The organism is [Mycobacterium] fortunisiensis, assembly GCF_019050325.1.
GTDB lineage: Bacteria > Actinomycetota > Actinomycetes > Mycobacteriales > Mycobacteriaceae > Mycobacterium > Mycobacterium fortunisiensis.
The window spans coordinates 523,648-580,262 of record NZ_VOMB01000016.1; the positions used below are offsets into that span (position 1 = coordinate 523,648).

52 protein-coding genes, 1 tRNA gene and 1 pseudogene (1 of these 54 running past the window's edge) are annotated in these 56,615 nt (G+C 67.6%); 33 read left to right on the plus strand and 21 right to left on the minus strand.

Annotated features, from left to right (window positions below; genetic code table 11):
- The first annotated feature begins 334 nt into the window (after window positions 1–334).
- A tRNA-Val gene (locus FR943_RS12880) sits at window positions 335–406 on the plus strand.
- Between the two features lie 46 nt (window positions 407–452).
- Here FR943_RS12880 and FR943_RS12885 read toward each other — a convergent pair.
- Entirely contained in the window at window positions 453–809 is a 357-nt protein-coding gene (locus FR943_RS12885; protein ID WP_217157574.1) for a thioredoxin family protein, read from the minus strand.
- A 151-nt stretch (window positions 810–960) separates the two neighbouring features.
- On the opposite strand from FR943_RS12885, the gene FR943_RS12890 reads away from it, so the two are divergent.
- Together FR943_RS12890 and FR943_RS12895 are read left to right on the plus strand one after the other, a co-directional pair.
- A complete protein-coding gene (locus FR943_RS12890; RefSeq protein WP_217157577.1) occupies window positions 961–1,365 on the plus strand; it encodes a DUF302 domain-containing protein in 405 nt (134 codons plus the stop codon).
- A 66-nt stretch (window positions 1,366–1,431) separates the two neighbouring features.
- On the plus strand, window positions 1,432–3,807 hold the full coding sequence (locus tag FR943_RS12895) for a Tex family protein (protein WP_217157579.1): 2,376 nt from the start codon (window positions 1,432–1,434) through the stop codon (window positions 3,805–3,807).
- Window positions 3,808–3,810: 3 nt separating this feature from the next.
- Here the strand turns inward: FR943_RS12895 and FR943_RS12900 are convergent, their stop codons facing one another.
- The 3 genes from FR943_RS12900 to FR943_RS12910 form a co-directional block, all read right to left on the minus strand.
- Window positions 3,811–4,530 carry a TVP38/TMEM64 family protein gene (locus FR943_RS12900; protein WP_217157581.1) on the minus strand — a complete coding sequence of 240 codons (720 nt, stop codon included), beginning with the start codon at window positions 4,528–4,530 and terminating at the stop codon, window positions 3,811–3,813.
- A gap of 125 nt (window positions 4,531–4,655) precedes the next feature.
- Window positions 4,656–5,672 carry a ketopantoate reductase family protein gene (locus FR943_RS12905; protein WP_217157584.1) on the minus strand — a complete coding sequence of 339 codons (1,017 nt, stop codon included), beginning with the start codon at window positions 5,670–5,672 and terminating at the stop codon, window positions 4,656–4,658.
- Window positions 5,669–6,646 (minus strand): LysR family transcriptional regulator, encoded by a 978-nt coding sequence (locus FR943_RS12910; protein WP_308170537.1) that lies wholly within the window; start codon window positions 6,644–6,646, stop codon window positions 5,669–5,671. The genes FR943_RS12905 and FR943_RS12910 overlap by 4 nt, the downstream gene beginning before the upstream one ends.
- Window positions 6,647–6,928: 282 nt before the next feature.
- Here FR943_RS12910 and FR943_RS26675 point away from each other — a divergent pair, with 282 nt between their 5' ends.
- Window positions 6,929–7,348 (plus strand): nitroreductase family protein, encoded by a 420-nt coding sequence (locus tag FR943_RS26675; protein WP_217157589.1) that lies wholly within the window; start codon window positions 6,929–6,931, stop codon window positions 7,346–7,348.
- A gap of 5 nt (window positions 7,349–7,353) precedes the next feature.
- A complete protein-coding gene (locus FR943_RS12920) occupies window positions 7,354–8,154 on the plus strand; it encodes an SDR family NAD(P)-dependent oxidoreductase (RefSeq protein WP_217157597.1) in 801 nt (266 codons plus the stop codon).
- Between the two features lies 1 nt (window position 8,155).
- On the opposite strand, the gene FR943_RS12925 is transcribed toward FR943_RS12920, so the two are convergent.
- Together FR943_RS12925 and FR943_RS12930 are read right to left on the minus strand one after the other, a co-directional pair.
- Window positions 8,156–9,223, minus strand: a complete 1,068-nt coding sequence (locus FR943_RS12925; protein ID WP_217157599.1) for an NAD(P)H-dependent amine dehydrogenase family protein — start codon at window positions 9,221–9,223, stop codon at window positions 8,156–8,158.
- Between the two features lie 14 nt (window positions 9,224–9,237).
- A complete protein-coding gene (locus FR943_RS12930) occupies window positions 9,238–9,735 on the minus strand; it encodes a DUF1990 domain-containing protein (RefSeq protein ID WP_217157602.1) in 498 nt (165 codons plus the stop codon).
- Window positions 9,736–9,766: 31 nt separating this feature from the next.
- Here FR943_RS12930 and FR943_RS12935 point away from each other — a divergent pair, with 31 nt between their 5' ends.
- The 11 genes from FR943_RS12935 to pdxT all read left to right on the plus strand — a co-directional run bounded on the left by FR943_RS12935 (window position 9,767) and on the right by pdxT (window position 19,771).
- Window positions 9,767–10,384 carry a PaaI family thioesterase gene (locus tag FR943_RS12935; RefSeq protein WP_217157605.1) on the plus strand — a complete coding sequence of 206 codons (618 nt, stop codon included), beginning with the start codon at window positions 9,767–9,769 and terminating at the stop codon, window positions 10,382–10,384.
- Window positions 10,381–10,812, plus strand: coding sequence for a TIGR02611 family protein (locus FR943_RS12940; RefSeq protein ID WP_217157608.1), 432 nt, complete (start codon window positions 10,381–10,383; stop codon window positions 10,810–10,812). The genes FR943_RS12935 and FR943_RS12940 overlap by 4 nt, the downstream gene beginning before the upstream one ends.
- A 74-nt stretch (window positions 10,813–10,886) precedes the next feature.
- Window positions 10,887–12,938: a threonine--tRNA ligase gene (thrS, locus tag FR943_RS12945; protein WP_217157610.1), complete on the plus strand. Its 2,052-nt coding sequence runs from the start codon at window positions 10,887–10,889 to the stop codon at window positions 12,936–12,938.
- Complete coding sequence (locus FR943_RS12950; protein WP_217157612.1) at window positions 12,935–13,555, plus strand: ATP adenylyltransferase; 621 nt, start codon at window positions 12,935–12,937, stop codon at window positions 13,553–13,555. The genes thrS and FR943_RS12950 overlap by 4 nt, the downstream gene beginning before the upstream one ends.
- Entirely contained in the window at window positions 13,552–14,205 is a 654-nt protein-coding gene (pgsA, locus tag FR943_RS12955) for a phosphatidylinositol phosphate synthase (RefSeq protein WP_308170538.1), read from the plus strand. The genes FR943_RS12950 and pgsA overlap by 4 nt, the downstream gene beginning before the upstream one ends.
- A complete protein-coding gene (locus FR943_RS12960) occupies window positions 14,202–15,113 on the plus strand; it encodes a phosphatidylinositol mannoside acyltransferase (protein ID WP_217157615.1) in 912 nt (303 codons plus the stop codon). Before pgsA ends, FR943_RS12960 begins: the two co-directional genes overlap by 4 nt.
- Window positions 15,114–15,147: 34 nt before the next feature.
- Window positions 15,148–16,272 (plus strand): glycosyltransferase family 4 protein, encoded by a 1,125-nt coding sequence (locus FR943_RS12965; RefSeq protein ID WP_217157617.1) that lies wholly within the window; start codon window positions 15,148–15,150, stop codon window positions 16,270–16,272.
- Between the two features lie 2 nt (window positions 16,273–16,274).
- Complete coding sequence (locus FR943_RS12970; protein ID WP_217157619.1) at window positions 16,275–17,333, plus strand: NUDIX hydrolase; 1,059 nt, start codon at window positions 16,275–16,277, stop codon at window positions 17,331–17,333.
- A gap of 66 nt (window positions 17,334–17,399) precedes the next feature.
- The gene (pdxS, locus tag FR943_RS12975; RefSeq protein WP_217157622.1) at window positions 17,400–18,311 is read left to right on the plus strand and encodes a pyridoxal 5'-phosphate synthase lyase subunit PdxS; all 912 of its coding nucleotides are present in this window, start codon (window positions 17,400–17,402) and stop codon (window positions 18,309–18,311) included.
- A 33-nt stretch (window positions 18,312–18,344) separates the two neighbouring features.
- Window positions 18,345–19,193, plus strand: coding sequence for an acyl-CoA thioesterase II (tesB, locus tag FR943_RS12980; RefSeq protein ID WP_217157625.1), 849 nt, complete (start codon window positions 18,345–18,347; stop codon window positions 19,191–19,193).
- Window positions 19,190–19,771 carry a pyridoxal 5'-phosphate synthase glutaminase subunit PdxT gene (gene pdxT, locus FR943_RS12985; protein WP_217157628.1) on the plus strand — a complete coding sequence of 194 codons (582 nt, stop codon included), beginning with the start codon at window positions 19,190–19,192 and terminating at the stop codon, window positions 19,769–19,771. The genes tesB and pdxT overlap by 4 nt, the downstream gene beginning before the upstream one ends.
- A gap of 28 nt (window positions 19,772–19,799) precedes the next feature.
- On the opposite strand, the gene FR943_RS12990 is transcribed toward pdxT, so the two are convergent.
- From FR943_RS12990 to FR943_RS13000, 3 genes are read right to left on the minus strand one after another with little or no spacing between them, the layout of a single operon-like run.
- Window positions 19,800–20,690, minus strand: coding sequence for an NAD(P)-dependent oxidoreductase (locus tag FR943_RS12990; RefSeq protein ID WP_217157629.1), 891 nt, complete (start codon window positions 20,688–20,690; stop codon window positions 19,800–19,802).
- Window positions 20,687–21,079, minus strand: a complete 393-nt coding sequence (locus tag FR943_RS12995; RefSeq protein WP_217157637.1) for a carboxymuconolactone decarboxylase family protein — start codon at window positions 21,077–21,079, stop codon at window positions 20,687–20,689. Before FR943_RS12995 ends, FR943_RS12990 begins: the two co-directional genes overlap by 4 nt.
- Window positions 21,080–21,103: 24 nt before the next feature.
- Window positions 21,104–21,742 carry a TetR/AcrR family transcriptional regulator C-terminal domain-containing protein gene (locus FR943_RS13000; protein WP_217157639.1) on the minus strand — a complete coding sequence of 213 codons (639 nt, stop codon included), beginning with the start codon at window positions 21,740–21,742 and terminating at the stop codon, window positions 21,104–21,106.
- 67 nt (window positions 21,743–21,809) lie between these two features.
- On the opposite strand from FR943_RS13000, the gene FR943_RS13005 reads away from it, so the two are divergent.
- From FR943_RS13005 to FR943_RS13020, 4 genes are read left to right on the plus strand one after another with little or no spacing between them, the layout of a single operon-like run.
- Complete coding sequence (locus tag FR943_RS13005) at window positions 21,810–23,147, plus strand: long-chain-fatty-acid--protein ligase (RefSeq protein ID WP_217157642.1); 1,338 nt, start codon at window positions 21,810–21,812, stop codon at window positions 23,145–23,147.
- Window positions 23,144–24,580: an acyl-CoA reductase gene (locus tag FR943_RS13010; protein ID WP_217157644.1), complete on the plus strand. Its 1,437-nt coding sequence runs from the start codon at window positions 23,144–23,146 to the stop codon at window positions 24,578–24,580. The genes FR943_RS13005 and FR943_RS13010 overlap by 4 nt, the downstream gene beginning before the upstream one ends.
- 53 nt (window positions 24,581–24,633) lie before the next feature.
- On the plus strand, window positions 24,634–25,389 hold the full coding sequence (locus FR943_RS13015) for a YebC/PmpR family DNA-binding transcriptional regulator (protein ID WP_217157645.1): 756 nt from the start codon (window positions 24,634–24,636) through the stop codon (window positions 25,387–25,389).
- A complete protein-coding gene (locus FR943_RS13020) occupies window positions 25,389–25,790 on the plus strand; it encodes a hypothetical protein (RefSeq protein WP_217157648.1) in 402 nt (133 codons plus the stop codon). The genes FR943_RS13015 and FR943_RS13020 overlap by 1 nt, the downstream gene beginning before the upstream one ends.
- On the opposite strand, the pseudogene FR943_RS13025 reads toward FR943_RS13020, so the two are convergent.
- Window positions 25,759–26,419 (minus strand): annotated as a pseudogene (locus FR943_RS13025) (NAD(P)H-binding protein). The gene FR943_RS13020 and the pseudogene FR943_RS13025 overlap by 32 nt on opposite strands.
- 103 nt (window positions 26,420–26,522) lie before the next feature.
- On the opposite strand from FR943_RS13025, the gene ruvC reads away from it, so the two are divergent.
- The 3 genes from ruvC to ruvB are packed head-to-tail and all read left to right on the plus strand — an operon-like array spanning window position 26,523 to window position 28,719.
- Complete coding sequence (gene ruvC, locus FR943_RS13030; protein WP_217157651.1) at window positions 26,523–27,080, plus strand: crossover junction endodeoxyribonuclease RuvC; 558 nt, start codon at window positions 26,523–26,525, stop codon at window positions 27,078–27,080.
- Window positions 27,077–27,664: a Holliday junction branch migration protein RuvA gene (ruvA, locus tag FR943_RS13035; RefSeq protein ID WP_217157653.1), complete on the plus strand. Its 588-nt coding sequence runs from the start codon at window positions 27,077–27,079 to the stop codon at window positions 27,662–27,664. Before ruvC ends, ruvA begins: the two co-directional genes overlap by 4 nt.
- Window positions 27,664–28,719, plus strand: a complete 1,056-nt coding sequence (gene ruvB / locus FR943_RS13040; protein ID WP_217157655.1) for a Holliday junction branch migration DNA helicase RuvB — start codon at window positions 27,664–27,666, stop codon at window positions 28,717–28,719. Before ruvA ends, ruvB begins: the two co-directional genes overlap by 1 nt.
- Before the next feature lie 170 nt (window positions 28,720–28,889).
- On the opposite strand, the gene car (FR943_RS13045) is transcribed toward ruvB, so the two are convergent.
- The 3 genes from car (FR943_RS13045) to FR943_RS13055 form a co-directional block, all read right to left on the minus strand.
- Complete coding sequence (gene car / locus FR943_RS13045) at window positions 28,890–32,390, minus strand: carboxylic acid reductase (protein WP_217157657.1); 3,501 nt, start codon at window positions 32,388–32,390, stop codon at window positions 28,890–28,892.
- Between the two features lie 173 nt (window positions 32,391–32,563).
- On the minus strand, window positions 32,564–36,055 hold the full coding sequence (gene car / locus FR943_RS13050; protein ID WP_217157659.1) for a carboxylic acid reductase: 3,492 nt from the start codon (window positions 36,053–36,055) through the stop codon (window positions 32,564–32,566).
- A 178-nt stretch (window positions 36,056–36,233) separates the two neighbouring features.
- Complete coding sequence (locus FR943_RS13055; RefSeq protein WP_217157660.1) at window positions 36,234–36,869, minus strand: maleylpyruvate isomerase N-terminal domain-containing protein; 636 nt, start codon at window positions 36,867–36,869, stop codon at window positions 36,234–36,236.
- Window positions 36,870–36,936: 67 nt separating this feature from the next.
- Here FR943_RS13055 and FR943_RS13060 point away from each other — a divergent pair, with 67 nt between their 5' ends.
- Window positions 36,937–37,557, plus strand: coding sequence for a hypothetical protein (locus FR943_RS13060; RefSeq protein WP_217157662.1), 621 nt, complete (start codon window positions 36,937–36,939; stop codon window positions 37,555–37,557).
- A gap of 4 nt (window positions 37,558–37,561) precedes the next feature.
- On the opposite strand, the gene gabT is transcribed toward FR943_RS13060, so the two are convergent.
- On the minus strand, window positions 37,562–38,902 hold the full coding sequence (gabT, locus tag FR943_RS13065) for a 4-aminobutyrate--2-oxoglutarate transaminase (RefSeq protein WP_217157664.1): 1,341 nt from the start codon (window positions 38,900–38,902) through the stop codon (window positions 37,562–37,564).
- 137 nt (window positions 38,903–39,039) lie between these two features.
- Between gabT and yajC the strand changes: the two genes are divergently transcribed.
- From yajC to FR943_RS13095, 6 genes are all read left to right on the plus strand, one after another.
- Window positions 39,040–39,393 (plus strand): preprotein translocase subunit YajC, encoded by a 354-nt coding sequence (gene yajC / locus FR943_RS13070; protein WP_217157666.1) that lies wholly within the window; start codon window positions 39,040–39,042, stop codon window positions 39,391–39,393.
- A 73-nt stretch (window positions 39,394–39,466) separates the two neighbouring features.
- Window positions 39,467–41,290: a protein translocase subunit SecD gene (gene secD, locus FR943_RS13075; RefSeq protein ID WP_217157668.1), complete on the plus strand. Its 1,824-nt coding sequence runs from the start codon at window positions 39,467–39,469 to the stop codon at window positions 41,288–41,290.
- Between the two features lie 4 nt (window positions 41,291–41,294).
- On the plus strand, window positions 41,295–42,545 hold the full coding sequence (gene secF / locus FR943_RS13080; protein WP_217157669.1) for a protein translocase subunit SecF: 1,251 nt from the start codon (window positions 41,295–41,297) through the stop codon (window positions 42,543–42,545).
- 6 nt (window positions 42,546–42,551) lie between these two features.
- Window positions 42,552–44,219: an ABC transporter substrate-binding protein gene (locus FR943_RS13085; RefSeq protein WP_217157672.1), complete on the plus strand. Its 1,668-nt coding sequence runs from the start codon at window positions 42,552–42,554 to the stop codon at window positions 44,217–44,219.
- Window positions 44,220–44,248: 29 nt separating this feature from the next.
- Window positions 44,249–44,755 (plus strand): adenine phosphoribosyltransferase, encoded by a 507-nt coding sequence (locus FR943_RS13090; RefSeq protein WP_372448139.1) that lies wholly within the window; start codon window positions 44,249–44,251, stop codon window positions 44,753–44,755.
- A gap of 40 nt (window positions 44,756–44,795) precedes the next feature.
- On the plus strand, window positions 44,796–47,144 hold the full coding sequence (locus tag FR943_RS13095) for a RelA/SpoT family protein (RefSeq protein WP_217157687.1): 2,349 nt from the start codon (window positions 44,796–44,798) through the stop codon (window positions 47,142–47,144).
- 62 nt (window positions 47,145–47,206) lie between these two features.
- Here the strand turns inward: FR943_RS13095 and FR943_RS13100 are convergent, their stop codons facing one another.
- Window positions 47,207–48,181, minus strand: a complete 975-nt coding sequence (locus FR943_RS13100) for a peptidylprolyl isomerase (protein ID WP_246584975.1) — start codon at window positions 48,179–48,181, stop codon at window positions 47,207–47,209.
- A 10-nt stretch (window positions 48,182–48,191) separates the two neighbouring features.
- The gene (locus tag FR943_RS13105; RefSeq protein ID WP_217157690.1) at window positions 48,192–49,067 is read right to left on the minus strand and encodes a peptidylprolyl isomerase; all 876 of its coding nucleotides are present in this window, start codon (window positions 49,065–49,067) and stop codon (window positions 48,192–48,194) included.
- 121 nt (window positions 49,068–49,188) lie between these two features.
- Here FR943_RS13105 and FR943_RS13110 point away from each other — a divergent pair, with 121 nt between their 5' ends.
- Window positions 49,189–49,950, plus strand: a complete 762-nt coding sequence (locus FR943_RS13110) for an MBL fold metallo-hydrolase (RefSeq protein ID WP_217157692.1) — start codon at window positions 49,189–49,191, stop codon at window positions 49,948–49,950.
- Window positions 49,947–51,212, plus strand: coding sequence for a histidine--tRNA ligase (hisS, locus tag FR943_RS13115; RefSeq protein ID WP_217157695.1), 1,266 nt, complete (start codon window positions 49,947–49,949; stop codon window positions 51,210–51,212). Before FR943_RS13110 ends, hisS begins: the two co-directional genes overlap by 4 nt.
- Before the next feature lie 172 nt (window positions 51,213–51,384).
- On the opposite strand, the gene urtE is transcribed toward hisS, so the two are convergent.
- From urtE to urtA, 5 genes are read right to left on the minus strand one after another with little or no spacing between them, the layout of a single operon-like run.
- Window positions 51,385–52,077: an urea ABC transporter ATP-binding subunit UrtE gene (gene urtE / locus FR943_RS13120; RefSeq protein WP_217157698.1), complete on the minus strand. Its 693-nt coding sequence runs from the start codon at window positions 52,075–52,077 to the stop codon at window positions 51,385–51,387.
- Window positions 52,077–52,832 carry an urea ABC transporter ATP-binding protein UrtD gene (gene urtD / locus FR943_RS13125; RefSeq protein ID WP_217158221.1) on the minus strand — a complete coding sequence of 252 codons (756 nt, stop codon included), beginning with the start codon at window positions 52,830–52,832 and terminating at the stop codon, window positions 52,077–52,079. The genes urtE and urtD overlap by 1 nt, the downstream gene beginning before the upstream one ends.
- Window positions 52,833–52,867: 35 nt before the next feature.
- Window positions 52,868–54,010, minus strand: a complete 1,143-nt coding sequence (gene urtC / locus FR943_RS13130; RefSeq protein ID WP_217157700.1) for an urea ABC transporter permease subunit UrtC — start codon at window positions 54,008–54,010, stop codon at window positions 52,868–52,870.
- Window positions 54,007–54,891 carry an urea ABC transporter permease subunit UrtB gene (gene urtB, locus FR943_RS13135; RefSeq protein WP_217157703.1) on the minus strand — a complete coding sequence of 295 codons (885 nt, stop codon included), beginning with the start codon at window positions 54,889–54,891 and terminating at the stop codon, window positions 54,007–54,009. The genes urtC and urtB overlap by 4 nt, the downstream gene beginning before the upstream one ends.
- 7 nt (window positions 54,892–54,898) lie before the next feature.
- Window positions 54,899–56,167 carry an urea ABC transporter substrate-binding protein gene (urtA, locus tag FR943_RS13140; RefSeq protein WP_217157706.1) on the minus strand — a complete coding sequence of 423 codons (1,269 nt, stop codon included), beginning with the start codon at window positions 56,165–56,167 and terminating at the stop codon, window positions 54,899–54,901.
- Between the two features lie 235 nt (window positions 56,168–56,402).
- Here urtA and FR943_RS13145 point away from each other — a divergent pair, with 235 nt between their 5' ends.
- On the plus strand, window positions 56,403–56,615 hold the beginning of the coding sequence (locus tag FR943_RS13145; RefSeq protein WP_504970601.1) for an Rv2576c family protein. 231 nt of this gene lie beyond the right edge of the window; the window shows 213 of its 444 coding nt (coding positions 1–213); the start codon lies at window positions 56,403–56,405; its stop codon lies off the right edge, out of view.

Sequence of the window (56,615 nt, forward strand, 5' to 3'; positions counted from 1 at the left end):
CCTTGGCAAGGTGATGCGCTACCAACTGCGCTACATCCGCGCGCCACGAGCGAGATCGTCGCCCGTCGCGATGCAGAACATTAGTCCACCGACGTGCGCAGACACAAATCCCCATTACGAATGGGCAAAGCGCGGTGAAAGCTGGTGTTTCCGAACAGGCGGCCGGCCTGTCGCACGCATGAATCCGTGGCGATTTCGACTTTCGGGTGTGTGATGCCCGTCTCAATGTCGGCGCGGCGCCGGATCTCGGCCGTGGCGCAGCGGCGACGCGAACTCCGGGGCACCGATTCGGGTCTGACCGCGGATGCGTGCTAGTGTTCGACGTCGTTCCCACGGTCTCGTAGCTCAGTGGGAGAGCGTCCGCCTCACACGCGGAAGGTCGCTGGTTCGAACCCAGCCGGGACCACTCCAGGTATCGCCCTTACCGAGTTTTCGGTAAGGGCTTTGTCATTTCAGCGGGCTGCGATCTTGGCCCGGACCTGGTCCATGTCGAGTGCGGCGACCTGTGAGATCAGGTCTTCCAGGGCGGCGGCGGGCAGGGCTCCGGGCTGACGGAACACCAGCACGCCGTCGCGGAACACTGCGACGGTGGGGATGGAACTGATCTCCATCAGGGCCGCGAGTTCGGGCTCGGCCTGGGTGTCGACTTTCGCGTGCACGAGCTCGGGATGGGCCGTTGCGGATCGCTCGTAGACCGGGGCGAAGGCTCGACACGGGCCGCACCACGAGGCCCAGAAGTCGACCAGGACGATGTCGTTGTCGCGGATGGTCGATTCGAAATCGGCGTAGCCGAGGTTGCGGGTGGTCATGGAAGTCTCCTTCTGGGGTCTGTCGAACGGTGCAACATACCCCTAGGGGTATATATTCCGGCGGGGTGGACGGTTTGACCGCGACGGCACGGCGCCGGGGCGCAGGATGAACTGGAGACTCACCCGAGGATGAGGCACGGAAGGATGCACGATGGACATCGCGCTGGTGGCCACGACGAAGGGCCCATTCGACGAAGCTGTCGCCCGCACTCGCGACGCGCTGGCCGCCCAGGGTTTCGGTGTGCTGACCGAGATCGACATCAGGACGACGCTGAACAACAAGCTGGGCGGCGGGGCCGGTGACGAGCTGGGCGATTACCTGATCCTGGGTGCCTGCAATCCGCAGTTCGCCCAGCAGGCTCTCAACGCCTACCGGCCGATCGGCGTGTTGCTGCCGTGCAATGTGGTGTTGCGCACCGGTCCGGACAGCGACGCAGTGGTCGTCGTCGAGGCGATGAACCCGAATCTGATGGCCGAGGTCACCGCGGAGCCGACGCTGGCCGAGATCGCCGCCGAGGTCGGCCGGCGCCTGCTGGCCGCCCTCGACAGCCTGTAGACACCGGATGGCCGACGGCGCTTCGCGGCGAGGGATCGTCGGACCGATTCGGTAGGGTTCTGCGACGTGACTCAGAGCGTGACCGTCGGAACCATCAAATCCGTAACTGCCCGTCTGGCCGAGGAACTCGCCGTTGCCGAACGGCAGGTCGCCGCGACGGTGACACTGCTGGACGAGGGAGCGACGGTGCCTTTCATCGCCCGATACCGCAAAGAAGTCACCGGCGGCCTCGACGACAGCCAGCTGCGCACCCTCGAAGAGCGCCTGGGTTACCTGCGCGAACTCGACCAGCGCCGGGAAGCCGTGCTGGCCTCCATCGAAGAACAGGGCAAGCTCACCGACGAGTTGAGGGTCGCGCTCCTGAAGGCCGACACCAAGGCCCGGGTCGAAGACATCTACCTGCCCTACAAGCCGAAGCGACGCACCAAGGCCCAGATCGCCAAGGAGGCCGGCCTCGAGCCGCTGGCCGATCGGTTGCTGGCCGATCCGACGCTGGTCCCCGACGAGGCGGCCGGTGAGTTCCTCGGCGAGGACGTTGCCGACGCGGCCGCGGCGCTGGACGGCGCTCGCCACATCATCATCGAGCGGGCCTCCGAGGATGCCGAGCTGGTCGGCGCCACCCGTGAGAAGTTCTGGGCCGACGGCTCGCTGCGCACCGGCCCCTGGTCGGAAGAAGCTGCGAAAAGCCCTGCCGCCCAGAAATTCCGGGACTACTTCGAGTTCTCCGAGCCGCTGGAGAACATGCCGTCGCATCGGGTGCTCGCGGTGCTGCGCGGCGAGAAGGAACAGGCGCTGTCGCTGAACTTCGACGGCGGTGAGGACGAGCAGTACCAGGCGATGATCGCGCAGGCCCTGGGCATCGACATGACCACCAAGGCGCCCGCCACCCCGTGGCTGGCCACCACCGTCCGCTTGGCCTGGCGCGCCAAGCTGATGATCTCGGCCGCCGTCGACGCGCGCATCCGGTTGCGTCAGCGCGCCGAGGAGGAGGCGGTGGCGGTGTTCGCCCGCAATCTCAAGGACCTGCTGTTGGCCGCACCGGCCGGCACCCGAGCCACGCTCGGCCTGGACCCGGGTTTCCGCACCGGGGTCAAGGTCGCCGTCGTCGACGCCACCGGCAAGGTCGTCGACACCTGCGCGATCTTCCCGCACCAGCCGCAGAAGCAGTGGGATCAGGCCAAGGCCACGCTGGCGGCGCTCATCGCGCGGCACAACGTGGAGTTGATCGCCGTCGGCAACGGCACCGCCTCGCGCGAGACCGACGCGCTGGCCGCGGAGCTGATCGCCGACATCCGGTCGGCGGGAGCCAAGGCGCCGGTGAAGGCGATGGTCAGCGAAGCGGGTGCATCGGTGTACTCGGCGTCGGAATACGCGGCCCGGGAGATGCCGAACCTTGACGTGACGCTGCGCGGCGCGGTCTCGATCGCCCGCCGGCTGCAGGATCCGCTGGCCGAGCTGGTGAAGATCGACCCGAAGTCGATCGGGGTGGGGCAGTACCAGCACGACGTGACCCCGGGCTCGCTGGCCCGCAGCCTCAACGCGGTGGTCGAAGACGCGGTGAACGCGGTGGGGGTGGATCTCAACACCGCCTCGGTGCCGCTGCTGGCCCGGGTGTCGGGGGTGACGGAATCCCTGGCCGAGGCTATCGTGGCGTACCGGGAGAGCACCGGTGCGTTCCGCAGCCGTAAGGCGCTGCTGGACGTTCCACGCTTGGGGCCCAAGGCGTTTGAGCAGTGTGCCGGCTTCCTGCGGATTCGTGACGGCGAAGACCCCCTGGACGCCTCCGGGGTGCACCCCGAGTCCTACCCGGTGGTGCGGCGCATTCTGGACCGCTCGGGCGTGACGCTGGCCGAATTGATCGGCGACGAGCGCACCCTGCGCGGGCTCAAACCCGCCGAGTTCGCCGACGAACGGTTCGGGATCCCCACGGTGACCGACATTCTGGCCGAGTTGGAAAAGCCGGGGCGTGACCCGCGACCGGCGTTCTCCACCGCCACCTTCGCCGCCGGAGTGGAGAAGGTCGCCGACCTCAAGCCCGGCATGGTGCTCGAGGGTGTGGTGACCAACGTCGCCGCCTTCGGCGCGTTCGTCGACGTGGGTGTGCACCAGGATGGTCTGGTGCACGTCTCGGCGATGGCCGACCGGTTCGTCTCCGACCCACACGAGGTGGTCAAGTCCGGTCAGGTGGTCAAGGTCAAGGTCGTCGACGTCGACGTGGAACGGCAGCGCATCGGCCTGAGCCTGCGGCTCAACGACACCCCACAGCGTGACCAGGCCAAGCGACCCGGCCAGGGCGGGCAGGGCGGACAGAACCGTGCCAACCAGGGGCGCGGTGGGGATCGGCGAAACCAGAACCGCGGCAAGAACTCCGGGCGCCGGGACGCGAACCAGCCGATGGGGTCGATGGCCGAGGCGCTGCGTAACGCGGGCTTCGGAAAGTAGCCGTCACGGTGCCTGCTCCGGGGCCGGATCGGCCCCGGAGTCGTGGCTGCGGCGCCAGGAGCGGTAGCCACGATGGGCGGCGAACGCCCCGGCGATCGCCGTGACGCACCACACCCCGATCGCCGTATAGGCCAGTGGGGCCGACAGATCGCTGATCGAGGCGCCCAGTGCGGTGTAGACGAACGCGCGGGGCACCGATCCGATGAACGCCCCGGCCGCCATCTGCCACAGCGGTACCCCGAACGCACCGAACGCGTAGGAGGCCAGGGCGTCGGACAGCCCCGGGACGAACCGTTGCCCGACCACGGCCCACAACCCGCCGCGCTCGATCTGGCGGTCCAACCGGTCGGACCGCTGCGCTCCCAATAGCGCCCGGGCGCCTGCCCGTCCGGCACGCCGGCCGATGAGGCTGGCCACCACGGCGGTGCCGACCGTGGCGCCGAGCGTGACGAACGTGCCAAGCACCGGTCCGAACAGCACGCCGCTGCCGGCGGCCAGGATCGGGCCTGGGACGAACAGTGCGCCCAGGCCGGCCGACACCACGACGTAGGCTAGCGGGGCCGCGGGCCCGGTGGCGGCCACCGCGGCCCGGATGTCGTCGACGTCGATAATGCGGGCGATGGCGACCAGGTAGAACAGGCCGAACAGAAACAACGCAAAGGCGATCAGCCGCAGAATATGCGGTCGCCTATTGGTGCCGGGAAATTCGTCGCTGTCGGTCATGGCAGCCACGATTCTTCCCCACGGCCCTGTGGCCAGCCGTGGGTGCGGTCGACGCAGGGGGCCGCGTTCGGCCTCGGAGCCAATCTCGTCCGGCGCGAGATCCGGATGGCATGGAGCACGGCGGCCTAGTTTGAGGCAACCGGGATGTTGTCGATACGCGGTGGGCTCGTGGCGCCCCCGAGTTTCTTCAGTGTGGCAGCGGCGTCGAGGGACCGGACCGGGCGTCCGACGCGGGCGTGTTCGGCGGTGACTCGCTGGATGAGTTCGTTGACGGGTGCACGCAGGCCGTGCAGGCGGGCCTGGAACACGATTTCGCCGTTGAACCAGTCGGTTTCGACCTGGGTGTGGCCCCGCGCCACGCTCTGCCAGGTCGAGCTCAGGTAGTTGTCGTTCACCCGCCCCTGCAGCAGATCGGCACGGCGCAGTGCATCCTGTTCGGCTGTGACAAAAGGGATTCCGGCGGCGGTGAGCACATGTTCGGCCTCTGTCCGGGCACGGGCGATCAGCTCGTCGGCATCCGGTCCCGGGCGATACGCAGCGATCACCCCGTTGCCGAGATTGGCGATCAGTTTGCGGTATTTCCACGCCACGATGTCCGCACGGACCTGCGAATGGAACCGGGACTCGCGCAAGGTTGCGGCGACTTGTTCGGCCAGTTCGTCGTGTCCGGTCGGGTAGCGACCGAGATCCAGGATCCCGGCCACCGGATGGCTCTGTTGGATGACCACACCGGGTTCGAGATGAGCCGCCGGGAGCATCACCGTGACGCCGTACACATCGGCGAACTTCCGCAGGGTCGCGGCCTCGTTGGTCACCCCGTTCTGCGCGATGAACACCGGCGTGCCCGTCGCTGCGTGGGCGCTGAGATCGTCTAGAGCCAAGGCGGTCTGGTGACTCTTGACCGCCAGGATCACCACCGGGTCCGCCGACCAGTCGACCTCGCCGGCGTTTGCCGCGGTCGGTAGTGCCACGGTGTCGGTCCCGGCCTGCGTGACCAGTGTGAGGCCGCCGGAGCGGATCGCGTTGAGGTGCTCACCTCGGGCGACGGCGGTCACGTCGAACCCGGCGAGCCGCAATTGTGCGGCGATCACGCCTCCTATCGCACCGACTCCGTACACGACGAACGGCCGGGATGGGGTCATGATGCGACATCCAGGGGCGCGGTGGATTTCCCGTCCAGCGCCTGATCTGCGATCACCTGCAACGAGTGCAGGATCACCGCGATGTTGGGGTCGCGCTGTCGTCCGGCACGGACCACGGCGCTGACGGTGCGACCGCCGAGTGTGAGTCCTTCCACGATCAGACCTTCCAGTTTCGAGGGAACAGACAACCTGGGCACGATGGCCGACGCGACCTCGGTGGCCGCCAATTCGCAGATGTTCTGCGCTCCGATCAACCGGTGTTTGATCTGCGGGGTGAAACCGGCGCTCTCACACGCGTGGGTGACGGCGACGTCCAGGCCGGAGCCCGGTGGGCCGGTCACCCAGAACCCATCGGCCAGCGCTGACAAGCCATGCGAGCGGACGCGCAGTTGTGCCTGTGTGGAGGCCAGCAGCACGAACGGTTCGAACAGCAACGGTACCGAGGTCAGGCCACCGGTCGATGTTGGCGCGACGAAGTCGTATCTGCAGGTGATCGCCACGTCGACCTCGCCCTGGCGCAGTAGCCGCAACGCTGCCGCACTCGTATCCTGTTGGACCTGCACGCGAAGATTCGGCTGCTCGATGCGGAGCCGTTGCATCAATGGGACGGCCAGGGTCGGAACACCCATGTTGAAGGTCGCGATCGCGACCTGCCCGGCCACCCGGCCCCGGGTTTCGGCTACCGCACTCACGGCCTCGTCGACGGCGGCAAGGACACGACGTACGTGCTCGGCGAGAACCTGGCCGCTGCGGGTGAGGCCCAGGGTGCGTCCGTCGCGTCGGAACAGCGCCGCGCCGATCTCACTTTCCAGCACGCGAAGTTGTTGGGAAACAGCAGAACTCGTGATGTTGCGATGCTCTGCCACGGCGGTCACCGAGCCAAGGTCTGCAAGATCGGACAGCAGCATCATTCGACGTAGGTCCAGCATCTCCCACCTCCTGCGAGGAGATGATCGCAGGGTGGTGACACCCATGGTTACCGGGTGCGGGGTGCTTGGTTCGGCATGGCGGCTCCTGATCAGGGCTTTATGACCTCCGGGCCCCAGGAATCACGGCGGTTGTAATTCTCGTGCCGCTCGCCGGCACCTGAGATATTAAGTCGCGCTGAAAGGTTCCGGTAGCCAGAGACTGATGTTCGGCGCGGCCGCCGCGCCCACTCTGATCGGGACGAGGCGGGCAAGGACGCTTCGCCAGCCGTCAGCCCACCACCACCACCACCACGCCAGACCTCGGCGGCCGCGTCGGCGGCCTGCCGGTTGGCGCAACGCTCGGGGGCGGCGCTCGACGGCGCGGACTACCTGGAAACCACGATCATCGGTTTCGTCGATACTGCGCTGGCTGCGCAGAACGCCGTGGTGACAGCCGAATCACTGGGGCTGGGAACGGTTTTCGTGGGAGTCATCCGTAATGACCCCGAGGAGGCGGTGGCCGAGCTGAACCTGCCGCCGCGCGCCGTGGCGACGTTCGGGCTACGACGCGGGTTCCGCGGACGGGCACCTGCCCGGCTACGACGAGCGGTTGGCGGCCTACAACAACCGCTACGGATTGTCGGGCAGCTGGAGTCAGCGGATGCTCAGCCAGGCTGGCCGGCCCGCAGTCACTTCGGGCCGCCACCGGTTGCGGGAGCAATTGGAGCGCCTCGGCCTGCCGTCGCGCTGACCCGCGCCGTAAGTTGAAACCCATGGACACCCCGATCGCTGTCGTCACCGGGGCGAGCCGCGGCGCGGGCCGCGGGATCGCCAGGGCCCTGCTCGCCTCGGGTTGGCGGGTGTATGTCACCGGACGCACGGTGACCGACCCGGGGGAGGGTGGGGTGGCAGTTCAACTCGACCACGCCGACGACGTCGCGGTGGGTGCCCTGTTCGAGCGGATCGGTGCGCAGGAGGGTCGGCTCGACCTGCTGGTCAACAATGCCGCAGCGGTACATGACGACCTGGTCGACCCGAAACCCTTCTGGGAGAAGCCGATCGAGTTGGCCGACGTGCTGGATGTGGGTTTGCGGTCGGCCTACGTGGCGTCCTGGTATGCCGCTCCGCTGCTGCTGGCCGCCGAGCGGGGCCTGATCGCGTTCACCTCGTCGCCCGGTTCGGTCTGCTACATGCATGGCCCGGCTTACGGGGCGCAGAAGGCCGGGGTGGACAAGCTGGCCGCCGACATGGCGGTCGATTTTGCCGGCACGGGGGTGTCGACGGTGTCGATCTGGATGGGCATCCTGCTCACCGAAAAGTTCAAGGCCGCTTTCGCGGGGCACTCCGATGCGCTCGCGAAGACCGCCGAGCACGCCGAAACCCCGGAGTTCACCGGGTATCTCATCGACGCGCTGTACCGGGACCCGGGATTGGCCGGACTGTCCGGCCACACGGTGATCGGCGCCGAACTGGCGGCGCGCTACGGCATCACCGACGAAGGTGGTCGGGTGCCGCCGTCGCACCGGGACATGCTGGGCGCGCCGCGGGAACCCAGCTCGGCCATCGTCCGGTAAGTCACTGTCGGCGAAACCCGCGGTGGCTGCGGATGAGCGGCAGCGTCGCCAGGGTGGCGAACCCGGGTTCGGCGTCGCAGACCTCGGGCACCGCATTGAGGACCTGCATCGCGGTGGCGACGTTGGCGGCCCGCACGTGCTCGGCCATCGACGCTTCGCGGGTGAAGCTGGCCAGGCTGAAGAAGTGGGTCTGCATGGACGGGTCGCCTTCGATGGTCAGCGTCCAGCCGTGCTTGGGCCGCGGCCAATGCCCGGGATATTCATTGCCGACGGTCCACAGGGTCTCGATCTCGATGAGTGGCTCGTCGTCGCGCACGCCCACCCAGTTCCACCGTTGCCCGGCGGTGGTACCAGCGGGCAGCAGATGGTCGAAGATCTGGTGGTCGTGACGAGCGGCCACGGCTTCCACCGTTGAGGTCACCTCGTCGATGTCGGCGCCCAGGGCGTCGGCCAGAAGCCACACCTGTTCGGTGAACAGTTCGTTGTTGAACGCCAGGAATTCGGTTGCGTCAACCCCGATCTCGTCCACCGGGCGACCGAACGACATGTTGTCGAAGGTGATGTGCGTGCTGTCGTAGTCCGACCAGTCGGCGCGCTCCTGCAAGGTGATCTTGTCGATCCGCCGGCTCATGCCCGAGAGCACCAGCGGCAGGGCGCCGGACAGGTTGCCGGGGTTCAGCCCGCTGCCGTGCACCGTGCTGCCGCCGGCCGTGCAGGCCGCCAGCAACCGGTCCCGGTCGGCCGCGGGCATCCGCTGCGGATGGAACAGGAACGCCGTCGTCACCACGTTCTTACCGCCGGCGAGCAGGGCGCACACGTCGTCCAGGTTCGCGGTCCGCGGGGTGTAGACCACGCAGTCGGCCTCCAGTTCGAGGATGGCCTGCACGTCGGTGGTGGCGCGGATGCCGATCGGCGGCCGGCCCAGCAGCTCACCGACATCGGTGCCGTCCTTGCCTTCCGAATAGACCTTGACCCCCACCAGGTCGAGGTCGGGACGGTCGTCCAACGTCGCCGCCAGCGTCTCGCTGCCGACCGCGCCGGTACCCCACTGGATCACCCGATATGTCATGGGGGTATTGAAGCTCAGATGCCCGTGAGATATCGGCGTGTCACCAGCTGCTGCAGCAGCCGTGTCACCGGGCCGCCCAGCCGGCTCCACCAGGTGGCCGGGCGGGAGAACGCCACCACCTCGGCGTGCACGGTGTCGGTCGCCGGGTCGTAGCGCACCGAGAACAGCTCTTCACCGGATTCGGGATGCCCGGCCAGCGTGCCGTAAGCGAAGCCCCGGCGATCGGGTTCGTCGAGCACGTAGATCACCCGGCACGGCGCAGGGATGGGCCCGATCCGGACCACGAGCTCGGTGCCGGCCGCGGCGGAGTCCGAGGTGGCCTGCACCCGCAGACCCGCGCCGCGCTGCATGCCCCAGCGCAGCACCGCGGCACCGGCCTGCTCGAAGCGATCACGGCCGGTGCCGATCTGGGCCGAGGCCCGGATGTGCCGGTAGCCGGCGGGCAGTTCGCCGGCGGTGGCGCCGACCTCCGGATAGGTCAGTGCCCGGCCTGGCAGGTCGTCCAGTTTCACGTCACCACCATGGCACTAATACGGTGGCCGTGTGGCCACACACAGCGCACACCCCGGCGGCGGGTTCAACCCGCCCGACCCCACCGACCGTGGCGGGCCCGATTACGGCCGGTTCATCGAGGCGGTGCGCACCCTGCAGGACCATGCCCGCGGTGCCGACGCCCCGGACGAGGTGTTCACCGAAGCCGCCGACCTGATCGAGAAGGTTTCGGCGCTGCTGGCGCCGTACGAGGCCGATGAATGGAACGCACCGTCGGGTCGGCGGCTGGACCTGCCCAACCGGGGCAACATCACCTCGGTGCCGCTGCGGGTTTCGGTCACCGACGGCCGGGTTGGCGGCACCGTCCGGTTCCGCCGGTACCACCTGGGTCGCAACGGTGCGGTGCACGGCGGCGTGCTCGGGCTGATGTTCGACTCGCTGCTGGGTTACACCGCGGCAAGCCTGACCCAGAGCCCCTACCAGCGCACCGCGCATCTGGGCATCGACTACCGCCAGATCGTGCCGATCGGAAAACAGTTGCAGGTGGACGCGGGGATCGATCGCATCGAGGGACGCAAGATCTTCGTCACCGGCCGGGTGCTCGACGACGGCCGGGTGCTCACCGAGGGTGATGCGCTGTTCGTGCGGCTCAAGCCGGGGCAGCCATGAGTGTGGCAGCCAACCTGGCCGAGGTGAAGGCACGCTGGACCGCCTGGCGGGAGCGGCTGCGTACTCGGCCGACTCTCGATTTCGCCTACCGGATCGCCATCGGGGTCATCGGCACCCTGGTCCTGGCGGTCGGCATCATCGCCATCCCGTACCCGGGCCCCGGATGGGCCATCGTGTTCCTCGGCCTGGCGATCCTGGCCAGTGAATTCGACTTCGCCAAACGGGCCCTGCGCTACGTCCGGGCCCGCTACGACCGCGTGATGGCGTGGTTCGACCGTCAGCACATCGCGGTCAAGGGGCTCAGTGCGGCGTTCACCGGATTGATCGTGCTGGCCACCCTGTGGCTGTTCGGCGTGGTCGGCCTCACCGCGGGCCTGGTCGGGTTCGAGCAGCCGTGGCTCAAGAGCCCCCTCGGATTGGGGTCCTGATCAGCAACACCGATGGCCCGCACCGATAGCATGGTCGCGTTCGTACTAGTCCTCGCATGGTAGGAGACTCCCCGATGAGCGCCGCCCCCAGTCCAGTCCTCGCTGCCCCGATCCGGGTCGCGGCCGGGACGACCGCCGGCGCGGCGGTGCGCGAGGCGGATCTGCCCAGCCGCGGAACCCCCGACGCGGTCGTGGTGGTGCGTGACGCCGACGGCCGGCTTCGGGACCTTTCCTGGGCCCCCGACACCGATGTCGAGGTGACGCCGGTGGCGGCCAACACCGACGATGGCCGCAGCGTCATCCGGCACTCGTGTGCCCATGTGCTGGCCCAAGCTGTGCAGGAGCTGTTCCCGCAGGCCAAACTGGGTATCGGCCCGCCGATCACGGACGGCTTCTATTACGACTTCGACGTGGCCGAGCCGTTCACCCCGGAAGACCTGGCCAAGCTCGAGAAGCGGATGGCCAAGATCATCAAGGACGGTCAGCTGTTCTCCCGGCGCGTCTACGAATCCAAGGACCAGGCGCTCGCCGAGCTGGCCGATGAGCCCTACAAGCTTGAGCTGGTCTCCGAAGATTTCGGCAAGTCCGACAATCCGGAAATCATGGAGGTCGGTGGCGACGAGTTGACCGCCTACGACAACCTCAACGCCCGCACGAAGGAACGGATCTGGGGTGATCTGTGCCGCGGCCCGCACATCCCGACCACCAAGTACATCCCGGCCTTCAAGCTGACCCGCAGCAGCGCCGCCTACTGGCGGGGTGACCAGAAGAACGCCAGCCTGCAGCGGGTGTACGGGACGGCCTGGGAGTCGCAGGAGGCTCTCGATCGTCACCTGGAGCTGCTCGAGGAGGCGCAGCGGCGCGACCACCGCAAGCTCGGTGTCGAGCTCGACCTGTTCAGTTTCCCCGACGAGCTGGGCTCGGGCCTGCCGGTGTTCCACCCCAAGGGCGGGGTGATCCGCAAGGAGCTGGAGGACTACTCGCGGCGCAAGCACTCCGAGGCCGGCTACGAGTTCGTCAACACCCCGCACATCACCAAGGAACACCTCTACATCACCTCGGGTCACCTGGAGTGGTACGCCGACGGCATGTACCCGCCGATGCACATCGACGCGGAGTACAACGAGGACGGCACGGTGCGCAAGCCCGGCCAGGACTACTACCTCAAGCCGATGAACTGCCCCATGCACCATCTGATCTACCGGGCGCGAGGCCGTTCCTACCGTGAACTTCCGTTGCGGCTCTTCGAATTCGGCTCGGTGTACCGCTACGAGAAGTCCGGTGTGGTGCACGGGCTGACCCGGGTGCGCGGCATGACGCAGGACGACGCGCACATCTACACCACGCGCGAGCAGATGCGCGACGAGCTGACCTCGCTGCTGCAGTTCGTGCTCGACCTGCTGTCGGATTACGGCCTGGACGACTACTACCTGGAGCTGTCCACGAAGGACCCCGACAAGTACGTGGGCTCCGACGAGATGTGGGATGAGGCCACCGAGACCCTGCGCTCGGTCGCCGAAGCCTCGGGCCTGGACCTGGTGCCGGATCCGGGCGGCGCGGCGTTCTACGGACCCAAGATCTCCGTGCAGGTCAAGGACGCGCTGGGGCGCAACTGGCAGATGTCCACGATCCAGCTGGACTTCAACATGCCCGACCGGTTCGAGCTGGAGTACACCTCCCAGGATGGATCACGTCGACGGCCCGTCTTGATCCACCGCGCCCTCTTCGGCTCGATCGAACGGTTCTTCGGGGTGCTCACCGAGCACTATGCGGGCGCGTTCCCGGCCTGGCTGGCGCCGGTGCAGGTGGTCGGGATCCCGGTCGCCGACGCGCACCTGGACTACCTCTACGACGTTGCCGCCCAACTGAAGTCGCGCGGGGTGCGGGTCGAGGTCGACGGCAGCGACGACCGGATGGCGAAGAAGATCGTCAACCACACCAACCAGAAGGTGCCGTTCATGTTGCTGGCCGGCGACAAAGATCTCGAGGCCGGCGCCGTGAGCTTCCGGTTCGGTGACCGCACCCAGATCAACGGGGTGCCCCGCGACGAGGCGGTCGAGGCGATCGTGAAGTGGATCGCTGATCGCAACAATGTGGTGCCGACGGCGGACCTGGTCAAAGTATGACCGACGACGAGCGGTCGATCGTCGACCACGGCGGCGCAGACGCCATCATCGACCATGGCGTGGGCGAGCCGGATCACCTGCAGCGGCTGTGGACCCCGCACCGGATGAGCTACATCGTGGATGCGGTCAAGAGCGACAAAAAAGTCGGGTCGGCCGGTTCGTCGGAACCGTTCACCGACATCCCCGCGATGTCCGACGAGGACGGGCTGATGGTGGCCCGCGGCGAATTGGTGTACGCCGTGCTCAACCTCTACCCGTACAACCCGGGCCATCTCATGGTGGTGCCCTACCGGCGGGTCTCGGAGCTGGAGGACCTCACCGACGCCGAGAGCGCCGAGCTGATGGCGTTCACGCAGAAGGCGATCCGCGTCATCAAGGCGGTGTCCAGCCCGCACGGGTTCAACGTCGGTTTGAACCTGGGGATGTCCGCCGGCGGGTCGTTGGCCGAGCACCTGCACATGCACGTGGTGCCGCGCTGGGGCGGCGACGCGAACTTCATCACGATCATCGGCGGCGCCAAGGTCATTCCGCAGCTGCTGAGCGAGACCCGAGAGCTGCTGGCGACGGAATGGGTCCGCCAGCCAGGGCGAGCACAGCGACGGGAAATGGGCCCGTGAGCAATTTCTACCTGATGACCCGCGCGGCCTACGTCAAGCTGTCGCGGCCGGTGGCCAAGACGGCGCTGCGCGCCGGGCTGACGCCCGACATCGTCACGATCGTGGGGACCGCGGCATCGGTGGTCGGCGCCCTCACCCTGTTCCCGATCGGTGCGTTGTTCGCCGGCGGCGTGGTGGTCTCGTTCTTCGTGCTGGCCGACATGCTCGACGGGGCGATGGCCCGCGAACGCGGCGGCGGCACCCGGTTCGGTGCCGTGCTGGACGCCACGTGCGACCGGATCAGCGACGGTGCGGTGTTCGCCGGCCTGTTGTGGTGGGCGGCCTTCGGTCTGCACAGTGCCTCGCTCGTCGTCGCCACCCTGATCTGCCTGGTCACCTCGCAGGTGACCTCCTACATCAAGGCCCGCGCCGAGGCCAGTGGGCTGCGCGGGGACGGCGGCATCATCGAACGCCCCGAACGACTGGTGATCGTGCTGGTCGGCGCCGGGCTGTCCGACTTCCCGTTCTTCCCGCTGCCGTGGGCGCTGCCGGTGGCCATGTGGGTGCTGGCGGTGGCCAGCGTCGTCACCGTGGCGCAGCGGCTGCACACGGTGCGCACGTCGGCCGGTGCGATGGACCCGCTGCAGCAACCCGAGGCGGGTGCGTCATGAGTATCCCGCTTCCGGGACAGCTGACCGACCTCGGTTACGCGGCCGGCTGGCAACTCGTCCGGTCCATGCCGGACGTGTTGGCGCGCAACCTGTTCGACGTCGGTGCCCGCTATGCCGCCCGGGGCGGTGGGCCGCAGCAGCTGCGCAAGAACCTGGCCCGGGTCATCGGCGTCACGCCGGAGCAGGTGCCCGATGAGCTGATCCGGGCGTCGCTGGCCTCCTATGCCCGCTACTGGCGCGAGGCATTCCGGTTGCCGTCGATGGATCTGACTGCCGTGGCCAAGCGGCTCGACGAGGTGTTCATCGGGGCGGACAAGTTCCGGATTGCGCACGAGGCCGGCCGCGGGGCCGTGATGGCACTGCCGCACAGTGGGAACTGGGACATGGCCGGGGTGTGGCTGGCCCAGCAGTACGGCACCTTCGCCACCGTCGCAGAACGCCTCAAACCCGAATCGCTGTACCGCCGCTTCATCGACTACCGGGAGAGCCTCGGATTCGAGGTCTTCCCGACGTCCGGCGGTGAGCGCCCGCCGTTCGAGGTGCTCTCGGAACGGTTGCGCGACAACATGTTCATCTGCCTGATGGCCGACCGCGACCTCACCCGCAACGGCGTCGAGGTCGAGTTCTTCGGCGAGGCCACCCGGATGCCCGCCGGCCCGGCCAAGTTGGCGATCGAGACCGGTGCACCGCTGCACCCGGCGCACATCCACTACGACGGCGACGATTGCGTGGTGGAGATCTTCGATGCGCTCGACACCTCGTCGGGAGATGTGTCGTTGGTGACCCAGCAGCTGGCCGACCGGTTCGAGACGAACATCGCCGCCCATCCGGCCGACTGGCACATGCTGCAACCGCAGTGGCTCGCCGATCTCTCCGACGAACGTCGCGCCCGACTGGGTACCACCTGATGAGCGTTTGCGCGAAGAGGCGACGGAGCTAGCCATGCGTATCGGGATGGTCTGTCCGTATTCGTTCGATGTGCCGGGCGGGGTGCAATCCCATGTGCTGCAGCTGGCCGAGGTGATGCGCGCGGGCGGGCACTACGTCAGCGTGCTGGCCCCGTCGTCGCCGCATGTGAAGCTGCCGGATTACGTGGTCTCGGGCGGAAAGGCGGTCCCGATTCCCTACAACGGCTCGGTGGCTCGGCTGCGGTTCGGGCCGGCCACCCACCGCAAGGTCAAAAGGTGGATCGCCGAAGGCGATTTCGATGTGTTACACCTGCACGAGCCCAATGCGCCCAGTTTGTCGATGCTGGCGCTGCAGGCCGCTGAAGGCCCGATCGTCGCCACATTCCACACCTCGACCACAAAATCGTTGACGCTCAGCGTGTTTCAGGGGATCTTGCGTCCGTACCACGAGAAGATCGTCGGCCGTATCGCGGTGTCGGACCTGGCCCGGCGCTGGCAGATGGAGGCGCTGGGCTCCGACGCGGTGGAGATCCCCAACGGCGTCGACGTGCCCGCCTTCGCGAATGCCCCACGCCTGGAAGGGTATCCGCGGCCCGGCCACTCGGTGCTGTTTCTCGGGCGGTTCGAGGAATCCCGCAAGGGGATGGCGGTGCTGTTGGGGGCGTTGCCGAAACTGGTGCGCAGGTTCTCCGACATCGAGATCCTGATCGTCGGCCGGGGAGATGAGACCGAGCTGCGCGAGCAGGCCGGCGAGCTGGCCGGGCACCTGCGGTTCCTCGGCCAGGTCGACGACGAGGCCAAGGCCGCGGCCATGCGCAGCGCAGACGTCTACTGCGCGCCGAACCTCGGCGGGGAGAGCTTCGGCATCGTGCTGGTGGAGGCCATGGCGGCCGGCACCGCGGTGGTGGCCAGTGAGCTCGACGCCTTCAGCCGCGTCCTCGACCACGGTCAGGCCGGGCGGCTGGTGCCCGTCGGTGACGCCGAGGCGCTGGCCGACGCCCTGATCGCGGTGCTGGAAGACGACGGGCTGCGCGAGCGCTACATCGAGAAGGCCACTGAGCGGGTGACGCGGTACGACTGGTCGGTGGTGGCCGGCCAGATCATGCGGGTGTACGAGACGGTGGCCAGTGCCGGGACGAAAGTGCAGGTGGGCGACTAGTCATGTCGACCTGGATTGTGATCGCGGCGCTGCTGGTGCTGGCCGTGGTGCTCCTGGTGGCGGGATGGGCCTACCAGACCGCCAATCGGCTGGACCGGCTGCACGTGCGCTACGACCTGTCCTGGCAGGCGCTCGACGGTGCGCTGGCGCGGCGGGCGGTGGTGGCCCGCGCCGTCGCTCTCGACGCCTACCCGGGCGCCCCCGAGGGCAAACGGCTGGCGGCCCTGGCCGACGCCGCCGAGCGGGCCCCGCGGCCCGCCCGCGAGGCCGCCGAGAACGATCTGTCGGCCGCGCTGGCCGCGGTCGAGCCGGCCGAGCTGCCGGTGGCGCTGGTGGCCGAGCTGGCCGACGCCGAAGCCCGGGTGCTGCTGGCCCGGCGCTTCCACAACGACGCCGTGCGCGACACCCTGGCACTGCGGGAACGTCGGCTGGTGCGGGCCCTGCGACTCGGTGGAACCGCCGCGCTGCCAACCTATTTCGAGATCGTGGAACGCGCCGAATCGCAAGCTGAGGTCAACCCGGTGAGCCGGCGCACCTCGGCGCGGGTGGTGCTGCTCGACGAGACCGGCGCGGTGCTGCTGCTGCACGGTAGCGACCCGGCGATCGAGGACCCGGACACCCCGGCGCCGCGGTGGTGGTTCACCGTCGGCGGCGCAGTCCGGCCCGGGGAGAACCTGGCGGCCGCGGCGGCCCGTGAACTCGTCGAGGAGACCGGCCTGCAGACGGCGCCGGAGGTGCTCATCGGACCGGTCTGGCGTCGCGACGCGGTGATCGACTTCAACGCCTCGGTGATCCGCAGCGAGGAGTACTTCTTCATCCACCGCACGGCCCGGTTCGAACCCGCCGCAACGGGGCGCACCACCCTGGAGCGGCACTACATTCATGGCCACCGGTGGTGCGATGCAACAATGATCGCCGAGTTGGTTGCCGGCGGGGAGGCCGTATATCCGCTTCAACTGGGTGAGCTGCTGGCTCAGGCCAACGAATTGGCCTCGCTGTCGGCGACAACGCCGGCGAACGTGCGGACTTCCGCGCCACGTGAGCTGCAAGCCATCCGGTGATCGCGGATGTAATGGATTTGCCGGCTCCACCTAGACTGATTCAGTAGCAATTTGAAGGAGAGAGCAGTGGTTACCGCGGCGCAGAACGGCTCCAGCAACCAAACCGGTACCGCGCGGGTGAAGCGCGGGATGGCCGAGATGCTCAAGGGCGGCGTGATCATGGACGTGGTCACCCCCGAGCAGGCCAAGATCGCCGAAGGCGCCGGTGCGGTCGCCGTCATGGCCCTGGAGCGGGTACCCGCCGACATCCGCGCCCAGGGCGGGGTGTCACGGATGAGCGATCCGGACATGATCGAGGGCATCATCTCCGCGGTCACCATCCCGGTGATGGCCAAGGCCCGGATCGGGCATTTCGTCGAGGCACAGATCCTGCAGAGCCTCGGGGTGGATTACATCGACGAGTCCGAGGTGCTGACCCCGGCCGACTACACCAACCACATCGACAAGTGGAAGTTCACCGTGCCGTTCGTGTGCGGTGCCACCAACCTGGGCGAGGCGCTGCGCCGGATCACCGAGGGCGCGGCGATGATCCGCTCCAAGGGCGAGGCCGGCACCGGGGACGTCTCCAACGCCACCACCCACATGCGCAAGATCGGCGGCGAGATCCGTCGGCTCACCTCGATGAGCGAAGACGAGCTCTACGTCGCGGCCAAGGAACTGCAGGCACCCTACGAGCTGGTGGCCGAGGTGGCCCGGGCCGGCAAGCTCCCGGTCACGATGTTCACCGCCGGCGGGATCGCCACCCCAGCCGATGCGGCGATGATGATGCAGCTCGGCGCCGAGGGCGTGTTCGTCGGCTCCGGGATCTTCAAGTCCGGTAACCCGGCGCAGCGGGCCGCGGCGATCGTGAAGGCCACCACCTTCTACGACGATCCGGATGTGTTGGCCAAGGTGTCGCGGGGTCTCGGCGAGGCCATGGTGGGCATCAACGTCGAGGAGATCGCCCAGCCGCATCGGCTCGCCGAACGCGGCTGGTGATGAGCCGCGTGCGCGAAGAGCAGAAGTAACTGCATGGCGATCGAAGAGATTCTCGACCTGGAGCAGCTCGAGGTCAACATCTATCGCGGCGGGGTGTTCAGCCCCGAGTCGGGATTCCTGCAGCGTACGTTCGGCGGCCATGTGGCCGGCCAGTCGCTGGTCTCGGCGGTACGCACGGTGGACCCAGCGTTTCAGGTGCACTCCCTGCACGGCTATTTCCTGCGGCCGGGCGACGCCAGGGCCCCGTCGGTCTACACCGTCGAGCGCATCCGCGACGGTGGTTCGTTCTGCACCCGGCGGGTGAGTGCGATCCAGCACGGCGAGACGATCTTCACGATGTCGGCCTCGTTCCAGACCGACCAGACCGGCATCGAGCATCAGGACGCCATGCCCCAGGCACCCGGGCCCGACGACCTGCCCGGCTTCCGGTCCGGGGGAGCGTTCGACGACGCCGGCTTCGCGCAGTTCGCCGAATGGGATGTACGCATCGTGCCGCGCGACAAGGTGGCCCGGCTGCCGGGCAAGGCGTCGCAGCAGCAGGTGTGGTTCCGCCACCGCGACCCGCTGCCCGACGATCACGTGCTGCACATCTGTGCGCTGGCCTACATGAGTGATCTGACCCTGCTGGGATCGGCCCAGGTCAACCACCTCGACGTGCGCAAGCATCTGAACGTGGCGTCACTCGACCACGCCATGTGGTTCATGCGGCCGTTCCGCGCCGACGAGTGGCTGCTCTACGACCAGTCCTCGCCCTCGGCGTGCGGCGGTCGTTCGCTGACCCAGGGCAAGATCTTCAACCGCTACGGCGAGATGGTGGCTGCGGTGATGCAGGAGGGGCTGACCCGCTATCAGCGCAACTTCGCGCCGCCAGAAGTCTCGTGAGTCCCCGGGTCGGGGTGTTGGCGCTGCAGGGGGACACCCGCGAGCATCTGGCCGCGCTGCGTGAGGCGGGGGCCGAGGCGAACACCGTGCGCCGGCTTGCCGAGCTCGATGCGGTTGACGCCCTGGTGATCCCGGGCGGGGAGTCCACTGCCATGAGCCACTTGCTGCGCGAGTTCGATCTGCTCGAACCGCTGCGGGCGCGGATGGCCGACGGGCTGCCGTGTTACGGCTCCTGCGCCGGGATGATCCTGCTGGCCGGCGAGATCGTGGACGCCGGGGTCGAGGGACGCGCCGCCGTCCCGCTGGGCGGCATCGACATGACGGTGCGGCGCAACGCGTTCGGCCGTCAGGTCGATTCCTTCGAGGGCGACATCGACTTCGACGGACTCGACATGCCGGTGCATGCGGTGTTCATCCGGGCGCCCTGGGTGGAGCGGGTCGGGCCCGGTGTCACCGTGCTGGCCCGCGCCGCCGGCCACATCGTCGCCGTGCGTCAGGGCTCGATGCTCGCGACGTCGTTTCACCCGGAGATGACCGGCGACCGGCGCATCCACAAACTGTTCGTCGACTCGCTGTAGCAGGCATCGCGAACTGGGCTCGGTGTGCTCACCGAGATCCGCCCTCGACGATCACGCCGGCGCTTTTCTCCATCGGCTTGATCACCGAGGTGAAGTCGGAATCGGCACCCTCGCACTCCAGCGTCTGCTCCCAGATCCGCTGGACGGTCTCGGCCATCTCCAATGGCAGGCCAAGGGCTTTCGCCTCCTTCAGGTACAGGCGTACATCTTTGGCCATCAGGCCGGTGGCGAATCCGTAGTCGAAGGTGCGGGGGAGCACCGCCCGCGGGAACTTGTCCCGGCTGGCATGGGTGCCGCCCGATCCGGCGTTGAGTACGTCGATCATCACGTCGGCACTGAGCCCGGCCTTCACGCCCATCACCATCACCTCTGCCGTCGCGGCCAGGGTGGTGGCGGCCATCAGGTTGTTGATCAGTTTCATGGTCTGTGCGGCGCCGGGTGTTTCCGAGACGAAGATCGCTCGGCCGATGACATCGAAAACTGGTGCCAGCAGCTCGAATTGGTCGTGTGGACCGGACACCATCACCGCGAGGGTACCGGCCTCGGCGCCATGGACCCCGCCGCTGACCGGGCTGTCCAGCGCCGCGATCCCACGGGCGGCCAGCGCGGCGTGATTGCGTTGTGCGGCTTGACCGCCGACCGTGGACAGGTCGACGAACCGCTGCACCCGGGTGCCGTCGGCGACGTCGGCCGCCACGGCCTCGGAGACCTGCGGGGTGGGCAGGCTGGCCAGCACCGTCTCGGTCCGGTCGGCCACATCGCGCACCGAGGTGCCCGGTTGGGCGCCCAGTGTGACGGCCTCGGCGAGCACGTCCTCGCGGACATCGAAGACCACCACCGGGAATCCGGCTTCCAGCAGCCGGCGCATCATCGGTCGGCCCATGTTGCCCAGGCCGATGAAGCCGATCTCCGGATTCATGCCTGCCTCTCGTTCTCGTCCAGTTCGGCGAACACCGCGCGGGCCAGCCGGAAGCTGTCGACCGCTGCCGGGATACCCGCGTAAATGCCGACCTGCAGGAAGATTTCGCAGATTTCCTCGCGGCTGACGCCGTTGTTGAGTGCGCCCCGGATATGAGTGCGCAGTTCGTTGGGCCGGTTCAGGACCGAGATCATCGCCAGGTTCAGCATGCTGCGGGTCTTGAGCTCCAGTCCGTCTCGACCCCAGACCGCCCCCCAGCAGTACTCGGTGACCAGATCTTGCAGCGGCTTGGAGAACGGGTCGACGTTGCCCGCTGCCTGGCGCACGTAGTCCTCACCGAGTACGGCGGTGCGGATCGCCAAACCCTTGTCATAGGTGTCCTGGTCCATGGTGTCCTTTCGGGGGTGGTTGGGTCATGGGCGACGCGGGCGCACCCCGTCGAGAAACAACCGGACGAAGGCGCGCATCCGCTTGTCCAGGTCGTCGGGGGTCCAGGCCACGCCCCACAGGGCGCCGGTGGCGGGACCGCCGACGACCATGCTCAGGAAGGCGGTTCCGGCCACCTCGGGATCGTCGATCTCGATGGCTCCGGCTTCGGCGTGCCGGGTCAGGACCTCGGCGATGAACGTCATGGCGGGCAGGGTGCCCTGTTCGTAGACGAGCCGGAACAGTTGGGGGAACCGGTTGCCTTCGGCGTTGAGGATGCGTTGCAGGGCGATGCCGGCCGGGCTGGTGATGCCGGCCAGCCGGATCCGCCCGATGGCCAGCAGGGTTTCTTCCAGATCGTCGGTCTCGGCGGCACGCAGTGTCTCGATGGGCACCAGCCAGCGGTCCACCGCGCGTTGTACCGCGGCCTCGAACAGCGCGGATTTGTCCGGGTAGAGGCTGTAGATGGTGCGTTTGGCCATGCCGGCGGCCGTCGCGATGGCCTCGATGGTGGCACGCTCGAATCCGTTGTCCAGGAATACTTCCAAGGCACGGTCGAGGAGCTCGAGGTGACGCTGGGCGGCCTGCTCCCGAGTGGGGCGACCGGCTTGACGAACTCGGGCCATGGGGTTCACAGTAGCATTAATGAAACGCTTTAGGTGCTATTAATTCGATTCTCCTCAGGAGGCCCCCATGACCGCCGTCGAGCAACTTCTCGCCCTCCAAGAGGCGCCCGATCGCTACGACATCGCCCCGGCTGATGTACACGACCTGCAGGTCGAAGCTGTCAACGAGCGCTTCGCCACCCGCGTCGATCAGATCCCGCTGCTGCGCAACCGCGCCCAATCCGCCGAGATCACCAAGGTCGCTCGGCGCGAAGACCTGGTGCCACTGCTGTTCGCGCACAGCGCCTACAAGAGTTACGCGCAGAACTGGCTGACCGACGGCCGGTGGGACCGAATGGTCAAGTGGGTCGGCACCGTCTCCACGTGCGATCCATCCGGTATCGACGTCGACGGAGTCGGCGGCCTCGACGACTTCGTCGACCGGATGGAGTCCGTCGGGTGCTACCTGACCTGCTCCAGCGGTACCACCGGGAAACCGGCCATGATCGCCTGCTCGGAATCTGATCTGGACGTGGCCTCTCGGGCCAATGTCACCGGATTGACCTGGGCCACTGGCATTGCGGCCGACGGCAGCCGCAAACTGTTCGGGCTGGGGCCGCGTACCAAGGTCGAACGCAACGAGCGTACCCGGCTCGCGCTCGTGGAGGCCTTCTCCAGCGACGCCGACAGCTACCAGTTGCCGGTCGAGCCGATCTCGGTCGGCGCCATCATGGAAATGATCGGCCTGCGCCGCCGCATCGGCGATGGCACCGCCAGTCCATCCGAGCTCACCACATTCGAAGCCACCAGTGCCGCACGGCAGAACGCGATGGAGGGCGCCATCGCCGGTGCGGTCGACGAGCTCATCGCCAACCGCGACCGGTCGTTGTTGCTGACCTCGATGTTCGCCTCGCTGTACCAGGTGGCCCAGGGGGTGCGGGCAAAAGGATTCTCGGACAGTGACTTCCGCGCTGACACCGCCCTGCTGGTGGCCGGTGGCCTCAAGGGTGCGGTGTTGCCGCCGGACTACCGCGAGTTCATCTTCGACACCTTCAACATCGCCGAGGAACGGGTGTACCACTTCTACACCATGCAGGAGCTGAACACCCCGTTCCCGAAGTGCCGGGCCGGGCGTTACCACATACCGCCGTGGGTTGTGTTGCTGCCGTTGGACGAACCCGGCGATAAGCTCGTCGACACCACCGCCGGTCCGGTGCAGGCCCGTGGCGCGTTCTTCGACCTGTCGCTGGAAGGCCGCTGGGGCGGGGTCATCTCCGGAGACCGCATCGACGCCGATTTCGGGGTCTGCGACTGCGGCCATCAAGGGCCTACGGTGGGCCCGGACATCACCCGCTATGCCGATCTGGGCGGGGACAAGATCACCTGCTCGGGCACCATCGACGCCTACGTGCGGGGTGAGGCATGAGCACCACGACGTCCCTGGCGGCACCGTTCTTCATCCGCGGCGAGCTGGTCGAGGGGACCGGCAGCCAATTTCGCTCCCGCGACCTCGGAGTGGACTTCACCACGCCGGCAATCGAACTGGACGCCCTGATCACCCCGCGCTCGCAGTTGCCCCCGCTGCTCGACGTTCCGCTGGCCGAGATCATCGAATTCCTGGCCGAGACCGGTGACCGCCTGGCCCTGGACCACAACCCGCACCTGCAGCGCTGCCTTGACCTGGTGGCCGAGACCAACCCACTGCCGCGACGGGTGGTGGAGAATCTCTACCGGACCGCGCCCGAGCTGCTGCGCCCCGACAGCCTCTGGTCCCAGGTCGAATCGAACTTCGCCGACCCGGCGGTGCTCGACGGCTGGGTGAGCCGCACCGACGCCGCAGGCAACACCGGAGCCATCCGGGCCTTCCCGCCGCGGATGGTGCACATGCTGGCCGGCAACGCCCCGGCCGGCTGCATCGCCTCGATCGCCCAGAGTGCGTTGGTCAAGGGCATCAGCGTGTTCAAGATGCCCTCCTCGGACCCGTTCACCACCGTGGCCGTGCTGCGCACCATGGCCGAGATCGATCCGAAACACCCAGTGGTGCAGTCGATGTCAGCGGTGTACTGGTCCGGCGGTGACGAGTCGCTCGAGCGGACGATCTACCGCCCGCAGTACTTCGACAAGATCGTGGCGTGGGGCGGCGGGCCGGCGATCGGCAACGTCATCAAGTATCTGGGCCCGGGCATCCAACTGGTGTCGTTCGACCCCAAGAGCTCGATCTCGATGATCGGCCGCGAGGTGTTCGAGTCCGAGCAGACTCTCGCCGATGTCGCCGAACGGGTGGCGGCCGATACCTGTGTGTTCAACCAGGAAGCCTGCCTGGCAAGCCGATTCGTGTTCCTGGAGACCACCGACCGGGCGCAGGCCGAGCGGTTCTGCGCGCACCTGCAGCCGCGTCTGGGCGTCGACCGGCTGTTCGGCTCGGCGGTGGCCCCGCTGCCGCCGGCCGACATCCGCGACGAGGTCGAGGTGATGGCCGCGATGGGTGACGAACTGCAGGTATTCGGCCGGTTCGACGGCCAGGGTGTGGTGCTGCTGTCGGACGCCCCGGTGGATTTCCATCCGTCCCATAAGACGTCGAACGTGGTGATGGTGAGGTCCCTCGACGACGCGGTCCGCCACGTCAACGTCGCCACCCAGACCATCGGCATCTACCCGTTCGAACGCAAGACCGCGCTGCGCGACGCGCTGGCCGGCGCGGGCGGTCAGCGGCTGTGCCGGGTGGGCACCGCCAACGCCCATGTCGCCGGCGGCCCGCACGACGCCATGTACCCACTGGCCAGGCTGGTGCACTGGATGGGTGACGACGATATTTTCACCGCGGACGCCAATGCGGCGCTGCCGATAGCTGCTGGATAACGGCCCACGTAGACTGAATGGCCGAAGTTTGACGAGAAAGAGGGCGTACCTGCATGAGCGGCCATTCCAAGTGGGCCACCACCAAGCACAAGAAGGCCGTCATCGATGCCAAGCGCGGCAAGATGTTCGCCAAGTTGATCAAGAACATCGAGGTCGCAGCGCGTGTCGGCGGGGGCGACCCGGCCGGCAACCCGACACTCTACGACGCCATCCAGAAGGCCAAGAAGAGCTCGGTGCCCAACGACAACATCGAGCGCGCCCGCAAGCGCGGCGGTGGTGAAGAGGCCGGTGGCGCCGACTGGCAGAACATCACGTACGAGGGGTACGGCCCCAACGGTGTCGCGGTGCTCGTCGAGTGCCTGACCGACAACCGCAACCGGGCGGCCGGTGAGGTGCGCGTCGCGATGACCCGCAACGGCGGCAACATGGCCGATCCCGGTTCGGTGGCCTACCTGTTCTCCCGCAAGGGCGTGGTGACCTTGGAGAAGAACGGCCTGACCGAGGACGACGTGCTGTTGGCCGTGTTGGAGGCCGGGGCCGAAGAGGTCAACGACCTGGGCGACTCCTTCGAGATCATCTCCGAACCCACCGACCTGGTGGCAGTGCGCACCGCGCTGCAGGACGCCGGCATCGACTACGACTCGGCCGAGGCCAGCTTTCAGCCCTCGGTCACCGTGCCCGTGGACCTCGAAGGCGCCCGCAAGGTGTTCAAGCTCGTCGACGCGCTGGAGGACAGCGACGACGTGCAGGACGTGTACACCAACATCGACATCCCCGACGACGTCGCCGCGCAGCTCGACGAGGAGTGATGGCGAGCGTCCTCGACCCTGAGGGCGTCAAGTGGACGGTGCGCCGGCGCTGGGTGCCGTGGCGTCCACGCCGAAAGATGCCAGACGAGTGGGGTTTTGGCGACGCGTCCTTCACCGACGGGGACGACATCATCAGCGTCGTGCTGAACATCGCCCTTGTGGTGCTGTTGGTCCCGGCCCTGGTGTTGGCGCTGCTGGTGGCTGCCGAGTTCCTGCTGTTGCTGCTCCTGCTGCCGCTGTGGGTGCTGGCCCGTTCACTGTTCGGCACGCCGTGGATCATCGTGGTTCGCCGTGACCGCAAGATCGTCAGTGAGGAAGCCGTGCGTGGCTGGGGCGCGACCAGCGCCCGCATCGATCAGATCAAGTCGTTCATCGCGTCGGGTGCAGCGCTGCGTCGATAGGAGTCTGGCCCGAGATCACCTCGAAGGTCCGCCCGGCGGTCTCAGGCTCGTGCAGGACGGCGAGCAGCACCTGCGCGACGTCGGCGCGCGGAATGGTGCCGCGGCCCCGTTGATTCAGCGATGGTGACGTTTCCGGTGCCCAGTTCGTCGGTGAGCCCGCCCGGGCGCACGATCGTCGTGCGCAGCCCGGTGCGCGCCCGCACATCGGCGTCGGCCTCGGATTTGGCTTGCATGTACGCCCGGAACACCTCGTCGTAGGAATCGTCACGGGAGCGGTCGTCGGCAGCCATCGCGGACACCATCACGTAGCGGTCCACGCCCGCGGCTTCGGCGGCATCGGCCAGCAATATCGCCGCATCGCGATCCACGGTCTGTTTACGCGCCGCCCCGCTGCCCGGCCCGGCACCGGCCGCGAACACCACGGCGTCGGCTCCACGCACCGCGTCGGCCACCTCGGCGACCGACGCCTGCTCCAGATCCAGCACGACGGCGCCGGCGCCGACTTCCTGCAGATCAGCCTCCTGATCCGGGTTGCGGATGAGGCCGGTCGCCGAATCCCCGCGTTCGGACAGGAGACGCTCGAGGATGAGGGCGATCTTGCCGTGCCCGCCGGCTATCACTACGCGCATGCATTCGACCCTACGACGATCGACGATCTGAGCGTGTCCCTGTAGGCGGCCGTCGTCGGCTCACGCTAGGCTCTCGAACAGATGTTCTGACGAAGGGGTTCGCGTGCGGGTGATGGGAGTCGATCCCGGGTTGACGCGTTGCGGGCTGTCGGTGATCGAGAACGGCAAGGGCCGGCAGGTCATCGCGCTGGATGTGGATGTGGTGCGTACCCCGGCCGATGCGCCGCTGCAGAAACGGCTGCTGACGATCAGTGACACTGTCGAGTATTGGCTGGACACCCACCGGCCCGATGTGATCGCCATCGAACGGGTCTTCGCCCAGCAGAACGTGTCGACGGTGATGGGCACCGCGCAGGCCGGCGGGGTGATCGCCCTGGCCGCCGCCCGTCGCGACATCGACGTGCATTTTCACACGCCCTCGGAGGTGAAGGCCGCCGTCACCGGCAACGGCCGGGCCGGCAAGGCGCAGGTCACCGAGATGGTCACCAGAATCCTTGCGCTGCAACAGAAACCGACACCCGCCGACGCCGCCGACGCGCTGGCGCTGGCGATCTGTCACTGCTGGCGGGCACCGATGATCGCGCGGATGGCCGCCGCCGAGGCGATGGCCGCCGAGCAACGCCGCAAGTATCAGGCCAAGGTCAAGGCGGCCCGGGCATGATCGCCTCGGTGCGCGGCGAGGTGATCGACATCGCCCTGGACCATGCGGTGATCGAGGCCGCCGGGGTCGGCTACAAGGTGATGGCGACGCCGTCGACACTGGCCACGCTGCGCCGGGGTACCGAGTCCCGGCTGATCACCGCGATGATCGTGCGCGAGGACTCGATGACGCTCTATGGGTTCGCCGACGGTGAGGCCCGCGATCTGTTCCTCACGCTGCTCGGGGTGTCCGGTGTCGGCCCCAAGATCGCCTTGGCGACACTGGCGGTCCATGACCCGCAGGCCTTGCGGCAGGCCCTGGCCGACAGCGACGTGACGGCGCTGACCCGGGTGCCGGGGATCGGCAAACGCGGCGCCGAGCGCATGGTGCTGGAACTGCGCGACAAGATCGGCCCGGTCACCCCCGGGGCCATCGGCGGATCGGTCGGTCACGCCGTGCGGGCACCGGTGGTGGAAGCCCTCGTCGGCCTCGGCTTCGCGGCCAAGCAGGCCGAGGAGGCCACCGACAAGGTGCTCGCCAACGATCCCGAGGCCACCACGTCGTCCGCGTTGCGGGCGGCGTTGTCGATGTTGGGTAAGAAGTAATGGGCCGTTTCGACGATGCCGAGGAGCCCGACGAGCGGGAGGTCTCGCCGGCGCTGACGGTCGGCGAGGGTGATATCGACGCGAGTCTGCGTCCGCGCTCACTCGGGGAGTTCATCGGTCAGCCCCGCGTACGCGAGCAGCTGCAATTGGTCATCGAGGGCGCCAAGAACCGTGGCGGCACACCGGATCACATCCTGTTGTCCGGTCCGCCCGGCCTGGGCAAGACCTCGCTGGCGATGATCATCGCGGCCGAGCTCGGCTCGTCACTGCGACTCACCTCCGGCCCGGCGCTGGAACGCGCCGGCGACCTGGCCGCCATGCTGTCCAACCTCGTCGAGCACGATGTGCTGTTCATCGACGAGATCCACCGCATCGCCCGGCCCGCCGAGGAGATGCTGTATCTGGCGATGGAGGACTTCCGCGTCGACGTGGTGGTCGGCAAAGGTCCTGGCGCCACCTCGATCCCGCTCGAGGTGGCACCGTTCACCCTGGTGGGGGCGACCACCCGGTCCGGCGCACTGACCGGGCCGCTGCGGGACCGGTTCGGGTTCACCGCCCACATGGATTTCTACGAGCCGGTCGAACTCGAGCGGGTACTGGCCCGATCCGCGGGAATCCTCGGTATCCAGCTCGGTGCCGACGCCGGCGCCGAGATCGCCCGGCGTTCCCGCGGCACCCCGCGCATCGCCAACCGGTTGCTGCGCCGGGTGCGCGACTATGCCGAGGTCCGCGCCGACGGCGTGATCACCCGCGACATCGCCAAGGCCGCTCTGGAGGTCTACGACGTCGACGAGCTCGGCCTCGACCGCCTCGACCGCGCTGTGCTGTCGGCACTCACCCGCAGTTTCGGCGGCGGGCCAGTCGGAGTGTCGACCCTTGCCGTGGCGGTTGGCGAGGAGGCGACCACGGTCGAAGAGGTCTGCGAGCCCTTCCTGGTGCGCGCCGGCATGGTGGCCCGCACCCCGCGGGGCCGGGTGGCCACGCCGCTGGCCTGGACGCACCTGGGAATGCAACCACCGGTAACCGGTCTGGGGCAGGCCGGCCTGTTTGAATAGACCGCATGCTCACCGCCGGTCTGGCGTTCGCCGGAGTCGGCTCCATGCTGGCCGCGGCCGTGTTATTGGTCATCGGGCTGACCACCCGATGACGAGCACAAACTGATTGGCCGCGGTCCTGGATAAGGACCGCGGCCGCTCAGGGGATTCTTCCCTTGTGGGGAAGTCTTTTACAGCAATCCGAGCAGTTTCAGATCCCTGATGTACTTCACGATGACCTCCCGGGTGACATGGGGGATGTCCTTGTCCGGGCCGATCTTCGCGTCCTGCACTGCGGTACGGAACACGTCGGTCGGTGCCATCGCGCCGTTGACCGGCACGCCGGGCTGCTGGTAGTTGTGCAGCAGCGGCAGCAGCGAGGCCTGTCGTTGCTTGTCGGGCAACGCCCGCAACGTGGTCTCGAAGCGGGACAGCCACTCGTGGTAGTCCGCGACGCGCTGGATCGGGTAGCCGGCCTCGATGAGCCAGTCGACGAACTCGTCCATGCCGAGGCCGTCGTCGTGCGGGTTCATCACGTGGTAGGTCTCGAAGCCATCCTGGACATGGGCGCCCAGGGTGGAGATGGCCTCGGCGATGAACTCGACGGGCAGACCGTCGTAGTGCGAGCGCTGCCGGTTGCCGTCGGCGTCCAACTGGTTGAAGGACTTCGGCGCGACACCGGTGGCGACGAGGCTGAACATCATGCGGGTGAACATGTCGGGCAGGTTCAACTGGCCGGCATAGGTGGTGTCGGCGAGGATCATGTCGCAGCGGAACACGGTCACCGGCAGCCCGGCCAGATCGTGAGCTTCACGCAGCAGGACCTCGCCGGCCCATTTGCTGTTGCCGTATCCGTTGGCATAGCTGTCGTCGACACGTCGAGTTGGACTGATGGCTCGGATGTCCGCGTCCTCCACGAACTTTCCTGGCTCGATACCGCCGCCCACGCCGATGGTCGACACGTACGCGAACGGCTTGATCCGCGTGGTGAGTGCGATCCGGATGAGCTCGGCAGTGCCAAGCGCGTTGGGGCCGAACAGTTCGCTGTAGGGCAGCACGTGGTTGACCAGGGCGGCCGGGTCGACGATGAAATCGACGGTGTCGGCCAGGCGCTGCCAGGTCGCCCGGTCGAGGCCTAGATCGGCCTCGCCTTTGTCGCCGGCGATCACCTCGAGATGGTCGGCGGCCAGCTCGCGGTAGTGCGCCAGCAGCTTGGGGTCGCCGCCGCTGTTAGGTCCAGCACTGTCGAAGGTCTTGTCGAGCCGCGCCCGGGCTTCCTCGTCCGACTTGGCGCGCACGAGGCAGATGACCTTGCCGTCGACGAGATCCATGCGCTCCAGCCACTCCAGGGCCAGGTAACGACCCAGGAAACCGGTGGCGCCGGTGAGTAGGACGGTGCGGATCTCACTGACCGGACCGGGCAGGCTCGGTGCGGCAGCCAACGTCGCGGCGTCGATGAATTTGTCCAGCGTCAGATCGGACGCATGGACCTCGGTCGCGTTGCGACCGTGCACCGAGGTGAAGGTCGGCCGCAAATTGGCACCGGAGCGCTGAGCCTCGATGTACTCGGCGATGGTCCGAAGATCCGATGCCGGGCTGACGATGGCCGACACGGGCACCTCGACGTCGAAGATCTCCTGCAGCAGGTTTCCGAAGGTCAAGGCGGACAGCGAATCCCCGCCCAGATCGGTGAAGTGGGCCTCGGGGGCGAGATCGGATGCCGCGGCACCCAGCAGGGCCCCGGCGGCCCGGCTCACGGTGTCGAGGACCGGGGCGTGGGCACCGCTGCGACGCAGTTCACTGAGCTCGTTGGCCTGGCCTTCGGCCAGCTCGGTGTAAAGCTGCTCCAACCGCTCGCCGTAGTGGGCCTTCAGGTTCGGGCGGGCCAGCTTGCGAATGCCGGTCAACAGACCGTTCTCCAGGCTGAACGGCGTTGTCTCCACGATGAAGTCACGAGGAACCTCGTAACTTTGCAGGCCGGCGGCACGCGCCGCATCCTGCAACGAGTCGCTGATCGCCGTCTTGGACGCTGCCGGATCGGTCGGCACCACGACGGCCAGCAGATAGGAGCGGGCGCTGTTGCCGTAGATGAAGATCTGTCGCACCAGCGGGCTGTCTCCGAAGACCGCTTCCAGCTTTGAGACAGTCACGAACTCGCCCTGTGAAAGCTTCAGCACGTTGTTACGCCGGTCGAGGTACTCGACGTGGTCGGGACCGAGTTCGGCGACGATGTCCCCGGTGCGGTAGTAGCCGTCCTCGTCGAACATCTCGGCGGTGATCTCGGGGCGCTTGTAGTAGCCGGGGAACATCTGCTCGGACTTCACCAGCAGCTCACCGCGGGGGTGGGGCTGGTCGGTGCGGAAGTAGCCCAGATCCGGGACGTCGACCAACTTGTAGTCGATCACCGGCGGACGCTGGATGTACCCGTCGACGAAGACCGAACCGGCCTCGGTCGAGCCGTAGCCCTCCAGCAGGTGCATGTCGAGCAGGCGCTCCACCCAGGCCTTCATCTCGGCCGAGATCGGCGCGGAGCCGGTCATCGCGGAGACGAACCGCCCACCCAGCAGGTCTTTGCGGACCTCGGCGAGCACCCGGTCTTCGGCGGCGGCCCCGTCGCCCACGGAGCGGTCCACCCGGGCCTGGTACTCCTGAAACAGCATGTCCCAGATGCGGGGGACGAAACTGAGCTGCGTGGGCCGTACCAGGGCGAGATCGTCCAGGAACGTCGACAGGTCGCTGCGCGCGGCGAAGTAGGCGGTGCCGCCCGAGCTGAGCGTGCCGATCAGGATGCCGCGGCCCATGACGTGGCTCATCGGCATGAAGTTGAGGGTGATCGCCGGCAGCGCCGCCTGGTTCTCGTCCCAGGTGGCCTTGGTGGCGATCTGCCACATGTTGGCGACCTTGCTCTCCGGGTACATGGCGCCCTTGGGGGTGCCGGTGCTGCCGGAGGTGTAGATCAGCATCGCCAGCGGGTCGGCCTGACCCGGCGTGTACAGCGGAGCGTCGGCCAGTGAACGGCCGCGATCCAGTACGTCGGCCAACGGTTCGACGATGACGTCGGTGTCGGCCAGCGCTGCCTTGGCGGCGTCGAAGGACTCGCGCTGGGCGTCGACCCGGGGGCGGTAGTCGAACACCACCAGTCGACGGGGCGCGGGGCCGGACCGAACCAATTCGACTGCGTCGGAAAGGAAGTCGATGCTGGCGGCGATGACCGTCGGTGCGGTCTCGGCGACGATGGGTCGCAGGGTGGTGACCGGTGCGCTGGTCTGCAGCGGTACCGAGACGGCACCGAGTTCGATGAGCGCGGTGTCGATGGTGGTGTAGTCCACGCTGGTGAATCCGAGGATGGCGACCCGGTCGCCGGGCTTCACCGGGTGGTTGTGCCAGGCGTTGGTCACGGCCTGGATACGGTCACCCAGTTGGCGGTAGGTGATGGTGTCGAAACGGGGGAGCAGTCGGGCCGATGTGCGTCCGTCGGCGTCGGTGACGTACTCGACGGCGCGCTGCCCGAGTGCGGGGCGGTCGGCGTAGCCGGTGAGCACTCCCTTGACCACCGCGGGCAAGCGCAGATCGGGCTGTGAAACTGCGGTGTTTACGGCGTCGCTGGGGCGGGCGTCGGCGAACTGTGAATCGGTCTCGTACAGGTGTGCGATCCGGCGTTGCAGCCGGTCCTCGCGTGTTTCGGTCGTCATATCAGTCCCCTGAGCAAATCAAAATAAATCTGGCCGGCGCGTTCATCGCGCCTACTAATTACTACGTTAGTAAAACTAATTATATTTCGAGATGCCAGTTCCGGCGGTGCGAGATGCGTCACGGTCGGATGTGCCCGCCCCACGGGGAAGTGGGGCGGGCACATCCGAACCGACTAGAGCAGGCCCAGCTGCTGCAGGTTGGTGATGTACTGCACGATCACCGGCGCCGTGACATGGGGGATGTCCTTGTCCGGGCCGATCTTGGCTTCCTGGACCGCCGCCCGGAAGACGTCGGTCGGCGCCAGCGAGCCGCGGACCGGGCGCTCGGGCCGCTGATAGTTGTGGATGAGCGGCAGCAGCGAGGCCTGACGCTGCTTGTCCGGCAACGCCCGCAGCGTGCTGTCGAAGCGCTGCAGCCACTCGGAGTAATCGTCGATGTGCTCGATCGCATACCCCGCCTCGATCAGCCAGTCGACGAACTGGTCCAGGCTCAGGCCGTCGTCGTAGGGGTTCATCACGTGGAAGGTCTCGAACTTCTCGACGGACTGCGCCCCGAGGGTGGAGATGGCCTCGGCGATGAACTCCACGGGCAGGCCGTCGTAGTGCGCGCGCTGACGGTTGCCCTGGGCGTCCAGCTCGTAGAACGACTTCGGCGCGATCCCCGATGCCACGACGCTGAGCATCATCCGGGTGAACATGTCGGGCAGGTTGAGCTGGCCGGAGTAGGTGGTGTCGGCCAGGATCATGTCGCAGCGGAACACCGCGGCCGGCATCCCGCACAGGTCGTTGGCCTCCCGCAGCAGAACCTCGCCGCCCCACTTGCTGTTGCCGTAACCATTGGCATACGAGTCGTCCACGCGGCGGGTCGCACTCATCACCCGGACGTCGGCCTGCTCGGTGAACTCTCCCGGTGCCAGCTGGTCACCGACACCGATTGTCGAGACGTAGGTGAACGGCTTGATCTTGGTGGTCAGCGCGACCTTGATCAGCTCGGCCGTGCCGGCCACGTTGGGACCGAACAGCTCGCTGTAGGGCAGCACGTGGTTGACCAGGGCGGCCGGGTCGACGATCAGGTCGACGGTGTCGGCCAGGCGCTGCCAGGTGTCGTGGTCCAGACCCAGGTTCGTCTCGCCCTTGTCGCCGGCGATCACTTCGAGGTGGTCGGCGGCCAATTCCCGGTAGTGGGCAAGCAGTTTCGCGTCACCCACATCGAAGGTGGCGTCGAGCCGGGCCCGCGCTTCGGCGTCGCTCTTGGCCCGGACCAGGCAGATCACCGTGCCGTCGACGAGGTCCATGCGCTCCAGCCATTCCAGGGCCAGGTAGCGGCCGAGGAAACCGGTGGTGCCGGTCAGCAGGACGGTGCGGACCTCGGCCGGAGCCTTGGGCAGGTTGGCTGCGGCGGCCAGGGTGTCGGCGTCGATGAACTTGTCCAGGGTCAGGTCGCGGGCATGCACCTCGGTGGCATCGCGGCCGTGCACCGAGGCATACGTCGCGCGCAGTGACCCGGATTCGCGCTGGGTCTCGATGTAGGCGGCGATCCCGGCCAGATCGGTGGCCGGGCTCACGATCACGCCCACCGGCACATCCACGTCGAAGATCTCGCGCAGCAGGTTCCCGAAGGTCAACGCCGACAACGAATCTCCACCGAGATCGGTGAAGTGGGCGTCCGGGGCGACATCCGAGGCCGACGCCCCCAGCAGCGCGGCGGCCGCACGACCGACCGTCTCGACGACGGGTGCGTCCGCACCGGCCTGGCGCAGCGCCCGCAGCTCGTTGGCCTGACCTTCGGCCAGGTCGGTGTAGAGCTGCTCCAGCCGCTCGCCGTAGTGTGCCTTCAGCTTGGGCCAGGCCAGCTTCCGGATACCGGTCAACAGGCCGTTCTCCAGGCTGAACGGCGTTGTCTCGACCAGGAAATCCCGAGGAATCTCGTAGGACTGCAGCTCGGCGGCCCGGGCCACCTCCTGCAGCGACTCGGCGATCTCCGGTTTGGACACCGTGGGATCGCTGGGCACGACAACGGCCAGCAGGTAGGGCCGAGAGCTGTTGCCGTACAAGTAGATCTGCTTCACCAGCGGGCTGTTGCCGAACACCGCCTCCAGCTTGGCCAGCGTGACGAACTCGCCCTGGGCCAGCTTGAGCACGTTGTTGCGGCGGTCGACGTACTTCAGATGATCCGGGCCGATTTCGGCGACGACATCGCCGGTGCGGTAGAAGCCGTCTTCGTCGAACACACTCGCGGTGATCTCCGGGCGCTTGTAGTAGCCGGGGAACAGGTTCTCGGTCTTGAGCAGCAGCTCACCGCGCGGGTAGGGCTTGTCGGTGGCGAAGTAGCCGAGATCCGGGACGTCGACGAGCTTGTAGTCGATCACCGGCGGCCGCTGGATGTGGTCGTCGAACAGGGCCATGCCGGCCTCGGTGGAGCCGTAGCCCTCCAGCAGGTGAATCTGCAGGAAGTCGTTGAGCCAGGCTTTGAGTTCGGCCGAGATCGGGGCTGATCCCGTCATCGCGGAGACGAACCGGCCGCCGAGCAGGTTCTCGCGCACGTCGGCCATCACCTCGGCTTCGACCGCCGCGCGGTCGCCGCCATCGGCCAACCGGCTGTCGAGCCGGCTCTGGAATTCGCTGTAGATCATCTCCCAGACCCGCGGGACGAAGTTCAGCTCGGTGGGCCGGGTCAACGCCAGATCCTCGAGCAGCGTCGACAGATCGCTGCGGGCAGCGAAGTAGCAGGTACCGCCGGCGGCCAGGGAGGCGTAGAGGATGCCGCGGCCCATCACGTGGCTCATCGGCATGAAGCTGAGGTTGATTGCGGTGCCGGGATGGCTGATCCAGGCCTTGCTGTTGCGCCGCCAGAACTTGGCGACTGCGCTCTGCAGGTACATCGCGCCCTTGGGGGCTCCGGTGCTGCCGGAGGTGTAGATCAGCAGCGCAAGCGGATCGGCGCCACCGAAATCCGGGGCGGGCGCCGGCGGCAGGTCGCGGCCGCGGGCGATGAGGTCGGCCAGGGTCTCGATCGCCACCGGGGTGGCGGCGCCGGCGAGCTTGGCGGTCGCCTCGGCAACGGCTTCGCGCTCGTCGTCGACCTCGGGGCGGTAGTCGAACACCACCACCTTCGCGGGTGCGTGCGAGGTCAGGGCCAATTCGACGGCGTCGGGCAGATGGTCGACGCTGGCGGCGATGACGCGGGGCTCTGTCTCGGCGACGATCGGCGCCAGTGCTGCGGCGACCGAACTCGTCTGCAGCGGCACGGACACCGCGCCCAACAGTCCCAGGGCGGTGTCGATGACGGTGTAGTCGGCGCTCGTGAAGCCCAGGACGGCGACCCGGTCTTCGGGTGCGACGGTCGACTCGTGCAGGGCGTTGGCCACGGCCTGGACCCGGTCCTGCAGTTCGCGGTAGGTGATGGTCTCGAAGCGGGGGAGCAGTTTGGCGACCGTCCGGCCGGTAGCCGGATCGACGACGATCTCGACAGCACGTTCGCCGAGCGCGGGCCGATCGGCATAGCCCTGCAGCACGGTCTGCACGATCTGCGGCAGCCGGAGGCCTGGCGTATCGACAGCCGCGGTGACGGCATCGTCGGGGGCTGAGGCAGCAAACTGCGGATCGGTGGCGGTCAGTTCTGCGACGCGGCGTTCGCGCCGCTCCTCGTGCGTATCGGACGGCATCAGGTGGTACCCCTTGGAAAATAGCTAATAAATAATCAATGGCGCGACGCTGCACCCACAGGGACTACTACGTTAGTAAATCTAAACTTATTTCCGGATTTCCGGAATTTTTGCTGTCAGTGTGCTGTGAACTTCGTCATTCCGGAGTGCGGCCTGGGGAGCGACTGATAACGGGGTATCAACGGATTGCCGGCACCGCCGCCTGCGCGGGCCTCCGGCCGGCGAGAGCCTCGACCGCCACGGTTGGATCGGGTACCGAGATCAGCAGATCGCGGGTGGCGGCCAACGCCACGGCCGATGGCGCCGCGCCGCCGACCGCATCGTCCAGATCCAGCAGATGCACGGTGGCTTCCAGCAGCGCGACCTCGGCAACCACTGCGAGCGTGGTACTGCCGATGATCGGATAGCTGATCACCGTCTCGTCGGCACGGGACATCTCGGGCATGGCGCGCAGCCGAGCCGCCGCGTCGACGAACCGGGCCGCAGCTGTCGCAGGTGTCAACGTCGTGGCCGCCAGCACGCCACGCTCGGCGATCTGCTCGGCGGTGGTGTTGGCGACACCGTCCGGCTGGTTGAAGATGCGCAGCATCTCGGCGGCATCGGCCACCGCCGCCGGGCTGACCGCCGGCGCGTTGACGAGTTGGTCGAACGTGCTGGCCTCCGGGCACACGTGAGCCACCAGGGCCTGGACATCCCACGCCTCACATCGAGTGGCGGTACGCCACTGTGTCGCGCTCAGTTCGGCGCACCGATACGCCCAGCGTTCCCAGGCATCGGCCAACGAATCGCGCAGAGCAGACCCGACGAGACGCATGACCCCAGATTAGGGGCGTTACCCCCAGTGAGTTCGGGGGTATCCACCGGGAGTCAAAGGAGGCATCATGACCGAATTCGATACCCGCGGTGGTCGCTTACGGATGCGGCGCAGCCGTGGTGCCGCCAGTGGCCTGTTGCTGGTGCTGCTGGGAATCTGGGGTGCGCTGATCCCGTTCGTCGGGCCGTACTTCGACTTCGCCTTCACCCCGGATCAAGGCTGGGTGTGGACGACGGCGCGGGGCTGGCTGGAGGTGCTTCCAGGCGCCGTGACGGCGCTGGGTGGTCTCCTGCTGCTGGGTTCGGGAAACCGGGCGACCGCGCAGTTCGGTGCGTGGCTGGCCGTGCTGGGCGGAGCGTGGTTCGTGGTCGGCCGGGCCCTCGCCGGTCCGCTGGGCATCGGGGACGTCGGGATGCCGATCGCGGTGACCGACGCCAAGCGGATCACCCTGGAGCTGGCCTACTTCTCCGGGCTGGGCGCCCTGATCGTGTTCCTGGGGGCCATCGCAGTCGGCCGGTTGTCGGTCCGCAGCGTGCGTGACATCGAATACGCACAGCGGCCCGTCGCCACGACAGTGCCGGCCGAGCCGGCTGCGGTTGCCGACGCGGAGCCGGCCGAAACCGTGCCCGGGCGTGAGCACCGGCACTGGGGCGGACTGTTCGGCCGCCGCCACACCCACGCGCACTGACGCTTCAGAGGCCGCGCAAGATCAGCTCGAGTACGTCGAGCCCCTCGTTCAACAGCTCGTCGCTGATCGTCAGCGGCGGTAAGAAGCGCAGCACATTGCCATAGGTGCCGCAGGACAGCACGATCACCCCCGACGCGTGGGCGCCGGCGCACAGCGCCTTGGTCAGCTCGGGGTCGGGGGTGAGAGTGCCGGCCTTCACCAGCTCGACGGCGATCATGGCGCCGCGGCCACGCACATCGCCGATCCGCTCGTCCTCGGCCTGCAACCGGCCCAGCCGGTCCTTCATCAGTGCCTCGATGTGCCGTGCCCGGGACAGCAGACCGTCGGTCTCGATGGTCTCGATGGTCGCCAGCGCCGCAGCGCACGCGATCGGATTGCCACCGTAGGTCCCGCCCAGCCCCGACACGTGCGGCGCGTCCATGATCGCCGCCCGCCCGGTCACCCCCGACAGCGGAAGACCGTCGGCGATGCCCTTGGCCGTACAGATGAGATCCGGGTCGATGCCTTCGTGCTCGCAGGCGAACATCGCGCCGGTGCGGGCGAAGCCGGTCTGCACCTCGTCGGCGATGAACACCACGTCGTTGTCCCGGCACCAGCCCAGCAGCGCCGGCAGAAACCCGTCGGCCGGGACGATGAACCCGCCCTCGCCCTGGATGGGTTCGATGACGACGGCGGCCAGATTGTCCGCACCGATCTGCTTTTCGATCACGTCGATGGCCCGTTTGGCGGCCAGCGCCCCGTCGGTGGCCAACTCCTTGCCGAACTCGGCATCGCGGAACGGATAGGACAGTGGTGCCCGGTAGATCTCGGGGGCGAACGGTCCGAACCCGTGCTTGTAGGGCATTGCCTTGGCGGTCAGCGCCATCGTGAGGTTGGTGCGCCCGTGATAGGCGTGGTCGAACGCCACCACGGCCGATTTGTGGGTATATGACCGGGCGATCTTCACCGCGTTCTCCACGGCTTCGGAGCCGGAGTTGAACAACGCCGACCGCTTCTCGCCCCGCACCGGGGTCAACCGGTTGAGCTGCTCGCAGACCGCGACATACCCCTCGTAGGGCGTCACCATGAAACAGGTGTGGGTGAAATCGGCGGCTTGCGCAGCCACCGCGGCGACCACCCGGGGCGAGGAGTTGCCGATGGTGGTGACCGCGATGCCCGACCCCAGGTCGATGAGACGGTTGCCGTCGACGTCCTCGACGATGCCGCCGCCGGCCCGGGCCGCGTAGACCGGCATCGTGGTGCCGACGCCGGGGGCGACCGCGGCCGTTCTCCGGTCTTTGAGCGCCTGTGAATTCGGGCCGGGGATGGCGGTGGCCAGATGGCGGCTCTGCTCGGGATGACTCAACACTGCCTCCTGGAAACGGAGCGGCGGCGAGACGGAAATGACGGCATTGAGCCTAGTCGTCCGGGTCGGTTGTCGGCGGCGGTATCGTGGCCTCGGTCGCCCCTGACTTCTGACCCGACACGAAAGACGTAATTGACATGGATCTCGTCATTTTTCTGCCCCTGCTGATTGTCATGGGCGCGTTCATGTTCTTCGCGTCGCGTCGTCAGCGCAAGGCTATGCAGGCGACCATCGACCTGCACAACTCGTTGCAGATCGGCGACCGGGTGCACACCACTTCAGGTCTGCAGGCCACGATCACCGGCATCACCGACGACAATGTCGACCTGGAGATCGCCCCCGGCGTCATCACCACCTGGATGAAGCTGGCGGTGCGCGACCGTATCGAGGACGACGCCGAGGACAGCACCGAGGCCGACGCTGAGTCGACCGCCACCGAACTGACCGAAAGCACCGGCGTCACCGACGCCGACGGCTTCAAAAAAGACTGACCGCAGAGCACCCAGGCTGAGCACGTACCCTTTGCGGTGCCTGACGAACTGATCTCGAGGAGACCCTAGAAACGTGGCATCGTCTTCGGCGCCGGTGCATCCTGCGCGCTACCTGACGCTTTTCCTGGTCCTTCTGATCGGCGTTTACCTGCTGGTGTTCCTCACCGGCGACAAGCAGGCCGAGCCCAAACTGGGCATCGATCTGCAGGGCGGTACCCGGGTGACGCTGACAGCGCGCACCCCGGACGGCTCGACGCCGACCAGGGACGCCCTCAACCAGGCCCAACAGATCATCAGTGCCCGTGTCGACGGTCTTGGTGTCTCGGGTTCGGAAGTCGTGATCGACGGTGACAACTTGGTGATCACCGTTCCCGGTAACGACGGCACCGAGGCCCGCAACCTGGGCCAGACCGCGCGGTTGTACATCCGGCCGGTCGTGCATGCGATCCCCGCCAAGCCGCCGGCCGAGCAGGGGCAACAGCCACCCGCCGGCGCGCCTGCGGCACCCGGTACGCCTGCGGCACCTGGCGCACCCGCCGCCCCCGCGGCACCTGGCGCACCCGCCGCCCCCGCGGCGCCTGGCGCACCCGCCGCCCCCGGCGTCCCGGTGGCACCGCCGGCTCCCGCTGAAGCGCCCGGGGCACCTGCGCCTCAGCCGCGGCCCTACCCGCTGGATCCCGCGCCGACCCCGGGTGAACCCACCCCGGCGCCTGCGCCGGCACCGCCTGCCACACCCGCACCGCCCGGGTCGCCGGCCCCGCAGCAGCCCGGAGACGAGCGGGCCGGGCTGGCTCAGCGCATCGCCGACGAGAAGGAGCTGCGGCAGAGCACCAACCCGTCGATCCAGATTCTGGCCCTGCAGTATCAGGCCACCCGCTGCGGCGAGGAGGACGTGCTCGCCGGCAACGACGATCCAAACCTGCCGCTGATCACCTGCTCGCAGGACGGCCAGACGGTGTATCTGCTGAGCAAGTCGATCATGAGCGGCGAGGAGATCGCCGATGCCACCTCCGGCCTCAACCAGCAGCAGGGGCAGTACGTCGTCGACGTGACGTTCAAGAGTGGCGGCGCCAAGACCTGGGCCGACTTCACCGCGGCCAACGTGGGCACCCAGACGGCGTTCACGCTGGACTCCCAGGTGGTCAGTGCCCCCGAGATCAGGGAGCCCATCCCCGGCGGGAACACCCAGATCACCGGCCAGTTCAATTCGGACACCGCCAAAGAGCTCGCGAACGTGCTGAAGTACGGCTCGCTGCCGTTGTCGTTCGAATCCTCTGAGGCCGAAACGGTTTCGGCGACGCTGGGCCTGTCCTCGCTGCGGGCCGGCCTGATCGCCGGCGCGGTCGGTCTGGCGGCGGTGCTGCTGTACTCGCTGCTCTACTACCGGGTGCTGGGCCTGCTGGTGGCGCTGTCGCTGGTCGCCGCCGGGGCCATGGTGTTCGCCATCCTGGTGCTGCTCGGCAGATACATCGGCTACACGCTGGACCTGGCCGGCATCGCCGGTCTGATCATCGGTATCGGCACGACCGCGGACTCCTTCGTGGTGTTCTTCGAACGCATCAAGGACGAGATACGCGAGGGCCGGTCTTTCCGGTCGGCTGTGCCGCGAGGCTGGGCACGCGCCCGCAAGACGATCGTGTCCGGCAACGCCGTGACCTTCCTGGCCGCCGCGGTGCTCTACTTCCTGGCCATCGGCCAGGTCAAGGGCTTCGCCTTCACGCTGGGACTGACCACGATCCTCGACGTCGTGGTGGTGTTCCTGGTGACCTGGCCGCTGGTCTACCTGGCGTCCAAGTCCCCGACGATGGCCAAACCTGCCTTCAACGGCCTCGGCGCGGTGCAACAGATCGCACGGGAACGCCGCGAGGCTTCGCACGCGACCGCGGGACGGGGATAAGCACATGGCTGCCAAGAACACCGCCGACAAGAACATCACCGACGACACCGCTGCCGAAGACGTCAAGGACACCGCGGTGGAGGCGCCGGCCATCGAGGCCACCTCCGCGGCGCTGCCCAAGCACGGTTTCTTCGTCCGCCTCTACACCGGTACCGGCGCCTTCGAGGTCATCGGCCGGCGCAAACTGTGGTACGCCGTCAGCGGCATCATCGTCGCGGTCTGCATCGCCAGCATGGTGCTGCGCGGCTTCACCTTCGGTATCGACTTCGAGGGCGGTACCAAGGTGTCGATGCCGTCGGCCGGTTCCGCGGGCGTCGTCACGGTCCAGCAGGTCGAGGACGTCTTCAGCAAAACCCTGGGCCGCGCCCCCGAGTCGGTGGTGCTGGTCGGCAGCGGCGCCTCGGCGACCGTGCAGATCCGTTCGGAAACCCTGTCCAACGACGAGACCGAGCAGCTGCGCACCGCCCTGTTCGACGCGTTCCATCCCAAGGGTGCGGATGGTCAGCCCAGCAAGCAGGTGATCAGCGACTCGGCGGTCTCGGAGACGTGGGGCGGTCAGATCACCCAGAAGGCGCTGATCGCGCTGGTGGTCTTCGTGGTGCTGGCCTCCATCTACATCGCGTGGCGCTACGAGCGCTACATGGCGATCGCGGCGATGGCCACCCTGGTGTTCGACCTCGTCGTCACGGCCGGGGTGTACTCGCTGGTCGGTTTCGAGGTCACTCCCGCCACCGTCATCGGCCTGCTGACCATCCTCGGATTCTCGCTCTACGACACGGTGATCGTGTTCGACAAGGTGGAGGAGAACACCAACGGCTTCGAGCACACCACCCGCCGGACGTTTGCCGAACAAGCCAACCTGGCGGTCAACCAGACGTTCATGCGCTCGATCAACACCAGCTTGATCTCGGTGCTGCCGATCGTCGCCCTGATGGTGGTGGCGGTCTGGCTGCTGGGCGTCGGCACCCTGATGGACCTGGCTCTGGTGCAGCTGGTCGGTGTCATCGTCGGCACCTACTCCTCGATCTACTTCGCCACACCGCTGCTGGTGTCGCTGCGCGAGCGCACCGAGCTGGTCCGCAAGCACACCCAGAAGGTGCTCAACCGCCGTGAGAAGGGCTCCGCCAAGGCGACACCCGCGAAGGACGCCGCCACCGAGACCGACGACGAACCGGCGCCGGCCAAGCCGGCACCGGGCGCCCGCCCGGTCGCGCGGACCGGACGCCCGTCGGGCAAACGGAACACCCGGCGGTAACTGCCGATGGTTCAGTGGCGGGCCGTCGCCCGAGCCCGGACAGCGGTGTCCGTGGCGACGCTGTCGGTGGTGGCCGCCGCGGGTTTGGCGGCATGCGGGGACAGTTCGGCCGACGCGATCGACTACGCCGTCGACGGCACCCTGACCACCTACAACACCAACACCGTGGCCGGCGCGGCCTCGGCCGGGCCGCAGGCGTTCGCCCGGACGCTGACCGGCTTCGCCTACCACGGCCCAGAAGGCCAGGTGGTCGCCGACAACGACTTCGGCTCGGTGGCCGTGGTGGGCCGGGCGCCGCTGATCCTCGACTACGTGATCAGCGACAAGGCCGTCTATTCCGACGGTAAACCGATCACCTGTGACGACCTGGTGCTGGCCTGGGGAGCCCAGTCCGGCCGGTTCGCCGGGTTCGACGCCGCCACCCAGGCGGGGTATCGCGACATCGGCTCGGTGGAATGTGCGCCCGGTCAGAAACGGGCCCGGGTGTCGTTCGCCCAGGACCGCGGATTCGTCGACTACGGTCACCTGTTCGCCGCGACCTCACTGATGCCGGCCCACGTCATCGCCGATGAACTCGAGCTACCCGACGGCGGCGTGGCCACCGCCCTGCAAAACGCCGATCTGCCCACGATCGGCCGGATCGCCGCCGCGTGGAACACGATCTGGGACCTCAAACCGGATCTCGATCTCAAGCGGTTCCCCTCCTCGGGGCCGTATCGGATCGACTCGGTGTCCGACGACGGCGTGGTGGTGCTCGTCGCCAACGACAGGTGGTGGGGCACGCCGCCGGTCACCAAACGTGTCGCGGTGTGGCCGCGCGGGGCCGATATCCAGGAGCGGGTCAACGAGGGGGCTTTCGATGTGGTCGACATCGCCTCCGGATCGTCGGGCCTGCTGAACCTGCCCGAGGACTACATCAGCATGGACAGTCCATCGGCCGGCATCGAGCAGTTGATCTTCGCCCCGGGCGGTCCGTTGGCGGCGCCGGATGCGCGCCGCGCCGTGGCGCTGTGCACGCCGCGTGACGTGATCGCGCGCAATGCTGCCGCGCCGATCGCCAACTCCCGGCTCAGCCCGGTTGCCGACGATGCGTTCAGCGCGGCCGAGAACGCCGGCGAGGGCGGGCGCTACGGCGTGGCCGTGCCCGACGCGGCGCGTGCCGCCATCAAGAACCGGCCGCTGACCGTGCGCATCGGCTACCAGACACCCAATGCCAGGCTGGCGGCCATCGTCGGGGCGATCGCCAAGACGTGCGCCGCGGCCGGGATCACCGTGCAGGACGCGGGTTCGGAGACGGCCGGACCGGTGGCATTGCGCAACAACGAGTTCGACGCGCTGCTGGCCAGTACCGGTGGCGCGGCCGGCAGCGGTTCCTCGGGTTCCTCGGCGATCGACGCCTATGCCTTCCACGCCCACAACGGCAACAACCTGCCCGCGTACGCCAATGAGCGGATCGACGGCATCATCGACGCGCAGGCCGTGACGTCGGACCCCAAGGAACTGGCCCGGCTGGCCGGGGAAGGGTCACCGATCCTCTGGGGCGACATGCCGACCCTTCCGCTCTACCGGCAGCAGCGCACCGTGCTGACCTCGACGAAGATGTATGCGGTGAGCAGTAATCCGACGCGCTGGGGCGCAGGCTGGAACATGGACCGCTGGAAGTTGTCCACGTGAGCGGGCCTGCGGCCCCCGACGTCTCCCAGCTGATCAAGAACCTGATCCGGGAGGTTCCCGACTTTCCCGAACCCGGTGTTCAGTTCAAGGACATGACGCCGCTGCTGGCCGACGCCAGGGGGCTGAGGGCGGTGACCGACGCGCTGGCCGCCACCGCGGCCGAGGCTGACCTGGTCGCCGGTCTGGATGCGCGGGGCTTCCTGCTGGGCGCCGCGGTGGCGACCCGTCTGGGCACCGGTGTGCTGGCGGTGCGCAAGGGCGGGAAACTGCCGCCGCCGGTGCACAGTGCGACATATCAGCTCGAATACGGCACCGCGACGCTGGAGATCCCGGCCGACGGAATTGACATCACCGGGCTCAACGTTGTGATCATCGACGATGTCCTCGCCACCGGCGGGACGCTGGCCGCGGCCAAGCGACTGCTGGAGGCCAGTGGCGCCACCGTGCTGGGCGCGGCCGTCGTGCTGGAATTGCCGGTGCTCGGCGGACGGGCCGCCGTCGCACCGATGCGGGTCAGCAGCCTGCACACGGTGTGAGGGATATCCTCGGAGTCTGAGCGAACTGCGGGAGGTGACGATGGCCGGCGATACGGACACCGGCAAGGGCGCCGGCCAGGCGGTTCAGTCGCCTCCGCCGTCGGCCTCCGCCGCGCCGGATGCCGCCAAGACCAGCGCGTCGCGTCGGGTACGGGCCCGCCTGGCCCGGCGGATGACCGCGCAGCGCAGCGCGCTCAACCCGGTCCTCGAACCGCTCGTCGCGGTGCACCGGGAGATCTACCCGAAGGCCGACCTGCAATTGCTGCAGCGTGCCTACGATGTCGCCGAGCAGCGTCATTCCGATCAGCTGCGCAAGTCCGGTGATCCCTACATCACCCACCCGCTGGCGGTGGCCAACATCCTGGCCGAGCTCGGGATGGACACCACCACGCTGGTGGCCGCCCTGCTGCACGACACCGTGGAGGACACCGGTTACACCCTGGAGGCGCTGACCGCCGAGTTCGGCGCCGAGGTGGGACACCTCGTCGACGGGGTGACCAAGCTGGACAAGGTGGTGCTCGGCTCGGCCGCCGAGGGCGAGACGATCCGCAAGATGATCATCGCGATGGCCCGCGACCCGCGGGTACTGGTGATCAAGGTGGCCGACCGGCTGCACAACATGCGCACCATGCGGTTCCTGCCGCCGGAGAAGCAGGCGCGCAAGGCCCGCGAGACGCTGGAAGTCATTGCGCCGCTGGCGCATCGGCTCGGTATGGCGACGGTCAAGTGGGAGCTCGAAGACCTGTCGTTCGCCATCCTGCACCCCAAGAAGTACGAGGAGATCGTGCGGCTGGTGGCCGACCGGGCGCCGTCGCGCGACACCTACCTGGCGAAGGTGCGCGCCGAGATCGGGGTGGCGTTGAGCGCCATGAAGATCAACGCGGTCGTCGAGGGCAGGCCCAAGCACTACTGGTCGATCTACCAGAAGATGATCGTCAAGGGCCGCGACTTCGACGACATCCACGATCTGGTGGGCGTGCGGATCCTGTGCGACGAGATCCGCGACTGCTACGCCGCCGTCGGCGTCGTGCACTCGCTGTGGCAGCCGATGGCGGGCCGGTTCAAGGATTACATCGCCCAGCCGCGCTACGGTGTCTACCAGTCGCTGCACACCACGGTCGTCGGTCCGGAGGGCAAGCCGCTGGAGGTGCAGATCCGTACCCGCGACATGCACCGCACCGCCGAGTACGGCATCGCGGCGCACTGGCGTTACAAGGAAGCCAAGGGCCGCAACGGAGTTCCGCACAGTCATGCGGCCACCGAGATCGACGACATGGCGTGGATGCGTCAGCTGCTCGACTGGCAGCGGGAGGCCGCCGATCCCGGTGAGTTCCTCGAGTCGCTGCGGTACGACCTGGCGGTCAAGGAAATCTTCGTGTTCACCCCCAAGGGTGACGTGATCAACCTGCCCACCGGCTCCACCCCGGTCGACTTCGCCTACGCGGTGCACACCGAGGTGGGGCACCGCTGTATCGGGGCTCGGGTCAACGGCCGCCTGGTAGCCCTGGAGCGCAAACTCGACAACGGCGAAGTCGTCGAAGTTTTCACCTCGAAGGCCCCCAATGCCGGGCCGTCGCGCGACTGGCAGACCTTCGTGGTGTCGCCGCGGGCGAAGGCCAAGATCCGGCAGTGGTTCGCCAAGGAACGCCGTGAAGAGGCGTTGGAGTCCGGCAAGGATGCCATTGCGCGAGAGGTCCGTCGCGGCGGACTTCCGTTGCAGCGCTTGATCAATGCCGACTCGATGGCCGCGCTGGCCCGGGAGCTGCGGTACACCGATGTGTCGGCGCTCTACACCGCGGTCGGCGAGGGGCATGTGTCGGCTCGCCATGTTGTGCAGCGCCTGCTGGCCCAGTTCGGTGGCGACGATGCGGCCGAGGACGAGCTCGCCGAACGTTCGACCCCGCTGACCATGCCGGTGCGGCAACGCAGCACCGACGACACCGGTGTCGCGGTGCCCGGCGCCCCCGGCACCCTGACCAAGCTGGCCAAGTGCTGCACCCCCGTGCCCGGCGACACCATCATGGGCTTCGTCACCCGCGGCGGTGGCGTCAGCGTGCACCGCACCGATTGCACGAATGCTGCGTCGCTGCAACAACAGTCGGAACGCATCATCGAGGTGAACTGGGCGCCGTCACCGACATCGGTGTTCCTGGTGGCGATTCAGGTCGAGGCGCTGGACCGGCACCGGTTGCTCTCCGACGTGACCCGCGTGCTGGCCGATGAGAAGGTCAACATTCTCTCGGCATCGGTCACCACATCCAACGACCGGGTGGCGATCAGCCGGTTCACGTTCGAGATGGGCGACCCCAAGCACTTGGGCCACGTGCTCAACGTGGTGCGCAATGTGGAAGGCGTCTACGACGTCTACCGCATCACCAGCGCGGCATAGCGGGTAGAGGGCCCGATCCGCGGCCGGGCCCGGGGGTCCTCGTCGTCATTCTGGGGTGAGGATCAGTCCAACCGGGCCGAGGTGATATTCACCGGTGTCTGCGGTGCTCCGTCGCTGCCCCCGCCCGCGACACCTGTGGACGCGATCGCATCGAGGGTGGCCAGCCCGGTCTTGTCGACGGTGCCGAACACCGTGTAGGTCGGAGGCAGCATCGAATCCTCGTAAACCAGGAAGAACTGGCTGCCGTTGGTGTCCGGCCCGGCGTTGGCCATCGCCAGCGTCCCACGCGGATAGCGCACCGGCATTGCCCGCCGCGGATCCGACTTCGGGAATTGATTGGCGGGGTACTCGTCGCCGAACTCGTATCCCGGCCCGCCGGTGCCCGAGCCGGTCGGGTCGCCGCACTGCAGCACCCGCAGCGCGCCTGTGGTGAGGCGGTGGCACGGGGTGTCGTCGAAGAAGCCCTGCTGGGCCAGGCTGACGAAACTGTTGACCGTGCACGGTGATTGCCCGTTGGCCAACTCCAGACCGATGTTGCCGCGATTGGTGGTGACACTGGCGGTGACGACGGCCGGTTCGGTGGGAACTCTGCCCGTGCGGGGCGGGGTGGCCGGTTTGCTCGCGGCTCCTGCAGTCGGGTACTGGCAGTCTGTGCCCAGGTCCGATGGCGGAAAGTTGGCCGGGAGTTCCTGGCCGGTGTTGGGGTTCGCCGGGGGCGAGGGTCCGGTATCGGCGCTGGGAGTGCCGTTCGTAGTGCCGATGGCTCCTTCCAGGGAGTCGATGACCGCCACGGTGAAGAATGCCGCCACCGCCACTGCCACCACGGTCAGCACCGTCAGTAGGTACCCGATCACCAGTCCCGTCACCGCCAGCCCCCGGCCCTGTTCGCCGCTGCGCTTGATCTGCGACAGCGAGATGTGACCGAAGATGATGCCCAGCGGCGCGAACAGGAATGCGCAGACCAGCGAGGCGACCGCCAATCCGTTGGTGCGGCCGGGCGGAGGCTGGTGGTTGCCGTACGGATACGGGGCGGTCAACGTCTCCCGATCAGTCCAGGGCCACGGACTTCAGTTGCACGTCGAGAGCGGGTTTGCCGTCGGCCCCGCCACCGGCCACCCCGGCCGCGGCGATCTTGTCGAGGGTGGCCAGGCCCGTTTCGTCGATCGTGCCGAACACCGTGTAGTTCGGCGGCAGTTGCGAATCCTGGTACACCAGGAAGAACTGGCTGCCGTTGGTGTTGGGCCCGGCGTTGGCCATGGCCAGGGTGCCGCGCGGGTAGCGGACCGGATCCTGCAGCGCCGGGTTGTCCGGCTGGTACTGGTTGGTCGGGTACTCGTTGGCGAACTGGTAGCCGGGGCCGCCGGTGCCGGTGCCCGTCGGGTCACCGCACTGCAGCACCGACAGACCACCGGTGGTCAACCGGTGGCACGGGGTGTCGTTGAAGTAATTCTGCCCGGCCAGGCTGGCGAAGCTGTTCACTGTGCACGGTGACTTGGCGTTGTCGAGCTGCAGCCCGATGTTGCCCTGGGTGGTGACCACGCTGACGCTGACCGTGGCCGGATCCGTGGGGACCTTGCCGGTGCGCGGCAGGGTGGCCGGCTTACTGGCCTGGCCCGCGGTCGGGTACTGGCAGTTGGCGCCGAGATCGGCGGGGGCGACGAAGGCCGGCAGCTGGCCCTCGGCGGCAGGCTGGGCCGGCGCCCCTGACGTCGCGGTGGTGGTTTCCGCCGACGCGGTGGTGCTGCCCGAGTCCTTGCTGGTGAACACGAACGTGGCCACGACAGCCGCGATGACGACCAGGGCCGCGACGGCGGTGCCCGCGATGGTCACGATGCGTCGCTTGCGTTCCTGGGCGGCGCGGCGCTCCAGCTGTTCCTGCAGCTTGCGCTTGGCCGTCTCGCGCCGTTCTTGGTTGGTCGGCACCGCAGCAGTCCTCCTTGTGAAGCGGTCGGGATTGGCAACGAGTCTGCCAGGCGAACCTGCGTGGCGGGTCTGCGACCCGCGGGAACCGCAGGTGGCGGCACGGCCGTGGGAAACTGGGGCCGTGTTCATCACCGGATTTCCGGCCGGGATGCTGGCGTGCAACTGCTATGTCCTTGCCGAGCGCCCCGGGGCCGACGCGATCATCGTCGACCCCGGTCAGCGGGCCATGGACCGGCTGCGCCGGATTCTCGACGAGAACCGCCTCACCCCGGCGGCGGTCCTGCTGACGCACGGTCATCTCGATCACATCTGGTCGGCGCAGAAGGTGGCCGACACCTACGGCTGCCCGGCCTACATCCATCCCGAGGACCGGTTCATGCTGACCGATCCGATCAAGGGATTCGGCCCGCGGCTGGCCCAGCTTGCGCTGGGGATGCTGTTCTCCGAGCCCAAACAGCTCGTCGAGCTGGACCGAGACGGCCAGACCCTCGACTTCGGCGGCGTCACCGTCACCGTCGACCACACCCCGGGCCACACCAGGGGGTCGGTGGTGTTCCGGGTCGCCGGCGGGCAGGAGCGCAGCGATCGGGGATTGAGCGCCGGCGGGCAGGAGCGCAGCGATCGGGGATTGAGCGCCGGCGGGCAGGAGCGCAGCGACCGGGGATTGAGCACAGGGACCGTGTTCACGGGAGATACGCTGTTCCAGTCCTCGGTGGGGCGCACCGACCTGCCCGGTGGCAGCGGACGTGACCTCCTCGAGTCGATTGTGACAAAGCTGTTGGTGCTCGACGACGACACCGTGGTATTACCTGGACACGGCCCGCGCACCACCATCGGGTACGAACGCCGCACCAACCCGTTTCTCGAAGGTTTGACTCTGTGACATCTGCATTCCAGGCCCCCAAGGGTGTGCCCGATTACCTCCCGCCGGAGTCGGCGCAGTTCGTCGCGGTCCGGGACGGCCTGCTGGCGTCGGCACGTCGTGCCGGTTACGGCGATATCGAGCTGCCGATCTTCGAGGACACCGCGTTGTTTGCGCGTGGGGTGGGCGAGTCCACCGATGTGGTGTCCAAGGAGATGTACACGTTCGCCGACCGCGGTGACCGCTCGGTGACGCTGCGGCCCGAGGGCACCGCCGGGGTGATCCGCGCGGTGATCCAGCACCGCCTGGACCGTGGCGCGCTGCCGGTCAAACTCTGCTATGCCGGGCCGTTCTTCCGCTACGAACGTCCGCAGGCCGGGCGCTACCGTCAGCTGCAGCAGGTCGGTGTCGAGGCCATCGGCGTCGACGACCCGGCGCTGGACGCCGAGGTGATCGCGGTTGCCGACGCCGGTTTCCGGTCGCTGGGATTGGACGGCTTCCGGCTCGAGATCACCTCGCTGGGCGATGACACCTGCCGACCGGCCTACCGGGACTTGTTGCAGGAGTTCCTGTTCAAGCTGGACCTCGACGAAGACACGCGGACCCGGGCGGCCATCAACCCGCTGCGGGTGCTCGACGACAAACGGCCCCACATCCGGGAGATGACCGCCGACGCACCGCTGATGCTCGACCACTTGTCGGACAGCGCCAAAGCCCACTTCGAGGTGGTGCAGGCGCATCTCGATGCGCTCGGCGTGCCGTACGTGATCAACCCGCGGATGGTGCGCGGGCTGGACTACTACACCAAGACCACCTTCGAGTTCGTGCACGATGGCCTCGGAGCCCAGTCCGGTATCGGCGGCGGTGGCCGCTACGACGGGTTGATGGCCCAGCTCGGCGGGCAGGACGTCTCGGGCATCGGGTTCGGGTTGGGGGTGGACCGCACGCTGTTGGCCCTGCAGGCCGAGGGCAAGACCGTGGCCGGCGCCGGCGGCGTCGAGGTGTTCGGTGTGCCGCTGGGTGAGGCCGCCAAGCTGGAGCTGGCCAAGCTCGCCGCACGGTTGCGGGCCGACGGGGTGCGGGTGGACCTCGCCTACGGGGACCGCGGTCTCAAGGGGGCGATGAAGGCAGCCGATCGCTCGGGTGCCAGGTACGCGCTGGTGGCCGGTGATCGTGACATCGAGGCCGGCACCGTCGGGCTCAAGGATCTGTCGACGGGCGAGCAGGTCGACGTCGCCGCCGATTCCGTTGTCGCCGAGGTACTTTCCCGGCTGGCTCGCTAGCACCGCGAGCGTGCGTGTCTGCCGGTGCCACGCCGCAACTTTCCGGCAGTTTGCGCACGCTCGCGCGGCGCGAGTGGCACCGTCTTCGGCCTCCACAGGCCCGCGACTCGGTGATGGTCCGCGGCGCCCCGGGGCAACCGGGGGTCAACTCAGCACGCCGTCGGCGGATGGACTAAATGGCCATGGCAGTACGGACGTCGGCCTCCGACGCCGAACCCCCGGCGCCGCTCGAGGTGATGCGGCCGGCCTCCAGGATGTAGTAGCGCTCGGCGGATTCCAGGGCGAACCCGATGTGCTGTTCGACCAGCAGCACGCCCAGGTCGCCGCGCGCGGTCAGCTCGGTGATCACCTGCTCGATCTCGGCCACCACCGACGGCTGGATGCCTTCGGTCGGCTCGTCGAGGATCAGGCACTTGGGGCTGGTGATCAACGCCCGGGCAATCGCCAGTTGCTGACGTTGCCCGCCCGAGAGCAGGCCCGCCCGCCGGTTGAGCAGTTCCTTCAAGGCCGGGAACAGATCCAGTTGCTCGTCGATCAACGCCCTGCTGTTGCGTCGGCCGTCGGCGACCACCTGAAGATTCTCGGCGGTGGTCAATTGGGCGAAGGACTGCTGGCCCTGCGGCACGTAGGCCAGGCCGCGGGCCACCCGTGCGCTGGGCCGCAGTCTGGTGATGTCTTCGCCGTCGAAAAGCACCTTGCCTCCGGTGCATTTGAGGAGGCCGACGGCGGCACGCAGCAGGGTGGTCTTGCCCGCGCCGTTGTGTCCCATCACCGCCGCCACCCCGTTCGAGGGCACCGCGACGCCGGCCCCGTGGATCACCTCGGAGCGGCCGTAACCGGTTCGGACGTCGAGCAGTTCGAGCATCAGGAAACTCCCTCCACGCCCGCCGCGGCCGTGCCGAGGTAGACCTCTTGAACCTTCGGATTGGCCTGCACCTCGGCGACCGAACCTTCGGCGATCACCTGCCCGCGGGCCAGCACCGTCACCGAGGTCGCGAACGCCCGCATGAAGTCCATGTCGTGCTCGACGACCACCACCGTGCGGGCACCGCCGATGCGCCGCAACAGGTTTCCGGTCTCCTCCCGTTCCTCATGGCTCATCCCGGCCACCGGTTCGTCGAGCAACAGCACGTCGGCGTTCTGTACCAGCAGCATGCCGATCTCCAGCCACTGCTTCTGCCCGTGCGCCAGCACCCCGGCGGGCTTGTCGGCCAAGTCCGCCAGCCCGGTGGTCTCCAGTGCCTCTTCGATGGCAGGCAGGACGCCATGCCGGCGGCGCAGCAGAGTCCAGGGGGAGCGGCCCGCGCCTGCGGCGATGTCCAGGTTCTGCAATACCGTGAGCTGTTCGAAGACACTCGCGGTCTGAAATGTGCGGCCCACACCCAACCGCGCGATCTGGTGCACCTTCTTGCCGAGCAGCTCGGTGCCGGACTTGTTCACCGAACCGGTCGCTGCGACCAATCCGGTGATGGCGTCGATCACAGTCGTCTTGCCCGCCCCGTTGGGGCCGATGAGAAAACGCAGATCACCCTGGAACAGGGTCAGGTCGACGTCGCTGACCGCCTTGAAGCCATCGAATTCGACTGTCAGACCGCGCACTTCCAGGTATTCGGTGCCCATGCCGGCGTTACCGCCGGCGACCGGCTCGGTTGCGGTCACGATGCGGCCCCCACTTTCTCGGTGTCGGGATCGGAATCCGGCGCGGCGGCAAGCGGGGATTCCGCGGATTCGGGTGCGGCGGCCGGTCGGCGCCGCCACCTGTGCAGCAGCACCCCGAGACCGGCCAGCCCGGCCGGGAAGAATCCCACCACGACGATGAACAGCAGGCCCTGGGCGTAGATCCACCCGGACGGAAACCGTTCGGAGAACAGGGTTTGTGCCCATGCCACCCCGATGGCGCCGAGTACCGGGCCGAGCAGCGTGCTGCGTCCGCCGATGGCCACCCCGATCAGAAAGGCGATCGACGGCAGGATGCCGACCTGGGACGGCGCGATGAATCCGACGATCGGCACGAACAAGGCACCGGCGATGCTGGCGAACAGCGCGGCCAGGGTGTAGGCCACCACCTTGATGTTGGCCGGGTCGTACCCGAGGAACCGGACGCGTTCCTCACCGTCTCGCACCGCCACCAGGAGTTCGCCGTAGCGGCTGTACATCAGTTGCCGGACCACCGCGACTGCGATCAGCAGGGTGGCCGCGGCGATGAAGTACACCATCCGTTTGTTGATCGGGTCGTTGAGATTGAAACCGAAGAAGGTGCGGAAGTTGGTCAGCCCGTTGCTGCCGCCCAGGCTGGTCTGGCCGACCAGCAGGATGGCCAGCGCCGCGGCCAGTGCCTGCGACAGGATGGCGAAATAGGCGCCCTTGACCCGACGTTTGAAGACGCCGAACCCCAGGACGGCGGCGATGCCCGCGGGTATCACCAGGATCGCGACCATCGCGAACGTGGGGGAGCCGAATGGCTGCCAGTAGCCTGGCAATTCGTCAACCCCGGCGATCCGCATGAAGTCGGGCACGTCGTCTCCCCGGATCTGGGCATCGGCGATCTTGAGGTGCATGCCCATCATGTAGCCGCCGAGGCCGAAGAACACGCCTTGCCCGAGGACCAGCATTCCGCCACGGCCCCAGGCCAATCCGATGCCCACGGCCACGATCGCGAAGCACAGGAACTTGCCGAGCAGTGAGAGCCGGAAGTCGGACAGCACGGCCGGCGCCACGCCAAACAGCACCACCGCGGCAGTCCCGAAGCCGATCAGCGAAAGAGCGTGGGCGCGGCAATGTTCCGCGATCGTTCTCATACCAGGCTCCTGGTCCGGACCGTGAACAGTCCCTGCGGGCGGGCCTGCAGGAAGATCACGATGATGACGAACACGATCACCTTGGCCAGCGAGGCGGTGGTGCTGTATTCGATGAACGAGTTCAGGAAGCCCAGCGCGAAGGCGGCGATCACGGTGCCCTTGATCTGGCCCAGCCCACCGACCACCACCACCAGGAAGGCATCGATCAGGAAACTCTGACCGATGGTCGGGCTCGTGGAGCCGATCAGCGTCAGCGCCACACCGGCCACCGCGGCCAGGCCCGATCCGATGAAGAACGTGGTGATGTCGGTTTTGCGCGACGAGATGCCGCTGGTCTCAGCCAGCTCCCGGTTGGCTACCACTGCCCGGATCCGGCGTCCCATCGGGCTGGTCTTGAGTACGGTGGCCAGCACCGTCACACACAGGACCGCCAAGACCAGGATGAAGATGCGGGTCTTGGGGACCACCGTGCCGAGGATCTCGACGCCACCGGAGAGCCATTGCGGGGCAATGACATTGACTGCCGGAGCACCGAAGATGTCGCGGGCCACCTGCTGCAGGATGAGGCCGACACCGAAGGTGACCAGCAGCGTGTCCAGGGGCCGGCCGTACATCCGCTGGATCAGCGTCACCTCGAGCAGCACGCCCATGGCGCCGCCGACCAGGAATCCGACCAGCAGTGAAATCAGCAGTGAGGCCCCGGCGTTGGTGATGATCTGTTGCACCACGTAGGCGGTATAGCAGCCGGCCATGATGAACTCGCCGTGCGCCATGTTGATGACGCCCATCTGGCCGAAGGTCAGTGACAGGCCGAGTGCGGCCAGCAAGAGGATTGAGCCGAGGCTCAATCCCGTCGCCGCCTGGCCGATGAGGATGTCCATCGGGTTCTCAGCCGGAAAGCCCCGCAGCCCACGGGTACGACTTCAGGTACGGGTCGGGATCGATCGGGCCCTGGGACTCCCAGATCGTGTAAATCAGTCCGTCCGGGCGGATTTCGCCGATCCGGGCGGTCTTGGTGATGTGGTGGTTCTCGCCGTCGATGGTGACCTTGCCCTCGGGCGCGTCGAAACTCACCCCGTCGGCGTTGTCCTGGATTGCCGTCACGTCGAAGGACTTGGCCTTCTCGACGGTGTTCTTCCACAGGTGGACCGACACATAGGCGGCTTCCATCGGGTCCGAGGTGGGCTTCTTGGGATCCTTGACGAAGTCCTTGTATGCGGTGACGAACGCCTTGTTCACCGGGGTGTCGATGGTCTGGTAGTAGTTCCACGCCGTCAGCTGGCCGGCGACGTTCTGCACGCCGATGCCGCCGACCTCCTCCTCGGCGATCGACACCGACACCACCGGCATCTCCTGCGGGGTCAGGCCGACGTTGCGATATTCGCGGAAGAACGCCACATTCGAGTCACCGTTGAGGGTGTTGAACACCGCGTCGGCGTTGGCGCTGCGCACCTTGTTGACGATGGTGGAGAAGTCCGTCGAGCCCAGCGGGGTGTAGTCCTCGCCCTTGATCTCGATGCCGTTCGCCTTGGCGTAGGCCTTGATGATCCGGTTGGCGGTCTGTGGGAACACGTAGTCGCTACCGACCAGGTAGAGCGAGGTGACGCCCTTCTCCTTGAGGTAGTCCAGCGCGGGAACGATCTGCTGGTTGGTGGTGGCGCCGGTGTAGAAGATGTTCTTGCTCGACTCCAGTCCCTCGTACTGCACCGGGTAGTACAGCAGGGCGTTGGCGCTCTCGAACACCGGAAGCATGGCCTTGCGGCTCGACGAGGTCCAGCCACCGAACACCGCGGCCACGCAGTCGCTGCTGATCAGCTTCTCGGCCTTCTCGGCGAACACGGTGGGCTCAGAGGCCCCGTCCTCGCCGACCAGCTCGATCTGTTTGCCCAGTACTCCGCCGTCGGCGTTGATCTCTTCGACCGCGAGCTTGATCGCGTCGCGCACGGTGACCTCGGAGATCGCCATGGTGCCTGACAGCGAGTTCAATGATCCGACTTTGATCTTCGGGCCGGAGGTGTCCACGCACGACGCCGTGTTTGCCGCGTCGGTTTCGCCCGCTCGGCTGCCGCATCCTGCCAGCAGCAAGCCGGCGGCGGCGAGCACGCTGCCGGCAGCTAGTGTCGACCGGCGCAACGGGGCACGTCCTGGAACTCGCATGGTGACCTTTCCCTTTGTTTGCAGCACTTTTCGGCCGACCACAGTCGAAGGTGCCGCACGAGACCGAGCACCCGGTGCGGGTGTCGAATCGGGACGTTAGAGCGCCGCTGTTACTGGGAAATATCTGTATGTGACAAACAAATTAACCTCGACGTAGGCCGCGGTGGTTTGCAGGTGCGCTGATGTCGCCACACTCATTCGTCGCACCTGTAACAAGCCGGTAGCCTGCTGGGATATGACGGGTATGACGAAGATGCGAAAAGCGACAACCACGGTCGGTGCGGCGCTGGTGCTGGCGGCCGCGGGGATGGCGGTCTCCAACGCAACGTCGTATGCCGATCCGGAGGGCCAGGGCCATCAGGTCAAGTACACGCTGACCTCAGGCGCGCCCTACGAGTTCGACCTCTACTACCTGACGACGCAGCCGCCGAGCAAAGACGCGTACAAC

What these genes read in the sequence shown, in the direction of transcription:
- FR943_RS12885 (WP_217157574.1), bottom strand. Translation starts at nt 809, where the DNA reads ATGACCACCCGCAACCTCGGCTACGCCGATTTCGAATCGACCATCCGC.
- FR943_RS12890 (WP_217157577.1), top strand. Translation starts at nt 961, where the DNA reads ATGGACATCGCGCTGGTGGCCACGACGAAGGGCCCATTCGACGAAGCT.
- FR943_RS12900 (WP_217157581.1), bottom strand. Translation starts at nt 4,530, where the DNA reads ATGACCGACAGCGACGAATTTCCCGGCACCAATAGGCGACCGCATATT.
- FR943_RS12905 (WP_217157584.1), bottom strand. Translation starts at nt 5,672, where the DNA reads ATGACCCCATCCCGGCCGTTCGTCGTGTACGGAGTCGGTGCGATAGGA.
- FR943_RS12910 (WP_308170537.1), bottom strand. Translation starts at nt 6,646, where the DNA reads ATGGGTGTCACCACCCTGCGATCATCTCCTCGCAGGAGGTGGGAGATG.
- FR943_RS12920 (WP_217157597.1), top strand. Translation starts at nt 7,354, where the DNA reads ATGGACACCCCGATCGCTGTCGTCACCGGGGCGAGCCGCGGCGCGGGC.
- FR943_RS12925 (WP_217157599.1), bottom strand. Translation starts at nt 9,223, where the DNA reads ATGACATATCGGGTGATCCAGTGGGGTACCGGCGCGGTCGGCAGCGAG.
- FR943_RS12940 (WP_217157608.1), top strand. Translation starts at nt 10,381, where the DNA reads ATGAGTGTGGCAGCCAACCTGGCCGAGGTGAAGGCACGCTGGACCGCC.
- thrS (WP_217157610.1), top strand. Translation starts at nt 10,887, where the DNA reads ATGAGCGCCGCCCCCAGTCCAGTCCTCGCTGCCCCGATCCGGGTCGCG.
- FR943_RS12950 (WP_217157612.1), top strand. Translation starts at nt 12,935, where the DNA reads ATGACCGACGACGAGCGGTCGATCGTCGACCACGGCGGCGCAGACGCC.
- FR943_RS12960 (WP_217157615.1), top strand. Translation starts at nt 14,202, where the DNA reads ATGAGTATCCCGCTTCCGGGACAGCTGACCGACCTCGGTTACGCGGCC.
- FR943_RS12965 (WP_217157617.1), top strand. Translation starts at nt 15,148, where the DNA reads ATGCGTATCGGGATGGTCTGTCCGTATTCGTTCGATGTGCCGGGCGGG.
- FR943_RS12970 (WP_217157619.1), top strand. Translation starts at nt 16,275, where the DNA reads ATGTCGACCTGGATTGTGATCGCGGCGCTGCTGGTGCTGGCCGTGGTG.
- tesB (WP_217157625.1), top strand. Translation starts at nt 18,345, where the DNA reads ATGGCGATCGAAGAGATTCTCGACCTGGAGCAGCTCGAGGTCAACATC.
- FR943_RS12990 (WP_217157629.1), bottom strand. Translation starts at nt 20,690, where the DNA reads ATGAATCCGGAGATCGGCTTCATCGGCCTGGGCAACATGGGCCGACCG.
- FR943_RS12995 (WP_217157637.1), bottom strand. Translation starts at nt 21,079, where the DNA reads ATGGACCAGGACACCTATGACAAGGGTTTGGCGATCCGCACCGCCGTA.
- FR943_RS13000 (WP_217157639.1), bottom strand. Translation starts at nt 21,742, where the DNA reads ATGGCCCGAGTTCGTCAAGCCGGTCGCCCCACTCGGGAGCAGGCCGCC.
- FR943_RS13005 (WP_217157642.1), top strand. Translation starts at nt 21,810, where the DNA reads ATGACCGCCGTCGAGCAACTTCTCGCCCTCCAAGAGGCGCCCGATCGC.
- FR943_RS13010 (WP_217157644.1), top strand. Translation starts at nt 23,144, where the DNA reads ATGAGCACCACGACGTCCCTGGCGGCACCGTTCTTCATCCGCGGCGAG.
- FR943_RS13015 (WP_217157645.1), top strand. Translation starts at nt 24,634, where the DNA reads ATGAGCGGCCATTCCAAGTGGGCCACCACCAAGCACAAGAAGGCCGTC.
- FR943_RS13020 (WP_217157648.1), top strand. Translation starts at nt 25,389, where the DNA reads ATGGCGAGCGTCCTCGACCCTGAGGGCGTCAAGTGGACGGTGCGCCGG.
- ruvA (WP_217157653.1), top strand. Translation starts at nt 27,077, where the DNA reads ATGATCGCCTCGGTGCGCGGCGAGGTGATCGACATCGCCCTGGACCAT.
- ruvB (WP_217157655.1), top strand. Translation starts at nt 27,664, where the DNA reads ATGGGCCGTTTCGACGATGCCGAGGAGCCCGACGAGCGGGAGGTCTCG.
- car (WP_217157657.1), bottom strand. Translation starts at nt 32,390, where the DNA reads ATGACGACCGAAACACGCGAGGACCGGCTGCAACGCCGGATCGCACAC.
- car (WP_217157659.1), bottom strand. Translation starts at nt 36,055, where the DNA reads ATGCCGTCCGATACGCACGAGGAGCGGCGCGAACGCCGCGTCGCAGAA.
- FR943_RS13055 (WP_217157660.1), bottom strand. Translation starts at nt 36,869, where the DNA reads ATGCGTCTCGTCGGGTCTGCTCTGCGCGATTCGTTGGCCGATGCCTGG.
- FR943_RS13060 (WP_217157662.1), top strand. Translation starts at nt 36,937, where the DNA reads ATGACCGAATTCGATACCCGCGGTGGTCGCTTACGGATGCGGCGCAGC.
- yajC (WP_217157666.1), top strand. Translation starts at nt 39,040, where the DNA reads ATGGATCTCGTCATTTTTCTGCCCCTGCTGATTGTCATGGGCGCGTTC.
- secF (WP_217157669.1), top strand. Translation starts at nt 41,295, where the DNA reads ATGGCTGCCAAGAACACCGCCGACAAGAACATCACCGACGACACCGCT.
- FR943_RS13085 (WP_217157672.1), top strand. Translation starts at nt 42,552, where the DNA reads ATGGTTCAGTGGCGGGCCGTCGCCCGAGCCCGGACAGCGGTGTCCGTG.
- FR943_RS13095 (WP_217157687.1), top strand. Translation starts at nt 44,796, where the DNA reads ATGGCCGGCGATACGGACACCGGCAAGGGCGCCGGCCAGGCGGTTCAG.
- urtE (WP_217157698.1), bottom strand. Translation starts at nt 52,077, where the DNA reads ATGCTCGAACTGCTCGACGTCCGAACCGGTTACGGCCGCTCCGAGGTG.
- urtD (WP_217158221.1), bottom strand. Translation starts at nt 52,832, where the DNA reads ATGGGCACCGAATACCTGGAAGTGCGCGGTCTGACAGTCGAATTCGAT.
- urtC (WP_217157700.1), bottom strand. Translation starts at nt 54,010, where the DNA reads ATGAGAACGATCGCGGAACATTGCCGCGCCCACGCTCTTTCGCTGATC.
- urtB (WP_217157703.1), bottom strand. Translation starts at nt 54,891, where the DNA reads ATGGACATCCTCATCGGCCAGGCGGCGACGGGATTGAGCCTCGGCTCA.
- urtA (WP_217157706.1), bottom strand. Translation starts at nt 56,167, where the DNA reads ATGCGAGTTCCAGGACGTGCCCCGTTGCGCCGGTCGACACTAGCTGCC.